Origin of the sequence: Virgibacillus kekensis (assembly GCF_042654125.1) — a bacterium.
Classification (GTDB): domain Bacteria; phylum Bacillota; class Bacilli; order Bacillales; family Amphibacillaceae; genus Lentibacillus; species Lentibacillus kekensis.
Genome location: NZ_JBHSFU010000003.1, coordinates 288,357 through 346,027, shown reverse-complemented (window position 1 = coordinate 346,027; position 57,671 = coordinate 288,357). Strand labels below are relative to the sequence as shown.

Below are 57,671 nucleotides of genomic sequence, written 5' to 3'. Positions count from 1 at the left end.
CGGCGCGCACATGTATATTTTTTACTTTTTCGAGCGAGTCTTCAAGTTCGGTTAGTTCATGGTAATGCGTGGAGAACAGTGTTTTTGCATGAATATTATCGTGTATATACTCAATGATTGATTGTGCCAGAGCCATCCCGTCATAAGTGCTTGTCCCGCGTCCGATTTCATCCAGCAGTATAAGACTTTTATCCGTTGCATTGGATATTGCATGGTTGGCTTCAAGCATTTCCACCATAAATGTACTCTGACCTGAGACCAGATCATCAGCTGCACCAATCCGGGTAAAAATCTGGTCAAATAAAGTAAGTTCTGCCTCATCGCAAGGGACGAAACATCCAATCTGTCCCATTATGACTGTAAGGGCAAGCTGGCGCATATACGTACTTTTCCCGGACATATTCGGTCCCGTAATTAGAAGGATATCTGTGTCCTGATCAAGAAGAATATCGTTAGGTACAAATGTTCCTTCTTTCATAACTTCCTCGATGACGGGATGCCGTCCATTTTTTATTGACAGGCGGTCATCAACGAATCGTGGCCTGGTATAATTATTTTTCTCACTCACCGCAGCAAATCCCTGAAGAACGTCGATTTCACTGACGACATCTGCAAGCCGTTGAATTTCCGGAATGTATTCCTTAACCTGCTCCCTTATCTCCAGGAATAGACTATATTCCAGATCAACACTTTTCTCTTCTGCTTCCAGAATCAGCCGTTCTTTTTCCTTAAGTTCAGGTGTTATATATCGCTCTGCATTAGTAAGTGTCTGTTTACGTTCGTATCGGCCTTCGGGCAGTAAGTGCAAATTCGCTTTTGTAACTTCGATATAATAACCGAACACCCGGTTATAACCTATTTTCAATGATTTTATATTTGTTTCCTGTTTCTCTTTGTGTTCCAGTTCAGTAATCCATTGCTTGCCGTTTCTGGAAGCCTCACGATAAGAATCCAGGGTGGTATTATAGCCATCTTTGATTATGGATCCCTCTCTGATCGAGACAGGAGGATCCTCTATTAAACTGTCGTCCAATATCGAAATGATAGATTCAGGGTATGTGAGTTTATCACTGAGGTCGTCGATATTCTCGCGTCCAAATTGCTTTAATGTGGCTTTAACAGATGGGATTTTTTTTAGCGACTCTTTTAACTGGGTAAGATCCCGTGCATTCACATTTCCGTATGCTACTCGGCCTGCCAGTCGCTCCAGATCATATACCGACTTAAGAATTTCCCGTAGCGAATCACGCTCCATAAATCCATGATAAAAACCTTCCACGATATCCTGTCGTCGCTCAATAAGATTGCGGTTTAATAATGGACGCTCCAGCCATTTTTTCAGCATTCTTGATCCCATTGCAGTTACCGTCTGGTCAAGCACCCAGAGCAGACTCCCCTGTTTTCCTTTTTTAAGCATTGTTTCCGTAAGCTCCAGGTTACGCTTCGAGTACATATCGAGTGATAGATGATAATCCAGTTTGATAATCCGGGCAGGTTGAAGGTGATCAAGTGATCGCTTTTGTGTATGCTGTATATAGTTAAGTAACCGACTGAATGCAGTAACCAGACGTTCATCGTTTAAGCTGTCACAGAGATCACGATATTCAGCGTTAAAAGTAATTTCATCCTGGTAGGATAAAGTTACCTGAAGTTTTTCGCGTAAATCTTCCTGCAGGTTGTCAGGCAAATCAGAGGCCACTACTATCTCTTTAACGGGCTGGTTATACAGTTCATGGATGACAGCTTCCCACCCTTGATCAATCAGAGCAATGCTGTTCTCTCCTATCGATAAATCATTATAGACCACTGCATATGAGCCATCCTCGAAGTGTGACAGGCTGGCAAGATAATTATGGTCGTGCTCGTTCAGCATATTACTTTCCATAACCGTTCCTGGTGTGATTAGCTGAACTACTTCTCGTTTTACTACTCCTTTAGCTGTTTTAGGGTCTTCAACCTGTTCACAGATTGCTATTTTATAACCTTTCTCTATCAGGTTTTTTATGTAGTTGGCTGCGGAATGGTAGGGAACTCCGCACATTGGAATGGGTTCCTTTTGCCCGGCATCCCGTTTTGTAAGTGTTATCTCCAATTCCCGTGCAGCGTTTATGGCGTCATCAAAAAACATTTCATAAAAGTCACCCAGTCTGAAAAATAAAAAGGCGTCTTTATGTTGAGCTTTTATTTTTAAATACTGTTCCATCATTGGTGTGTATTTTGTCATTGTCAATCCCCCAGAAAACATACGAATATATTGTATAATTATAGCACAAACGGTCGATTTGAAGCGAATTAGTCAGTGGCTGCAAAAGTATAAAATGCGAAGTAATTGCCGTACCTCCCGCTACGTCAGAATACTTCGCTTTCACCACTCGTGGGTGCAAGGTCAACATCTGTTCAAGCAAGGCTTTCACAGTGTTTCCTTTGCCGGGGGCACGGCCTCAGCCTCCTTGCCCCGGCAAGGGGTATGCCGACGTTGTCCGCCAAGGACGGTTTTAGTCGGCCTTCCCTTGTTTGCGCTGCGGTGTCTTCGGACTCGTGCTGTTCCCCAGGAGTCTACGCATTCTGCCTGCGCTAATAGGCTTTTGTAGTTTGATAAGATTAAGAGGGCCTAAATAAGTACTAATCAACCTCAATCCGGCAACGGAAATACATGGAGACTCCTGCGGGTCACCGGCTAAAACCGGCCACGTCCTGTGGCCAACGCCGGTACTAGAACGTCCTGTTCGTCGAAGCAACAGCTGAAAATCCCGCAGGAAGTGGTTTTCTTCCGAGGGAGTTGAAGCGTTGCCCGGCGGCAAAGGAGACACTGCGAAAGTATGAGCAGATGTCGTACTTGCACCCGGAGCGGTGAAAGCGGAATGTATTTCCGGAGCGAAGCTACGAGTTACTTCGCCTTTTTTATCTAATACGAAGGTTAAAAAGCTAAAATAGTCATTAGAAAACTTGGCTTATCGCCAAGCTTTAATAGAGAAAGCCTTAGTTGCACTTATGCAGTAAAAAAGTATTTATACTTTCTTACCTGCGAACAAAAAAACTTACGAGAGAATTACCCCTCGTAAGTCTTCTAGTCGGAACTTTGATCATTAAGGAAATCAGGCTTCACGTCGCTAAGCTCATCGTCGGTGATGTCAAAGCCCCAATCATCATCGTCATCAAATTTATAACCTTTTGGATCCACCTTTACATAGACTTTCGTATCGCCAATAATCTGAACAACGAATTCGCGTTCTATTTCAACAGCAATTTTGTTACCTTGGTTTGCGATTTCGCATTCCAGGCAGTTTGGCTGCTGGATTACTTTAGCAATTACATCACAGTCGTCGCTCAAGCAGTTATCATCCATAACGGACAGTGGAATATAATCACAGTATGTTACACGTTCAGTTACCACTTCTGTCTTTGTATTGTCATTATAGGAATACCAGATGTTAATGTCATAGCTTCCATTAACTTCCACTGTATCTTCTGACTTCTTTTTCGCATTATAAAGATGGTTTATGACCCAGCAACCGAGTATACTTGAAGGTCTATGTGATGGCGAGATGTTGTGAGTAGCCTGCGTGAACTTTCTTCCTTTACCACAAACGGCTTTCGTAATGATTTCTCTGTATTCCTGGTCAAGAAAACTCATAATTTCGTTTACCTCCTCTTTTTTCATAGTCATTTTATGCAAGACAAATACCTAAAGTGCATACCTTTGACCGAAAGAAAATTAAGGAGGTTATCTTTTAAGGGAGAGATAGCTCTATCCCAGCGGATACAGAAAAGCCGGGCAGTATTATTTTACTGCCCGGCTTTTGATATAAGGTTTAATGTCCACATGCAGATGGTGGGTTGTTCTTGATCTTGGAACCTGTTTCTCCAGATAAGATATCTCCACCTGTGGAAGTGATAACATTATTGGTTACTTCCCGGGCAATGGTACCGGAAACAAGCTGAAGAACATCGTTAACCTCAATTTGAATCTCTTTAAACTCCTGTACAACAGGAATCTCATCGATTTCTTCCTGAAGTCGGTCAATTTCTGTTTCAACTTTTTTAAGTGCCTCAGTTTTACCATACGCCTGGAAGTTAACTGCCTGCTTTTGCAGAGTCTTTATTTTGGTAATCAGCTTCTGAACTTTTTTATTATCATTTATCTTTGCTTCGACCTGTTTAAAACGATCGATTTCATCTGTGTTTGCGAGCATTTTTGCTAAATTGTGTGCTTCTTCCAGCACCTGCTGTCGTGTGTATTCAGCCATTTTTAATTCACCTCAACTGTATTTTCTGCCATTATACCATCCAAGGACCAAGTTTTAGCTTCTGTAATCTTAACATCAACTATTTTACCAATAGAAGATTTTGGTCCTTTGAAGTTAACCAGCTTATTTCTTTCTGTATAGCCTGCCAGGACATCAGGGTCCTTTTTACTTTCGCCTTCCACCAGAACTTTTACTGTTTTGTCCTTATACTTTTTCATGGATTCGGCGGATTGCTTGTTTACAAGTTCATTCAGACGGTAGAGACGCTGCTTCTTCACTTCTTCAGGTACGTCGTCTTTCTTACGGGCAGCCGGTGTACCTTCACGTGGCGAATAAATAAATGTATACGCTGCTTCAAATCCTACTTCTTCCACAAGGGTCATAGTTTCTTCAAACTGCTCATCTGTTTCATTTGGAAATCCAACTATGATATCGGTGGTCAAGGTAGCATTCGGCATAGCAGTACGGATTTTGCGTACTAATTCCAAATACTCTTCACGTGTATATTTCCGGTTCATTTTTTTTAATACTTCGCTGCTTCCGGATTGTACTGGCAAATGGATGTGATCCAGCAGGTTTCCGCCCTGTGCGAGTACTTCAATAAGACGATCATCAAAGTCTCTTGGATGAGAAGTGGTAAAGCGTACTCTCGGTATATCGATTTTATGAATCTCATTCATTAAATCTCCAAGTCCGAATGATTGGTCTGTGAAATCTTTTCCGTACGCGTTTACGTTCTGGCCGAGCAAGGTAATTTCTTTGTAGCCTTGAGCGGCCAGGTGACGGACTTCCTGAATGATATCTTCAGGACGGCGGCTTCGCTCTTTACCACGAGTCATCGGCACGATACAATATGTGCAGAATTTATCGCAACCATACATAATATTAACCCAGGCTTTGATTTTGCCTTTTCTTGCCTTAGGCAGATTTTCAATAATATCGCCCTCTTTGGACCATACTTCCACAATTTTTTCTTTACCGAACATCGCTTCTTTCACAAGATGCGGGAGGCGATGAATATTGTGCGTACCAAAAATCAGATCTACTTGAGGGTGTTTTTTTAGAATTCGATTAACAACCGATTCTTCCTGTGACATACAGCCACATACGCCTAAAATCAAATCAGGTTTTTCCAGTTTAAGTGGCTTCAAATGACCGATTTCCCCAAAAACCTTATTTTCTGCGTTTTCTCTGATTGCACAGGTGTTGAGCAGAATAATGTCAGCATCTTGGGTATCCGAGGTTGACTCATAGCCCATTTCACTCAGAATGCCTGCCATTACTTCTGTATCGTGTTCGTTCATTTGGCATCCATATGTACGAATCAGGAACTTTTTCCCTTTACCAATACTCTGCATATCTTCCGGAATTCCAAAATCATAGTGAACCTCGACCTCGTCACGGCCGCGCTTCCTTGCCTTATTCAGGTTTGGCGGTTCATATGTGGTCTCAAAATATTTTGCAAAGTCTGCGCTTGTCTTTTCGTGCAGGGGCTTATCCTGACCGGATTTTCTGTCCGCGGTATCTGCCTGCCGGATTTGCGATTGCTCTTTCCGTTGTTTCTCGTTCATTATGAGACTCCTTTCTTACATATAATAATGTATTTAAAAACTTTATCGCTAAAGTACAAATCATACTCGATCTTACCCCATAGTGACTCCATTATTATAGTATAATAGGTATAAGCAAAATTAACAATACATGAGATATCTTGCCCTTCAGAAAAAACCGCACTAAGACCATTATTATTAAAATTAGATGTTCAAACTACTGTTTTCTGTATAGTTTTATTAGCTTTGAAAATACAAAAATAGTGTTGCGCTATTCCGCAACACTACAAAATCAGTCTGTAGACTGTGTTATCTAGGTTCTATAATCAATTTAATTGCTGTTCGTTCTTCATCATCAATCATAATATCGGTAAAAGCTGGAATACAAATCAGGTCAACTCCACTGGGTGCTACAAACCCGCGTGCAATAGCTACTGCCTTGACCGACTGGTTCAATGCACCAGCACCGATCGCCTGTATCTCCGCTGAGCCACGTTCTCTGAGTACGTTTGCAAGTGCACCTGCTACTGAGTTTGGATTTGATTTTGCTGAAACTTTTAATACGTCCATTACTAGTACCTCCTTCATTTACTATTGTAGTTCTGTATCTACTATATTCTTGGAGATGTTAGCTTATTACCTTATTATGCATCAATAATTCTAAACATTCAAATAATCAACTAAAGAATGGATGGTCATCGTTAATTAAAATACGTTCAATATTTACAGCGCTTCCAGTTTTATTATCAATCGAGACTAATACACCATTTAATTGTTTTCTACCCGTTGTGTCAATTTCGAAACGTACTGGAAGGCTTGTCAGGAATTTTTTTAGTACTGCCTCTTTCTCAACTCCAAGAATGGAATCATAAGGTCCTGTCATCCCTGCATCTGTAATATATGCTGTGCCTTCAGGTAAAATGCGTTCATCTGCAGTCTGGGTATGTGTATGTGTGCCGACAACAGCACTCACCTTTCCATCCAGATACCACCCCATCGCTTGCTTCTCACTTGTCGCTTCACCATGAAAATCAACGAAAATTATGTTGGTTCGTTTTTTGGCCTCCGTTACCAGTTCATCCATTTTGCGGAAAGGATCATCTATGGCCGGCAGAAAAGTCCGTCCCTGCATATTGATTACAGCTACTTCTACTCCATTTATATTTACGAAAACAATCCCTTTTCCAGGCGTGCCTTCTGGAAAGTTAGCAGGTCGAATCATTTTTTTGGCTTGATCAATGAACTCAAAAATTTCTTTCTTATCCCACGTATGATTACCCATTGTGACAACGTCAGCGCCCCACTCAAGCAACTGCTTATAAATCTTTTCCGTAATTCCTTTACCGGAAGCAGCATTCTCGCCATTAACAATCGTCACATTTGGACGGTATTTTCCTTTAAGTTTTGGTAAATATTCTTTTATCATATCTCTTCCAGGAGACCCGGCAATATCGCCGATAAATAAAATTTTCATATAACATCATCCTATCTTTTTATGTAGTAATAGTGTTTCACAGTTAAATTTTGTTTGTCAAAAAACACATAAAAGCGGCCATTCAGGCCGCTTTTATCTTTATTACTTAGCATATTCTACTGCACGGGTTTCCCGGATAACAGTAACTTTTATGTGGCCTGGATAATCCAGTTCGCCTTCAATCCGTTTTCGTATATCCCGGGCAATTCGTACAGAATCCACGTCATCGATTTCATCAGGTTTGACCATAATTCTGATTTCTCTGCCAGCCTGAATAGCAAATGACTTTTCAACTCCGGTAAATGATTCAGAGATTTCTTCCAGTTTCTCCAGACGCTTAATGTAGTTCTCCAACGTCTCGCTACGAGCTCCAGGCCGGGCAGCAGATAAAGCATCAGCTGCAGCAACTAGAACGGAGATAACTGAAGTGGCTTCTTCATCACCGTGGTGAGAAGCTATCGCATTGATAACAACTTCGTGTTCCTTATACTTGATTCCGAGTTCTTTACCAATTTCCACGTGGCTACCTTCCACTTCATGATCAATCGCTTTACCGATATCATGCAGAAGACCAGCCCGTCTGGCAAGTGTCTCATCTTCACCTAATTCTGCTGCAAGCAATCCTGAGAGATATGCTACTTCTGTAGAATGTTTTAATACATTCTGACCATAGCTTGTACGATATTTTAGACGTCCAAGTATCTTGACTAAATCAGGATGCAGTCCATGTACTCCTACCTCAAAAGTTGTTTCTTCACCAACCTCACGGATATATTCGTCAACCTCACGTCTTGATTTATCCACCATTTCTTCAATCCGTGCCGGGTGGATCCTTCCATCCTGTACAAGTTTCTCCAGTGCCATCCGGGCGGTTTCCCGGCGGATTGGATCAAATCCTGACAGAATGACTGCCTCAGGGGTATCATCTATAATTAAGTCAATACCGGTGAGGGTTTCGAGAGTGCGGATATTCCGGCCTTCACGACCGATAATACGCCCTTTCATTTCATCATTTGGAAGGTTAACAACAGATACTGTAGTTTCAGCAACGTGGTCTGCAGCACAGCGCTGTAATGCCAGTGAAAGAATACTTTTTGCCTTTTTATCGGCTTCTTCCTTCGCCCGATTCTCAGCTTCTTTTATCATAAGTGCCGATTCATGACTAACCTCTTGTTCGATTCGTTCTAAAATAATCTGTCTAGCCTGGTCAGTAGTATATCCTGAAATGCGTTCCAGCTCAGTTTGCTGCTCTTGAATCATAGCTTCCACTTTGCTTTCCATTTCTTCAATTTGTTGTTGTTTTTCTGTTAGTGAATATTCCTTCTTCTCTAACAAGAGTTCTCGCTTATCCAGCGTTTCACTTTTTCTGTCCAGATTTTCTTCTTTGTGCATCAGGCGGTTTTCTTGTTTCTGAAGTTCACTGCGACGTTCACGTATGTCTTCTTCTGCCTCCTGACGAAGTTTATGATTCTCATCCTTCGCTTCAAGAAGGGCCTCTTTCTTAGCGGCCTCTGCATTTCGATGTGCTTCATCTACTATTTGTTTAGCCAAAGTCTCCGCACTGGAGATTTTAGCCTCTGCAATAGATTTACGAATCAGATAACCAACAACAATACCGACGATTAGGATAAAGGCAAGCAAAATGGAGATGATTAAGGGACTGTCCATGATTTCACCTCCTATTGCTATAAAGTTGTACAATTCATTATTGTCGGCATGTACAAAAGTCAATAAAGAATAATTAAGGGTGTATAATAAAAATATAAAATTATACAACTTAATTTTAATTGTCTATATTACCAATGTCAAGGAATCGTAACAATTTATCTGTCAAATTACAAAAAGCCCCCATTGCCATTATGACCGGCAAGGGGGCTATACATACAGTGTACAGTCATTCATTGTTTTTATAAGTTTTGAATACTTAGATTAAACGTCGAGACTGCCCTGGCCTTCTGTTTCTTCTTCCGCTGTATCTTCATCAGGGGTGGCGTCCAGGTTATAGTGTTTACGGATTACACCATGGATCTCGTTCATTACATCTTCATTTTCTTTCATGAATTGTTTAGCGTTTTCACGACCCTGTCCCAGTCGTTCACCATTATAAGAATACCAGGAACCACTCTTCTGGACGATATCAAGATCGGATCCGATATCAATAATTTCGCCTTCTTTAGAGATCCCTTCACCATACATGATATCAACCTCAGCTTGCTTAAATGGTGGTGCGACCTTGTTTTTTACAACCTTGAGGCGGGCTTTGTTACCTACCATATCATTACCCTGTTTAAGCGTCTCTGCACGACGCACTTCAAGTCTGATAGAAGAATAGAATTTAAGAGCACGACCGCCAGGAGTTGTTTCCGGGTTACCAAACATAACACCGATTTTCTCACGGACCTGGTTAATAAATATTGCTGTTGTCTTTGATTTATTAATTGATCCTGACAGCTTACGCAGCGCTTGGGACATCAAACGTGCCTGCAGCCCCACATGGGAATCTCCCATTTCGCCTTCGATTTCAGCTTTTGGTACCAGCGCAGCAACAGAGTCTACAACAATAATATCAACCGCACCACTGCGTACAAGTGCTTCAGCGATTTCCAATGCCTGTTCACCTGTATCAGGTTGTGAAAGAAGCAGCTCATCTGTATCAACACCCAATGCACGGGCATATGTCGGATCAAGTGCATGCTCTGCATCAATAAAAGCAGCCTGTCCACCTTTTCGCTGTGCCTCTGCGATTGCATGCAGGGCAACCGTAGTTTTACCAGAAGATTCCGGTCCATATATCTCCACCACGCGTCCGCGTGGATATCCACCTATTCCTAACGCTACATCCAATGCTAGTGAACCACTTGGAATGGTAGCAATTTTCTGTTCAGCCTGTTCACCAAGTTTCATAACGGAACCTTTACCAAATTGTTTTTCAATCTGTCTTAACGCCATATCTAAAGCTTGTTTTCTATCACTCAACGAGCTTACCTCCTTTATTCATCTATATCTATAATACATGGTTTTTAACGATTTGCCAAGTAAAAATCGAATAAATGTTCCCCTATTTTCGCACCTGTTTTTACAATAAAATCTCTTTTTTAAAAAAATAAAAAGTCTAATAAATTTATTAAGGACAATCCTGTCTACCAGAATTTACTTTTTCAGATACTTATATAAAAGTTCGAGACCTTTTATAACAGTCCGTTTCCGGATTAACTGCCGATTACCCTGAAAAAAGAACTTTTCACTGGTAATCCGATCGGAACCTGAGTATATAGCAATATAAACTGTACCAGCCGGGTGTCCCTCAACCTGGTCAGGACCAGCGACACCCGTAAAACTTATCCCTAAATCAGAACCCAGAACACCGGAGATATTCTCTGCCATTGAGGAGGCACATTCCTCACTCACTGTGCCATTCTCCTTTAGAATGTCTCCCGGGACTTTCAGCAGGTCTTCTTTTACCGAGATATCATAGCAAACCACACCACCACGACATACATCCGATGCGCCTGGTACTGAAATCAGTCTTTCGGTAAATAAGCCGCCAGTTAGGCTTTCAGCAGCGGCAATTGTCTTTCCTTTCTCCTTAAGCAATTTAACGACCAGCTGCTCCAGCGTTTCTTCATCACTGCCAAAGTAATGGTCACCGGCTTTATCGAGAATTTGCTTCTTGGTTCCAATTAACAATGACCGGGCCTCGTCCCTGGTCGCCGCTTTTGCTGTTAGCCGTATCGCCACGCCATCTTCCTGTGCAAGTGGGGCAATGGTTGGATTGCTTTGCGTTTGAATGAGTTCAGATAAAGTATCTTCCAGAGTGGATTCCCCAATTCCACTGAACTTAAGCATGGTTGATTCAATAACGTGCTGCTCCCCCGTCAAGTTCTGCAGGTGTGGAAGAACAGAATCATTCATCATCTGTTTCATTTCACGTGGTACACCAGGCATGAAAATCCATGTTTTTCCCTGATGGGAAACTATCATACCAGGTGCCATGCCCACATTATTTTCGATTACAACTGCACCTTCAAATACACGGGCTTGTTTTCGGTTGTTTTCCGTCATCACCGCATTTCTTTCTTTGTAGAACGCTTCGATTTTTTGCATGGAGGGCTGATGTTCAACCATCTTATAACCCGCAAGCTTCTGAAAGGCTTCCCGAGTCAAATCATCTTCGGTCGGACCGAGTCCACCTGTCACCAGTATTACATCAGATCTACTGGAAGATAATCTGAACTGCTCGTACACACGTTCAAGGTTGTCACCCACGACTGAGTGATAAAATACATCCATCCCTACATCTGCAAGTTTTGTTGACATCCATTGGGCATTTGTATTAGAAATCTGACCCAGCAATAATTCCGTACCAACTGCAACAATCTCAGCTCTTGTTTGTTTCATTACTTAGAATCCCTCATTACATGCCAATTTTTAACGAAATAGTCGTATCCGGATAGAACAGTGAAGAATAAAGCTATATAAAGCATGATTGTTCCAAACGGAAGTCCGATATATGAGAATGGAAAGTTATGAAGCAATAGAGCGGCAATGGCAATCATCTGACTTGCTGTTTTCAATTTCCCCATGCTGCCCGCGGCCAAAACCAGTCCTTCACCTGCTGCGACCAGGCGGAGTCCCGTAATTGCGAATTCACGGCTGATAATAACAATTACAACCCAGGCTGGTGCCATACCGAAATCAACCAGCAAAATTAACGCTGCTGCTACAAGCAATTTATCGGCGAGCGGGTCAAGAAACTTCCCTAGATTAGTTACAAGATTATACTTTCGCGCATAATAGCCATCCACCCAGTCAGTAGCAGAGGCGAATATAAATAGGAGTGCAGCGACAAAATGAGAAACAGGTAATACCGCATTTCCAATGTCCCATTCTCCCCAATCAAATGGAATACTAAGCAAGATGATAAAAACAGGTATGAGTAAAATTCGAGAGATCGTAATCTTATTTGGTATGTTCATTATAGTGTCCTCCTACGGTATAAAACCCTTCCTCAATAAATGGGAAGGGTTAAAATCAATTCTGGTTAGTCTTGTTCACTTTGGCTTTTAATATTAATCCATAAATACTGGTGGTCGCTATCTTCAGGGTTAATCGGATACTCTACCTTAACTCCATTGACTTTTAAATTCAGTCCCGGAGCATGGCCCACATTAAGCATTATACGATCCTGACCAGTTACATCCACTTCCATGGGTTGATCCTCAGAGCTAAGTGTACCGGTATAGAGTGTCTTCCCGCTGCCGTTTTCTACCGCAACCCAGGATTTACCAGTTGGTTCCAGAACAACCTTAACTTCTTCTCCTGCATTCTCGAGATTATAAGTGGAGCGAGGACTTGCGCCTGTCCCGGTTTCAACTAGCGAAAGCTTTGGTTCAGGTTCCTCTGGCTCAGCAGGTTCTTCTGTTTCCGTATCATTGTTTTGTTCATCAGTGGCATCTCCAGAATCTGTTCCTGTCTCCTGCTCTGTGTCATCCCCGGACGCTGTTCCATCTGATTCCTCCTCATTCGAACGGATTACCTCATTATCTTCCGGTCGGTCAACAGGTTCTACCCCACTATCAGTGGCAGTCTGCTGATAAAAATAATAAGCGGCAAAAAGAATACCAATTACCAGCAGGATAACGATCAGGGTTGGAATGAAGGAAAATACTGCTGTATTTTTAGTAGGATTGTTGTTCCTTCTTGACCGAGGTATCCTTGTGTATTGTGTAGTCTCCTCTTCTTCAGATTGAGGAATTTCTTCTTTATATTCTTCCAGCAGCTCATTCGGGTCAAGCCCCACTGCTGTAGCATATTCCTTAATAAACGCACGTGCATAAAATTTACCGGGCAGAACCTTGAAATTTCCTTGTTCGATTGCCTCAAGGTATCTTTTCTGTATTTTCGTCTTTTCCTGTAAAGTTTCCAATGATAAGTTCTTTGATTCTCTGGCCTCTTTAAGCCGTGTGCCTATTTCCATAATTACCACCATCCAATTTTTAGAAAACTTTCGATTCGCTATGCCTTCCGACGAATAGCTTAGTTGCACTTATGCAGAAAAGAACGTTTTTACCCTTTCTTGTCTGTTAAAAGTCAAACATCGAAAACCCATCATCCTGATTAAATGGATTATTTTCGACAGTCTCGTATGTAATTTCTTCATCTTCGTCACTTCGCAGTTCAATGATGTAGTCGAAATCGTTAAGTTTGTACTCAGTCGATTGCACAAACATATCCGGGTGTTCCACAACTTTAATAGCTGGAATCTGCATTATTTCCCGGATTAACTGCCAATGTCTCTCGTTGGCACGGCGTGTTGATACGATACCATCAATAATATAAAGGTTCTTCGTATTGTATTCATCGCGGATCAGTTGGTTTCGGATGGTTTGTTTTAACAACGTACTCGAGACAAACAGCCAGCGTTTATTGGCACATACACTGGCCGCCACAACTGATTCTGTTTTCCCCACTCGTGGCATACCGCGAATTCCAATTAATTTATGTCCTTCTTTTTTAAATAGTTCTGCCATGAAGTCAACCAGCAATCCAAGTTCATCACGGACAAAACGAAAGGTTTTTCGGTCATCTACATCACTGTGTATATAACGCCCATGCCGTACAGCAAGTTTATCTCGCAGCTTGGGCTTACGAACTTTTGTTAACTTAATCGTGTCCATTGTCTGTAAAATAGACTTTAAACGGGTAATCTGTTCATCCTCTCTTGCAAGCAGCAACATACCCCGTCTTGAGTTTTCAACACCGTTAATGGTTATAATGTTTATCGACAGCATTCCTAGCAGGGAAGAAATGTCACCCAGCAACCCAGGACGATTGTCTTGGATTTCATATTCAAGGTACCATTCTGTTTTTTCCATAATAAGCCCCTTTAATATATATTCATACTCTAGTTTATGGTAACGAAACAAACATATTATTGCAATCAATCTTTATAACTATAATAAAGGATTTTTCAGTTTGTGAAAAGAAGATTGTCATGATATTCGGAAATATTATCCTTTCATAAAAAATAGAGAAGCAGACCATGGTTCCCGTCAGCTTCTCTATTTTTAAATATTTTTACTGTGTTCCCTGATTCTGTACAAGTTTAACCATCGCATTCGCCAGAGCGTGTCTCTCATCGTTGGATGCGGCATTCCACAGTTCACGCAGCACAGCTTCTTCGTTATTTTTTGCGTCTGTACTCTTTGCTAAGTAATCGCCGACCTCATATGCCATGTTATTTATGGTCTGCTGGCTCATACCTTCTGACTGGGCCTGCTGCAGTCTATTGGCTAAAAAATCCTTCCAAGTATCAAAATTATCCAGAACGGACATGCAAATCTGCCTCCTTCAATTTTTTTACATGTTTAGTGTTTGATTTTTTAGCCGGAATATACATTTGTTTTTACGACCATCCACCAGTAACATTGATTACTTCTCCCTGAATATAGCTAGCTTTGTCACTGATCAGAAAGTTTACCATATTAGCAACTTCCTCCGCTTTACCGGCCCGGTTTGCCGGAATTTCATCAGTAATCCGTATTACCTCTTCAGGGTTAAGGTGATGGTTCATTTTGGTGTCAATAAACCCGGGACTAACGGCGTTCACCGAAACACCTGAGGGAGCGACCTCTTTAGCAAGTGCTTTGACAAAACTGTTCTGAGCGCCTTTTACGGATGAGTATACCACCTCATTACTTGCACCTGTCTCGCCCCAAATGGACGTTATAAAAATAATTTTACCCTGCTTTTTTTGTAACATAGAAGGAAGCAGCTCCTTCGTAATAAGCCAGGGAGCTTTGACATGAAGGTTAAGCATTTCATTCATTACTCCCTCTGAAGTATCTTGAAAAAGACTAAAATATGCCCGTCCTCCTGCAAAAATGATCGCATCAACCGGGAAGGCGATTTTAGACAACAGATGTCTTACTCCAGATTCACTGCTCAGGTCGGCCTGCATAACGGAGAGTACCGTCTCTTCAGGAAGCCCTGCTGCATATTCGGCAATAGCCGAGCGGTTCTGATTATAATGCAGTAAAAGCTGATATCCTTGCTCGGCCAGTGATCTTGCTATTGCTGCGCCGATATCACCACTTGCCCCGATAATCAAGATATTTTTCCCCATAAGATCCCCTTATTCTTTTACAATTTTACATACAGCAATCCGGTCTTCCTCGATCCAATTTCCCACAAAGCTGTTAACCTTATCTGTTGTCAGCGACTGGATTGACGGAATGATTTTAAACAAGTCTACACCAACCGTATTGTAATGGATAAACTTACTGGCGGTAAATTCGAGGGAATTCATGGCCCTTAGCAGCTGTCCAATTTTCTTTTTCTTCATCCGGTCCACCTCTTCGTCCGTAAACGTTCGATTTCCAGCAGAGCGTAAAAGTTCTTTTACCTTATCAGCAAACTGATCAGGACGATCTGTATTTCCACCGATAAACGAGTAACCGAAGTTTTTCTCTAGGTTGGTCTCAAAATAAAAGCTGTCATCGATTAACTGCTCTTCGTATAGTTCTTGATAGAAAGTTCCCCCTTTAGAGAAAAAGAAATCAATGACCATTCCCTGTAGTAAATCTTTTTCCAGAAAACGATCCCCAGAGAGAGGTGATGATGACTCTTTAATCCCGACAGTACATTTCGGGACAGATACCGGCATTTTGATTGAGTTTTCTTTTTGTGCTACACCCGCGGGTTCATCAGGGTACTCCCTGTTAATTTCATCAACCTTAGTAAAATCCTTGGAAGCCTGATTCTTCTCTATCAGATTCATCATGTTTTCCGGGTCAAAGTTACCGGCGATGAAAAGAGTCATATTTTCAGGATGATAAAATGTGTTATAGCAGGTATATAAATCATCTTTTGTAATGGCACTGATTGAGTCCACTGTGCCTGCGATGTCAATTTTCACGGGGTGATTATGGAACATACTCTTTAAAGTGCCCATGAATGATTGCCAGTCTGGCTGGTCATTATACATTTCGATTTCTTGTGCGATGATTCCCTTTTCTTTTTCCACTGATTTTTCCGAGAAATAAGGCTCCTGCACAAAATCAATAAGTGTTTCCACATTCTTTTCAATATGATTTGTTGCCGCAAATAAATACGCTGTTTTCGTAAATGAGGTATAAGCATTTGCGGATGCACCCTGCTTACCAAAATCCGCGAAAACATCCCGGTCTTCTTTTTCAAATAACTTGTGCTCTAAAAAGTGTGCAATCCCTTCAGGCACAGTAACCTTTTCAGATCCATCCACTGGTACAAACGTCTGATCGATTGATCCATAATTGGTTGAAAAGATTCCATAGGTCTTTGCCATTTCCGGTCTGGGCAGAAGGTATACATTCAATCCATTTGGTAGTTTGTTTTCATAAACAACTTCACCAAGATTCTCATACTGAAGCTTATTCATTTTGGCCGCCCCCTTCTTTAGTCAGCAGGTAGATTGTGTCGAGGGTGATTTTCCGTGCAACATTAACTACTTCCTGCTTTGAGACCCCTTTTATCCCATCTATCAGCTCTTGTGGAGAACGTTCCGTTTCTCCAGCAACCTGCTGGTAAAGCATTTCAACAATTCCCTGCGAATTATCCATCGTTTCAAGCAATTGGTTGGTAATTAATTCTTTTGTATTTGCGATATCACCTTCTGTAAAATCACCTTCACACATTGCATCCATCTGCTGCTCAATTATTTCCTTTGCTTTCTCATAATCTTCAGGTGCAATTCCGCTGAAAACAAACAACAGCCCTTTATGACTTTCAATTCTGGATGCTGCATAGTAGGCAAGACTGTTTTTTTCACGGACATTAATAAAAAGTTTGGAGCTCGGAAATCCGCCAAACAACCCATTGAACACTTGCAGTGCATAGTATTCATCATCACGATAAGTAACATTGGTACGATAACCAAAATGCAGTTTTGCCTGCTGAAGTTGCTGCTTCTCGGTTACAATGTTTGGCTGCTCCATCTGTTTCTTGGACTCCGTATTTTCCTGTTTGTCTTTTACTGCGGTCTGTCCCTGGAAGACACCTTTCACTTTTTCTGTAACTTCATCTGCGTCTATATCACCGAGTACGTAAAAATCGAGCTGGTCTTCTTTTAAAAGTGACTGGTAATAGCTGAATAGGTTGGATGCCGTTATGCCATCAAAGTCTTCCTTGTATCCCTGCACATGAAGTTTATACGCTTCATCGGCACACATTTCATCGATTAGTCGCATATTTGCATAACTCATTTTATCATCGATCACGGAATCGATTTTTTGTTTCAATGTGTCCTTTTCACGGTTTATAACTGACTCTTTAAATGCATTATTTTCAGATACCGGATGAAAAATAACTTCCTTCAACAGTGATATGGCTTCATCCATTATTCCGTCCGCATCCGGAATATACTTCTGATTGGCTACCTCCAGGCGGATTGTAAGAATGTGATGATTGCCTTTTTTGGAACCGTTTATGGACAGAACAGCTCCATAGAGACTATCAAGCTTCAACTGTACCGAACTTCTGCTTGGATATGATTCAGTTCCCTGCTGAAGAACATATGGCAGCAATGCCCTTTTTGTGATGGTGTTTCTCGACAAAGGAGCTTTGAATTTAGCGGTAAATGTAATCGTTTTAAATTTCCTGCTTGGTACTACATGCAGGTTAACACCATCATTCTCTATAATTCGTTCAAGTGGTGTATCCATTAATGAACCTCCCGGACTAGATGTTTTTACTAACTAATAGTGTACGCTTATTACTGTTATTTTATCGAAAAAAAAACCAGGTTGCTATTGATATAACAGCAACCCGGTTTATTTAAAGATTTAAAGTGTCTTTTTGCTTATTATCTACTTCCTTTTATATATGGTACACCATTTGCCTTCGGTGCTTCTGCACGGCCGATAAAACCAGCAAGTGCAAGTATTGTCAGTACATAAGGAGCGATCAGCAAGAAGACCTGTGGAACATCTTCAAGAAATGGAACACCTGCACTGATAACACTTAGACTTTGGGCAAAGCCAAAGAAGAGAGCTGCTCCCATTGCACCAAGTGGATGCCACTTCCCGAAAATAACCGCTGCAAGGGACATAAAGCCCTGACCTACAATGGTCGCGTGCGAGAAGTTCAAGGCGATTGTAAGCGCAAATACAGATCCGCCAAGACCCCCGAATGCACCAGACAGTATTACTGCTACATAACGCATTTTGTAAACATTAATTCCATTAGTATCAGCTGCCATCGGGTGCTCCCCGACTGCCCGCAACCGCATGCCAAACGGAGTTTTATAAAGCACATACCAAGCGATGAATGCCAGTGCAATCGCTACATACGAAGTAATATAAACATCTTGAAAGAATATTGGACCAAGAACCGGAATTTCACTTAACAGAAAGATATCGTTAGTATAGAATGGTTCATTCACCATATCTGTCTGCCCTTTTCCATACCACTGCTTGGTCAGAAATACACCCAGGCCAAGGGCAAGGAAGTTTATCGCAACACCACTCACCACCTGATCAGCACGGAAAGAAACAGATGCAACTGCATGAATAATCGAGAAAATAGCCGAAACAACCATAGCCACAATAATGGATATCCATGGTGTCCATGCACCCAGCATTTCGTCAAATGTCAGATTAAAGACAATACCGACAAATGCACCCATGATCATCAGACCTTCCAGGCCGATATTAACTACACCTGAACGTTCACTGAATACTCCACCAAGCGCTGTAAATATCAAAGGTGCTGAAAAGAAAAGTGCGGGCGGAATTATTGATTGTAACAGATCTACAAGCCCCATTTATTTCTCCTCCTTTTTAAAGCGAAGTATTGCCCATCTGATAATATAGCTAGATGCAACAAAGAAGATTATCAATGCAATAATTATATCTACGAGTTCAGTCGGAACACCTGCCACTGTCGGCATGTTAATTGCTCCAACTTTTAAGGCACCAAACAGGATTGCGGCAAGAACTACACCAATCGCAGTATTCGCACCAAGCAGGGCTACGGCGATTCCGTCAAAACCAAGGTTGGTAAACCCGGACATTGCAGATATGGACTGGTATGTTCCAAGACCTTCCATTGCACCAGCCAAACCTGCGAACGAACCGGCAATAACCATGGAAAGGACAATATTTTTGCTTACATTCATACCTGCGTATTTAGATGCATGCTCATTAAAACCTACTGACTTAAGTTCATATCCCGTAGAAGTACGCTGGATAATAAACCACATTATGATAGCTGCAAACAAAGCAATTAAAATTCCGTAGTGCATTCTGGAAAAACCAGTTAACCCCTGAAGCCATTCGGATGCCAATGAAGCTGAACCAGCAACCGTTTCTGTTGAATCCATGTGATCTGTTAATACGTTACGTATAAGAGCATTTGTTACGAAAAGCGCAATATAGTTCATCATGATTGTTACAATTACCTCATGCACGCCTAATTTAGCTTTTAAAATACCCGGAATGAATCCCCACACGGCGCCTGCAAGTGCTGCTGCGATTATTGCAAGCGGAAGATGTATATACATTGGTGCATCGAAAGCAAGTCCGACCCAAACAGAAGCAAGCCAGCCAACGATCACCTGTCCTTCAGCACCGATATTGAATAAACCTGAACGGAACGCGAAAGCAACTGCCAAACCGGTTAAAATATATGGAGTGACTTGACGAACTGTCTCCCCAAAAAAGTATAAGTCTCCAAAAGCCCCTGACCACAGAGCGGAATAGCCTAGTATCGGGTTATATCCTGAAGCCAGCATGATAATTGCTCCGGCAATCAAACCAAGCAAAACAGAAATAATAGGTATTAATATATTAAATAATCTATTGGACATCATTCACTGCCACCTGCCTCGCCTTTGTTACTGCCCGCCATCAAAAGACCAAGCTCCTGTTCATTTGTTTCAGCAGGCTTGATGTCAGCCACTATCTGACCATCGAACATTACGGCTATCCGGTCACTGACATCCATAATCTCGTCCAATTCAAAAGAAACCAGCAGGACAGCTTTTCCTTTATTGCGTTCCTCGATGAGTTTCTTATGAATAAATTCAATCGCTCCTACGTCAAGTCCCCTGGTTGGCTGAGCCGCAATCAAAAGGTCCGGTGAACGATCAACCTCACGGGCAATAATTGCCTTTTGCTGATTCCCACCGGAGAGCGCTCTTGCCTTTGTATACTCGCTCGGTGTACGAACATCATATTCATCAATAAGTGCTTTTGCCTTTTTATAGATTTCTCCATAATTCAGGATTTTGTTTCTGGAGTATGGTTTTTTATAATAGGTTTGCAAAACCATATTTTCTCCAATAGGAAAATCAAGTACAAGGCCATATTTATGTCTGTCTTGGGGGATATGCCCAACCCCTGACTCAGTTACTTTACGAGGTTTAAAGTTTGTTATATTCTTACCGGAAACTTGAATCGATCCAGACTGGGCTTTTCTTAATCCGGTTATTGCCTCAATCAGTTCGGTTTGGCCATTACCGTCCACTCCTGCAATACCGACTATCTCACCTGCACGGACATCAAGATTAAGGTTCTTTACGATATTGACTTTCCTTGAGTCTTCTACATTGAGGTTTTGAATAGATAACACGTTCTCTCCCGGTTTCGCCTCTTCTTTATCAATCTTGAAACTTACTTCTCTCCCTACCATTAAAGACGCCAGCTCAGTTACATTTGTATTCGCAACATCCACTGTATCTATCCCTTTTCCTTTACGGATAACAGTACAGCGATCGCAAACCTGCATGATTTCTTTCAATTTATGGGTAATCAGGATAATAGATTTACCTTCCCTGATAAGAGAATTCATAATTTCTATCAGTTCTTTAATCTCCTGCGGGGTCAAAACAGCAGTCGGTTCGTCCAGAATAAGTACATCTGCTCCACGATAGAGCGTTTTCAATATTTCCACCCGTTGCTGCATTCCTACTGATATATCACGAATTTTTGCAGTTGGATCTACATTCAGTCCATACTTATCGGATAGTTCTTTAATTTCCTTTTCGGCTTCTTTCAGATTTATTTTTCCGTATTTCGTTGGTTCACTGCCTAAAATTATGTTCTGAGTAACTGTATATGTATCTACTAGCATAAAGTGCTGATGGACCATTCCTATACCCAGGTCGTTCGCTTTGTTAGGATCGGTGATTTTCACTTTTTTTCCATCGACACGGATTTCTCCCTTTTCAGGCTGGTACAACCCGAAGAGAACATTCATCAATGTCGATTTTCCAGCACCGTTCTCCCCCAATAATGCATGGATTTCTTGTTTTCTAACCTGAATGGTTATGTCATCATTTGCTACAATGCCAGGGAACTCCTTACGAATGTTCAGCATTTCTACAGCATATTCCAAGTATTTTCACTCCTTCTACTGAATCAATTATAAAATTTAAATAATCGCCAAATGAAAAGGGCTGGAAGAAGATTCTCTTCATTTGATGATTATCAAAGGTCATTATTAAGGTGAAAAAGGCTGGATATCCAGCCTTTTTCATATCCCTTACAATCCGTTAACGTACTCTTCTGCTTCTTCGCGTGTCTGAGGGACTTTTACATCTTCATTGATGATTTTTTCTTTCCAGCTTTCAATTTCTTTAACGATCTCATCAGTAAGCGCTTCTTCGTTTGTTTTAGCAACACTGACACCGCCGTCTTCTAGACCATATGCCAATACTTCTCCACCAGGGAATTCACCTTCCATTGCCTGATTAGCTACGTCCTCTACTGCAACGTCAACACGTTTAACCATGGAAGTAAGCGTTACATTGTGGTCACCGATTTGTCCTTCTTCATGCTGGTCGCGGTCTACACCGATAACCCAGATAGAACGTTCAGGGTTATTCTTCTTGATATCTTTTGCCTGCGCAAACACACCATTACCAGTAGCACCTGAAGCATGGTAGATAACATCCGCATCGTTACTATACATATAAGAAGCAATTTGCTTACCTTTATCAGCAGCTGCGAAGGACTCAGCATACTGAATCATTACTTCAATATCAGGGTTTACAGACTTAACACCTGCTTCGAAACCTGCTTCGAACTTGTTGATCAATGGAGAGTCAGTACCTCCCACAAATCCAACTTTGTTTGTTTCCGTTTTCATCGCTGCTGCAACACCTACAAGGAATGATCCCTGGTGCTCTTTAAAAGTGATGCTTGCAACATTTGGCTTTTCAACAACGTCATCGACGATCGCAAATTTTGTATCCGGATACTGGTCCGCTACTTTATCAATAGCATCATGCAATTTGTAACCGATACCAAAAATCAGATTATAATTCTGTTTAACCAGACGGTTTAAGTTTGGAAGATAGTCCGATTTTGCATTGGACTGAGCGTAGTTAAATCCTTCCCCTTTGGACATATTGTGCGATTCGCCCCATGCTTTAAGACCTTCCCATGCTGATTGGTTGAATGATTTATCATCCACCCCACCTACGTCTGTTACCATTGCTGCTGAGAAATCTGATGATTCACTTGCGTTGCCGCCTTCTTCATTCCCGGAATTTCCATTACCGCCTTCTTCATTTCCAGATCCGCCGCCACATGCAGCAAGGATCATACCAATACTGAACAACAATGCAATAAGTATAAACTTACGATTCTTCAAGTCCGAAAACCCCCTATTATGATTTGATGATGGTTGGTCCAAAAAAGTCACACACTTCAAAATGCCTGCGACCACCTCCTTAAATGAAATCCCTTACAAACGTTTCCGTAAAACGTGGAAGCTGAATATATCAGAACGGAAGAAGTTTGCAGAATAAAGTACCGGTTCATCATCATTTGTATAATGCATTTGCTTCAAAAGCAATAATGACTGTTCCGGGTTACATTTCAGAATTTCATAGATTCGACTGTGATAACTGACTGGTTCAATATATGTAACTGCATATGAAATCCTTTTCCCCGAATACTCTTCCAGCAGCTTAAACAGTGAGTCTTCCTGATGGATGCGGTCTAGCGGGAGCATATTATCAGGAACTTTGTCGATACAGAATACAACCGGGACATCATCAGCCGTTCTAACCCGTTCCACTTTTGCGAGAGAACTAATGCTAAAAGGTGCAAACTTGTCCTTTTCATCCTCAGTAGGTTCCAAAATTTCGGTGGATAAGAACTGAGAACCCGGTTGTTTACCGGATTGTTCAATCATGTATGTAACACTGTTCAGCTGTTCTATACCGGAAGAAAAAATCGGCTTTGGATTGACAAAAGTTCCAACCCCATGCCTACGTGTCACAATATTTTCTTCCTCCAGGATCCGTAACGCTTCCCTTAATGTGGCCCGTGAAACACCCAGCTTCTTTGCAAGTTGAAATTCAGAAGGAAGTTTCTGCTTTGCTTTGAACGTTCCATTTTGAATTTCGCGCTTAATTTCATCGATAACCTGAAGATATAAATGCCGTGAATCAATTTTTATCGACAAGATGGCCCCCCTTTACGCGTACCTTGTAACAAGAAGAGATCTGACCTCTGACGTATGACTCTTTTGTCCGACATAAATATAACACTTTTACAAAAATAAATAAATAGTTATAGGACAATTAACTTAAAAAATACACGTTTATTCTTCTCCATCCGTCATTATAACATTAGAAAACCCGGGTTTCGACAAGCATCTGTGGCGAATGTCACCGTTTTATTTTAAACGGGTAAAATAACATCCTTACCTGTCAAAAAAGCGGACCGTATTCCAATAACAAGAATACGGTCCGCTTTTTTATTTAGGAACTTTTTATAAATTTTGGTTGCTCTTTAACCCCCGCAGTTAATGTAAATGCTAATCAGAATTAATTTGGCTTTATGACCACGCAACTGGAATATACTCGCTTTCATCACTCCGGGGGCAAGTGCGACATCTATTCAAGGTTACGCTGTTCGCTTTTGTAGTGTCTCCTTTGCAGATGGGCTCACCACGAGCCTCCTCGCTCGCCAAGACCGTTCACTGTGGGGTCTCTAAGGATCGCTGTCTCATAGGAGGCTCGCTGGTCGCCCGCGGAAAGCGTAATATATTTCCGGGGGGAAGCTTCGCTGTTACATCGCAGTCATTCATGTATCGCAAAAACAGCGATACACCACAGTTTATAGTTAATATGATAAAACCTCTTAATTTTAAGAAGTACGTTCCTCGTCGGTTTGTGAAACTAACACTGTCCTTGGTTTACTTCCCTCATATGGCCCCACGATCCCCCGGTCTTCCATGGCATCTATCAAGCGGGCGGCTCTGGTATATCCGATCCGGAACCTCCGTTGCAGCATCGATACACTTGCACTTTGCATTTCTGTAATCATCTGCACTGCATCATCAAATAATTCATCATCTACTTCCTGGGTAACCTCACTGGTTTCTTCTGGAATCATTTCTTCTTGATAAGAAGCTTTCTGTTGCTCAATACAGTGATCAACAATACGTTCCACTTCTTCGTCGGAGAGAAACGCACCCTGTACACGGGTTGGCTTGGAAGATCCAACTGGCATAAACAGCATATCACCGCGCCCAAGCAACTTCTCTGCACCGCCAGAGTCAAGAATTGTTCTTGAATCTGTCTGGGAGGATACACTAAAGGCAATTCGTGATGGGATGTTTGCCTTAATAACTCCTGTGATTACGTCAACAGATGGGCGCTGTGTGGCGATGATAAGATGAATACCGGCAGCACGTGCCATTTGCGCCAGACGTGTAATGGCATCCTCAACATCGTTAGAAGCAACCATCATAAGATCAGCCAACTCATCAACGAGCACGACAATATACGGAAGGTTCGGCTGTTTATCTTCCGACGTTTGATTATAACGACGGATATATTCATTGTAACCTTCGATGTTTCTGGTTCCCGTATCGGAAAATAACTCGTATCTTCGTTCCATTTCTGAAACTACCTTTTTCAGCGCCCTGGATGCTTTTTTTGGATCCGTCACAACGGGAGCTAGCAAATGAGGTATCCCATTATAAACATTTAACTCTACTTTTTTAGGATCTATCATCATCATTTTAACTTCATGTGGCTTAGTCCGCATTAGAATAGTAGTAATAATTCCGTTTACACAGACACTTTTACCACTACCGGTCGCACCTGCAATGAGCAGATGCGGCATTTTATTAAGCTCGGAAACTACAGCTTCTCCCGAAATGTCCCGGCCGAGGGCGAAGAGAAGTTTGGAAGTTTGTCTGCTCAATGTGTTATCAAGTACTTCGCGGAGAGAAACCATCGCAACTTCTTTATTAGGAACTTCTATCCCGACTGCTGACTTTCCGGGTATCGGTGCCTCAATACGAATGTCTTTCGCAGCAAGCGCAAGAGCCAAATCGTCATGAAGATTAACGATTTTACTGACTTTTACACCTGCTTCGGGATAAACTTCGTATTTAGTTACCGCAGGTCCCACGTGTACTTTTGTAACTTTAGCTTTTACCCCAAAACTGTTGAAAGTCCGTTCAAGCTTTCTTACGGTTGCTTGAATTTGTGATTTTTCTTGTTGCTGCGAGTTCTGGGAGGGTTCTGCCAGCAGGCTAACCGGTGGAAGTTCATATTCATAGTTTTCCGGTTCGGTCATAGGCAGAGGAGCTTCATTTTCCGGCTCAAGAATTTCATCCGGTATGGATGTCTCCTCCTTAGTTTCAGGCTTGTCGGTTGCTTTTGCCTTTTCTTGTTGGTCAAACGAATAGGTCACATCGGCAAAATCTTCAATGACAGGTTCTGCAACTTCTGTTTCTGCCTCATTTCCCGAATCTGTCTCATATACCTCAACATCTTTGCTCGCCTTTTTAGTAGTGCGTCTGTGGAGAAAACGCTCTTTAAGTTTTTTGCCCGATCCGGATACACGCTTTGTCCATTTTGCAAAAAAGTCACCTAGGGAAAATTCGGATATGAAAATAAACCCTACTAAAATAGTAAAAACAGATACAATTTTCGCCCCTACTGATGAAAACAGAAAATAACAAAATGCGAAGAGGAATGCTCCAACCATACCTCCGCCGATATCTCCGGCACCTGCTGTTCCATCCACAAATGCAAAAAAGTTCATCCACGTTGCCTTAATAATCGATGCATTTTCAGACTCCAGCAACATTCCTTCAAATGTCTGTATGTGCGTTAATAGCAGGATTCCCGTGAAGATAATATAAAACCCTATCAGTCTTTTATGGGCAAAATGCGGATATCGCCGTTTAACCATAAGCGTAACACCTGTGACCAAAAGAAAGATGGAGGCTACAAAATACCAGATACCCAGCAGAAATCTGAATATGTATTCAAGACCACCAGGTATAGCTCCATCACTAATAGCGCTTGCACCACTGCCAAATATTGCGAGGAATATAAAAAGCAATCCCAATAATTCATACTTAACTTGTTTTTTTAACTGATTTTTCTTCTTTCGTCTCTTTTTTGCCATGTCACAACACCTCTATTAATTCAGGCAATCTTGTAGAAAAATATACTTCAAATAAGACCAGTAAACCCTTGCCGTACGTAGGGCAAGGGTTTCAACTGCAAACATCGGTTCTATTATAGCATAGTTTTCCGGACATGGTGTATTAATCCTTTAAAATAGTTCCCGGGTTGTAGTCACTGTTCATAAAGTCTTGGGGGTCAGTGGAAAGCAGCTGGAGTAACCGATATCCCCCGTCCTCAGTCTGTTCCACATACAATTGTTTTCCATTATAATTTACACATTGGCGATTGTTAAAATCTTTTTCCTCGCTTGGAAAAATATCGTTTGGCGACAAAGGTGTATATAAAATCATTGGACCACCTGATCTTCCGGACCTTTATTCATCTTTATCAGCTCGTTAACTTTTTTCATAGCATCTTGGACACCGCCAACTTCATCTATCAGACCGTATTCAACTGCATCCTGTCCAATGACATTTGTCCCTATATCCCTGGTCAAGTTTCCTTTTGCAAACATGAGTTCTTTGAATTTTTCCTCTGTAATATTGGAGTGATTTATCACAAAATTAATTACTCGTTCTTGCATTTTATCAAGATATTCAAATGTTTGAGGAACCCCAATAACCAATCCGGTTAATCGAATCGGATGAATTGTCATGGTAGCAGTCGGTACAATGAATGAATAATTGGTTCCTACAGCAATCGGAACACCAATCGAATGTCCGCCGCCAAGCACAATGGAGACGGTTGGTTTAGAAATCGAGGCAATCATTTCAGATAATGCAAGACCTGCCTCAACATCCCCGCCGACAGTGTTCAACAGAACAACCAGGCCCTCTATTTTAGGGTTTTGCTCAATTGCAATCAACTGTGGCAGCAAATGTTCATATTTCGTGGTTTTGTTTTGAGGCGGTAGCTGAACATGCCCTTCAACCTGACCAATTATGGACAAGACATGAATATTCGAGTCCGGCGCTTGTGGGACGTTTGACTGGCCCAGTTGCTGGATTTTTTGTACTAATGAGGATGGGTTTGATTGATTTTGATCATCTTGTTTTGATGGGTTTTTTTCCATATAGAGCACTCCCTTTCGAACGTACGTATAAAATTAGTATGAACGAAATGGGGGCCAGTCATGCAAAAAAATAACCGGCAATAATGCCGGTTATTTTATCAAATGTTGAGTAGTCCTTTTAATGTATGTTTCTCATCGTTAGTAAGTGGGATTAATGGAAGTCGTACCCCGCCAACTTCAATATCTTTCATATTTAAAGCAGCCTTAACAGGAGAAGGTGATGGAGCCGCAAACAAGCCGTTCATTACGGGAAGCAACTTCCGGTGGAGCCTCGCTGCTTCTTTAACGTTTCCATCCTCAAATGCTTTCACCATTCTCTGCATTTCATTTCCGATTACATGGGACGCAACTGATACAACACCGTCTGCTCCTACAGATAGAAGCGGCAATGTCAGTCCGTCGTCTCCGCAATAAACACTGAAATCATCACTAGTTTTTTCAATGATTTCTGATGCCTGGTCAAAATCTCCTGTCGCTTCCTTAACCGATACTATGTTTTCAATATTGCTTAATGCAATGATTGTGTCAGCAGTCATCTTAACTACAGACCGGCCCGGTATATTATAAAGCATTACTGGAAGTTTGGTTTCAGCGGCTATTGCAGCAAAATGTTCATACAGTCCCTTCTGGTTGGGCTTGTTGTAGTATGGAGCAACAAGCATCACGGCATCCACCCCACAGGCTTCCGCCTCTTTGGTGAGATGAATTGATGCTGCTGTATTATTACTACCCGTTCCAGCAATTACAGGAACTCGGTTGTTCACAGTCTTTACGACGTGCTTCATAAGATCAACTTTCTCGTCTGTTGAAAGTGTCGGCGATTCACCTGTGGTTCCTGCTACAACCAACCCTTCGGTACCGTTTTTCAGTAAGTGTTCAATTAGTTCTGTGGTTTTTTCGAAGTCAATTTTCCCGTTATCACCGAATGGGGTGACCATCGCGGTCAGGATTCTGCCAAAATTCATATTACGACACCTTTCTATTTATAGTCTCTCTCCGATAAGCCTTAAAAAAGAGCGATGCACAACTTAGCGTATAATACCCGTACTAACTATACCAGCTTTTCGCTTGCACCGCTTAATTCGAACACATCGTGCAAAGCGTTGACAGCAGTATTTAAATCCTTCTCATGAATCAATACCCAAATGGTCGTATGGCTGTCAGCAGACTGCAAGATTTGCACACCAGCATTGGTAAGCGACTGGACAATCCTGGATGCAACGCCTGGAACTCCTGTCATACCTGCACCAACTGCGGATACCTTTGCACAGTTCCTGGTGATTTCCGGTTTGAATCCTAGGGTTTCCAGGATGTGAATAGCTTTTTCTGTAAAAGAATCTGGAACGGTATATATTACTCCAGTCGGAGAAATATTAATAAAATCAACAGAGATTCCGGATTCCGCCATTGCTTTAAAAACCTCGGATTGCAAGCGATGGGTCTCGTCCTTCGTCTGTACTCTTATTTGTGTGATTGAAGAAATATGCGCTATTCCGGTAATTAGCCGATCGGTTATATCCATCCCAGCTTCCAGACCCCTTGTGGCTGTTACAAGTGTCCCTTCATCTTCCAAATACGTTGACCTTACCCGCATTGGTATTTTAGCCTGCATAGCGATTTCCACTGCACGTGGATGAACTACTTTGGCGCCCTGGTATGCCAGGTTGCATATCTCGGTGTATGTCACAACATCAAGTGGTCTTGCGGAAGATACAACTCTTGGATCGGCAGTCATAATTCCACTAACATCCGTGAATATTTCTACCCTTTCAGCCTGTAATGCCGCACCCAGAGCTGCTGCAGTAGTATCACTGCCGCCACGTCCAATGGTAGTTATTTCACCTGTTGCTGTTTGTCCCTGAAAGCCGGCAACAACGACAACGTCATGCTGCTCAAACTCATGGAGAATACGTTCAGGATTAACTTCTTTTATTTTTGCCCGGTTATATTCTTCATTCGTAATGAAGCCAGCTTGAGCTCCTGTAAGAGCGGTGGCGCTTATATGATTCTTTTGGAGCTCATTTGACAACACTACAGAAGCAATCGTTTCACCGCATGACATTAAAAGATCGAGTTCACGGTTGGAATTATAATTTTGAGGGAACCCGATCATCTCCAACAGCGAATCTGTTGCATATGGATCCGGCTTCCGTCCTAATGCAGATACCACTACAACTAATTTATGGTCTTCCACTAATGCTCTTTTCACATGCCGGATCACATGATCCCTGCTCTCTTCATTTTGGACGGACGTTCCCCCAAACTTTTGAACCAATATCTGCATTGTTTCACCTCAATACTTAAAACCAGTTATTTTTAATTAGTCGTTCTGCAATTTGAATAGTATTCCATGCTGCTCCTTTAACAAGGTTATCGGATACAACCCACAAATGAAAACCTTTATCAAGGTCAGGGTCTTTTCTTACCCGGCCAACGAAAACTTCCTCTTTATCAGAAGCGCTCAACGGTGTTGGATAAGTCTGTGTAGCCGGATCATCTTCAAGAATGACTCCATCCGCTTCCTCTAACACTTTCCATATATCCTTCACAGTTAAACCATCTTTTTCAACGTCAACATATACGCTTTCCGCATGAGATGTAAAGAATGGAAGTCTTACACAAGTAGCTGCCACAGGTAGTTCCGGCAGATGCATAATCTTCTTTGTTTCATTGATCATTTTCATTTCTTCAAATGTATACCCGTTATCCTGGAATACATCTATCTGTGGAAGTGCATTAAACGCTATAGGTGTGTGTTTCTTGTCACCTTTGACAGGCAATATTTCAGCGGTCATTTCTTCACCATTCAGGTATTGTTCAGTCTGTTTTTCAAGTTCTTCAGAAGCCTGGTTGCCAGCTCCAGAAACTGCCTGGTAAGTGGAGACGATTACACGACTTAAACCATAAGCATCCTGAATTGGCTTTAACGCAGCTACCATCTGAATGGTTGAACAGTTTGGGTTCGCGATTATTCCGTTATGTGATTTAATATCTGATTCATTAACCTCAGGTACAACCAATGGGACATTTTCGTCCATTCGGAATGCACTTGTGTTATCAACCACCACTGCGCCATGTTTAACTGCCTCTGGGGCAAGCTTTTTCGAAACAGAACCACCCGCTGAGAATAATGCGATATCAATCCCCGAAAAACTTTCAGGGACAGCTTCTTCAACGATTATTTCTTTATTTTTGAATGTCAGCTTACTTCCAGCTGAACGTTTGGATGATAAAAGTTTTAATTCATTTATCGGCAGGTCCTTTTTCTCTAGTATTTCCATGATTTTTTGGCCTACTGCACCAGTTGCTCCTACTACTGCTACATTATATGCTGTTTTGCTAGTCATTCTCATGACACCTCACTATGTTAGATTCAATTTATTTTATCATATCCATGTGGAATAATAACAGGCTGAAGTTGTTTGTTTTCCATAGCGGCGATTACCGTATCCTGTAATTGACTCATATCAGCAACCAGTGAGTTGGGTTTTTTATACGGATCATCCTGTCCGTAAGGGATAAAATAAATATACTTACTCGCCATTAATCGCATTAGATTAACTCCATTAAGTCCAAGTGCATCATTGGTTGAAATTCCCAGTACGACCGGTTTCTGGTTTCGCATTGTGGCTTTTGCAGCCATTAAGACCGGAGAATCAGTGAGCGCATTTGCCATCTTACTCATTGAATTTCCTGTAAGCGGAGCGATCACCATACAATCCAGCGGCGTTATAGGACCCAAGGGTTCAGCTTCCGGCATAGTTGTAATTACTTTTTTTCCGGTAATAGACTCAATTTTGGCAACGTGGTCTGCTGCTTTTCCGAACTTTGTGTCTGTCGTACGGACGGTATACGTAACAATCGGTATCACATCTGCTCCTGCTTCCACCAATCGCTCCAGCTCCGGAAAAACCTGGTCATAAGTACAATGTGAAGCAGTAAAACCAAAACCAATTCGCTTTCCATTAACTGACATTATTTTGTCTCCTCCCCTTCAGGTAAAATCTGTTTAATCACATCAGCCAATATCTTGCCGGCTGTTTTCGGAGCAACGATTCCCGGAAGGCTCCGTGCCAGGATTGCTTTAATTCCCCTCTGTTCAGCGTATTCAAAATCTGTCCCTCCAGGTTTGGATGCAAGATCAATAATTAATGCATGGGAGGGTAAATGCTGGATGGATTCCTTGGTAACAACCTGTGCTGGTATCGTATTTATCACTAAATCGCACGAACTGGTATGCTTATGCAATTCATCGAGTGGTATTGCAGTCAGCCCCATTTCGGTAATCCTGGCAAGGTCCATAATACTTCTGGCACACACCGAAACCTTGGCGCCCAAGGCTGAAAATTTATTGGCCACTGTATTCCCTACTCTTCCGAAACCAACAACGATTACCCTTGATGAATGAATAGTGTAATCCGTATGTTCAATAGCCATCATAATAGTTCCCTCAGCTGTCGGAATTGAGTTATATATTGCTACATCATCACGATTAAATAAGGGAACTAGTGTTATATTCTGTTCGCTTGTTACATTAGTAAGATAGTCATTCGTAATACCAGTAAATACAATTGCATGCTTATTTAAGGATTCAAACCATTGTTCTGTCAATTGGATTTCCTGATCAGAAAAAACGGTATCGACAAAACCAACGTTGTCTGTACCCGTTATGGGGAGAATTACCGCATCCAATTTATCCTGCTCAAGCTCGTTAAAATCAACTTGCTTCAAACCGGTAAAGCCTTGTTCCAATTTGTCAAAACCAACAAGAAAGATAGTAGTATCAGGCAGTGTCTGCAACTGACGTATCAATTCCAGGTACCGTGCATCTCCGCCAATTACTGCGATCAGTTGACTCATTATTGAAAAACCCCTCCAGACATACTCTTACTCTGTTTTATTCTTTATTAGCTTATGTGCATATCACCTGTTAGTGATTACTCCGTGTATAAAAACATACAAAAAAGGCTGGTATCTATTGATACACCAGCCTTCATAAGGTAATATTCTAATCCAGTTCGACCATGATCATGTCTTCGCCTATCTTCCTTATGGAGTTCCATCTGATTTTGGTTTCAGCACCTTCTTTTTTGAGGCCGAACCATTTGTAATTAGGAATGATAAAAGCTTCTATCTGACCAGTTCTTTCGTTAATTTCCAAATCCGTCTGTCCCAGTATTCCAAGCCGCGAGCCGTGATTGACATTAACTATTTCTTTACCACTGATGTCTTTATAGCGCATTTCATCCCCTCCGTAAACCTGCTGTACATATTATATATATATGAGCAAGCGGGGCAAGTATGCTCAACTAGTAGTTTTTGGTGCAATCAATGCACTTGATGAAGAGTTGTCGAATACTGATTCAATAACCTGCTGTATTTTACTATGATTGACCGCATCAATTTCTTCAATCATTTCATCTAGCGTTCGATGTCTGTTCAACAACAGTTCATTTTTCCCATTTCGACTCATACGGCTGTTGGTACTTTCGAGACTGAGCATTAGACCGCCCTTTAACTGTTCCTTACTATTTTTTAGTTCTTTATCAGTTAAACCATCTTTTATCAATTTCTCAACGGTTTGATCAATCGTATGCTGAAGTTTAGGAAGTTGTTCATTGCCTGTTCCCGCATAAATGGTCAGTAGCCCATTATCCTGGAATGACGAATGATAGGAGAACACTGCATACGCCAGACCCTGTTTTTCTCGTACTTCCTGAAACAGCCGGGAACTCATACTGCCTCCCAGAACATTGTTCATGATTACGAGGCTGAAGATATTATCGTCTCCTACAGGAAGCCCGTTATATCCAAGGCAGAGATGGGCCTGCTCTGTATCTTTATTCCGCTCAATTGTGTCAGCTATAAACTGTGGTTTAACCAGTTCTGCACGTTTTACATCGGAGCTGAAGTTTCCAAAGTAGGTATCGACATCATTAATAAACGTTTCCTCCACATTTCCCGCCACTGACACAACCACATTTTCAGGGGTATACCGCTCTTTCATATAATCCCGTAATGTTTCTGGTTTAAACGACAGCAACTGTTCTTCGGTACCAAGAATTGGATAACCAAGCGGATGGTCTCCGTATGATGCTCTCGCCAGGATATCATGGACAATATCGTCCGGAGTATCTTCATACATTTTAATCTCTTCTAGAACTACTTTTTTCTCCCGCTCCATCTCCTCCTCATCAAAGGAAGAATTAAAGAACATGTCTGCCAGAATCTCTAGTGCATATTCTTTATGGGTATCAATAACTTTGGCATAAAAACAAGTGTATTCCTTTGAGGTGAAGGCATTAACCTGTCCGCCTATTGAATCAAAGGCTTCAGCGATATCCTGAGCGGAACGTGTTTTAGTACCTTTAAAAAACATATGTTCCAGGAAGTGGGAAATCCCGTTTTCCTGTTTTATTTCATTTCGTGAACCTGTGAGAACCCAAATTCCGATCGTAACGGATCGAACAGAAGGGATATTTTCAAGGACGATTCGAAGTCCATTCCTGCTAGTATACTTTTCAACCATACTATTCCTCCTACTGACTACTGCTTCTTAAATATAATCTGTTAGCGCTCTTCGCTCAATAGGGTACTGATAGTGCCAATACGATAATTATTTTCTTTAATTTCTTTGATTAGCGGACCCAAACCTTGAGCAATAGAAGCTGTAGGGTGCATTAAAATAGTCGCCCCTGGGTGGATATTGTTCATTACTCGGTTCATCATAACAGAAACTGTCGGATTCTTCCAATCAATCGTATCTACAGTCCACAGAACAGTCTGCATATTCATTTGGTGGGCGGCTTTCACTGTTCCACCGTTAAAACTACCGCTTGGCGGAGCGAACCATTCCGGTTTTTTATCGATAATCGCAGCAATAACATCATTGGTCTGCTGAATCTGTTCTGCAGCCTGCTGTTGGGAGAGCCGCGCCATATCCGGATGGTTATACGCGTGATTACCTATAATGTGGCCCTGCTCGTGGATCATCTCCACATAGTCAGGGTTTTCTTTCGCCCATTTCCCCTCGATAAAGAACGCAGCCTTAATCTTATGGTCTTTCAGAGTCTTGAGTATTGGTGGTATGTATTCGGATCCCCATGAAACATTAATTAATAATGTAACCATACGTTTGTCAGGGTGACCGCGGTAAATCGGTGCCGCTGGTAAATCGTTAAGCGAAACTTCAGGGGTTATCTGATCAAATACAAGTAGGGATTCATTGAACTTCCCTTGCTTTTTCATCTGCTTATAGGATTTATCAACATTAACTTTGACCCCATTAAGCCCTGGCATTTTCTTCCATACTTCATCTATTACTGCATTTTGTGGAGGTTCATAGTATTCCCTACTCTTTTCCTTTATTTCCTCATAAAGTGGATCTGCCGTTTTAACTGCGTCATTCACCGTCTGCGAAAACATTCGGACATCATTTATTTTAAAAGGATTGTAATTATCCCCAAATGCGGCCATCACAATAAGCATGAATAAAAAAATATTAACCAATGAACGATAACGATACATCAGTATCCCCCCTCAATAATTGTTATGAAAAGGAGGGACAAGATATGCCGCTTATAGGCATATAGAAATTTTGCCATTAAAAAAGAAACTGGGATTCCAGCTTCTTGTTTTAAACACTTATGATTTTGCTTTTTCGTTTTTCTCTCTCTGCTCCTTTAGAACAGCTTTCCTTGAAAGATTGACACGCCCCTGGTTATCAATTTCTTTAACTTTGACCAGTATTTCATCACCAATTGAGACAGCGTCCTCAACTTTGTTGGTCCGCTCTTCGGCAAGCTCAGAAATATGAACCAGACCATCTTTACCTTTGAAGATCTCTACAAATGCGCCAAATTTTTCGATGCGTTTTACAGTACCCATATACACCTGGCCAACTTCGACTTCACGTACCAAGTCTTCAATAATCTGTTTGGCCTTCTCATTCATAACAGCATCGGTTGATGAGATAAATACACTGCCATCCTGCTCAATATCAATTTTAACACCTGTCTCATCAATAATTTGGTTAATCTGTTTACCACTTGGACCAATTACTGATCTGATTTTATCAGGATTAATATTCATAGTCAGGATTTTTGGTGCATACTCTGATAACTCGGATTTTGGCTCTTCAATTGTAGCAAGCATAGAATCCAGGATCTGCATACGGCCTTTCTTCGCCTGGGTCAGTGCTTCTTCCAGGATCTCTTTGGAAAGTCCGGCAATTTTAATATCCATTTGAAGCGCTGTAACGCCTTGTTCTGTACCTGCAACTTTAAAGTCCATATCACCGAGCGCATCCTCCATACCTTGGATGTCGGTTAAAATTGTATAATCTTCTCCTGATTTAACAAGTCCCATGGCAATCCCTGCTACTGGTGACTTGATTGGAACACCCGCGTCCATCATTGCAAGTGTGCTGGCACAGATACTTGCCTGTGAGGTAGAGCCATTTGACTCAAGCACTTCGGACACAAGACGAATTGTATAAGGGAAATCTTTATCGGATGGTACCACTTTTTCAAGCGCACGTTCACCCAAAGCCCCGTGACCAATTTCACGACGACCAGGTCCTCTAATTGGTCCAGTCTCCCCTACGCTATATTGCGGGAAATTATAGTGATGCATAAACCGCTTAGACTCTTCCAGCCCTAGCCCGTCCAGTATTTGCACATCTCCAAGTGCGCCAAGCGTACAGACACTGAGAGCTTGGGTTTGTCCACGTGTGAACAGCCCGGAACCGTGTGTACGAGGCAGAATTCCTACTTTTGAAGAAAGTGGGCGAATCTCATCCGCTTTTCTGCCATCAGGACGGATTTTTTCCTTCGTGATTAATTGACGGACTCCGTCTTTTACCATTTTATCAAGCGTGGCTTTGACGTGTTTAATTACCTCATCATCTTCATCTTCATAAGCAGCTAGTACTTCATCCTTAGCCTTGCTGATTGCGTCTTCTCTGGCATGCTTCTCCTCTACCCGGATCGCCGAGTCGATTTTCTCATATGCCTCACGCTGAACCTTGACAGAGATTTCTTCGTCAACCTCAAGAAGGGTTACATCGGCTTTTTCAACACCTACAGCCTTTATAATCTCCTCCTGAAATTCGATTAGGCGAATTATTTCTTTATGTCCGAACATGATCGCTTCGAGCATAATTTCTTCAGGAACTTCGTCAGCGCCTGCTTCCACCATGTTTACAGCGTCCTTTGTGCCGGCAACTGTCAGTTGGATATCACTTTTCTCCTGCTGTTCAATTGTGGGATTGATGACAAATTCGCCATCAACTCTACCTACATCCACTCCGGCAATCGGCTCGGAAAAAGGAATATCGGAAATACTGAGAGCGATGGAAGATCCAATCATCGCTGCAATCTCTGAAGAACAGTTCTGATCAACACTCATAACCGTACTGATTACCTGAACTTCATTTCGGAAGCCATCAGGGAACAGCGGTCGTATCGGACGGTCGATAAGACGTGAAGTAAGTGTTGCCTTTTCACTTGGACGGCCTTCCCGTTTAATGAATCCACCCGGAATTTTACCCACCGCATATAGTCGTTCTTCATAGTTAACAGTTAATGGGAAAAACGGTAAATCTTTTGGTTCCTTAGATGCTGTTGCTACGGATAGAACTGCTGTATCGCCGTAACGTATCATACATGCTCCATTTGCTTGTTTTGCCAGTTCTCCGGTTTCAACGGTAAATTTATTACCGGCTATTTCTGTGGAGAACTCTCTTTTTTCTTCTGTCATTAGCTTTACTACTCCTTTCAACCACATTCTAACACCCATTTTATAGTTAATAAACGTAAATGTAAATTTTATGTATAAATGAGAGTAAGAAATTCAGCAAACACAACTTTTTTATTGTGAGTGTCATGGTTGCTTGATTCTATTCTTATATATTATCTTCCTTAGAATCTTATAAATTTTTGATAGTATAAAAAAAGCAGGATTTCTCCTGCTTTAAAACTACTTAACGGCGTAAGCCAAGTTTTTTAATTAATTCACGGTAACGTGTAACATCTTTGTTACGCAGGTAGTTAAGCAAGTTACGACGCTTACCAACCATTTTAAGCAACCCACGGCGTGAATGATGATCTTTCTTGTGAACACGCAAATGTTCGTTCAATGTAGTGATTTCTTCCGTTAGTACAGCAATTTGTACTTCTGGAGAACCAGTGTCATTTTCATGAACTTTGTATTCACTGATAATCTCATTCTTACGTTCTTTTGTGATAGCCATCCGGCTCACCTCCATTAACCTATTCATAGCCCCAGTCCCCTAGCAAACGTCGGAGTTACGATTTGCCAAGCGATGGTTTTACGTTCTTAAGCGTACATCTTTTTGGCTCAAAATGCAAGTGTAAATCGGTATTAATCAGCCATAGAAATAATTTCTGCTTTTTTTCTCGTCGCTTTCTATTGCTCTGATCAGCTCTTCTACACTGTTGAATTTTTCCTCATCGCGGATATATTTGTGCCACTCAACCTTCAGTTCCTCACCGTAAAGATCATTATTATAATCGAAAATATTAATTTCGAGCGAGGGATCTTTCCGGTCCGGCGTAAATGTCGGATTATACCCCAAGTTAGCCATTCCTTCATACAACTCATTTTTATAGTGAACCTTTACTGCGTAAACCCCTACTTTCGGCAAAAAGGCATCCGGATTTACCTTCAGATTGGCAGTCGGATAACCTATTTCCCTGCCGCGCTTGGCACCTTCAATAACGACACCGTTAGTGGTCAGCGGTCTTCCGAGCAGCTTATGCACCACCTCTACATTACCATCTCTCAGAAGTTCCCTTATTCGGGTAGAACTGATTTTTTCATCATCCATTTCTACTTTGTCTATAGTCGTATAATCAAAGTAGCCCCGAGTATATTCCTGTATCACATTCATATTTCCTTTTCCCATGTGACCAAATGAAAAGTCAAACCCTGCCACAAGATGCTTTACTTTCAATCCGATAATAAAGTGATCAATAAACTCTTGTGGCTGCAGGGAGGCTAGCTCTTCGTTAAACGTAATTACATATAACCGATCAACGTCAAGCTGCTGCAGCACTTCCTGTTTCTCACGCAAAGGCGTGATATATTGTACGTTTGTCGTGTCTTTTTTCAACACTACAGAAGGATGAGGATGGAAGGTAATAACCATACTCTCCATGTTTCTGTTTTTAGCCTCGGAGACAGCTGTTCCGATAACCTTCTGATGCCCTTTATGGATTCCGTCAAAAAAACCAATCGCAGCCACACTCTCCGGCAGTTCATCCACGATCAAAGAATGCGGGTATGTCAGTTCAATCGTTCGCAATTTACTCACCTACACTTTTCACTCATTAAAAACCCGAAGCGGCTTTATTAATTCCGGGTTATCCGGATGAATCTGGTAGACTGCAAGCACTCTATTATCAGAGGCAATTACAGCCGGCCCAGTTTCCGGGAACTCATCGGGTCTTGGAAGCTTTTGTCCATATAGAACACGTTGTTTTACTGTCTTTTCCACTTCAATAAACTTCAGATGGGATAGCCCTCTTGACAAAGGAAGCAAGAATTCAAGTTCTTTATCCGCATTTATCGCTTTTTCTATCTCTTCAAATGTAACCGTGTCCTTTTTACTGATTGAGCCAGTGGAAGTTCGTACAAGATTTGCCATATGTGAAGGATAACCAAGGTTTTTGCCGATATCCACACACAGCGTCCGTATATATGTACCCTTTGAGCAGGTTACCTTGATTATAAAACTATCTTTATAATCCGTGCTCAACAGGTCGAGATCATAGATTAAGACCCTTCTGGATGGCCGGTCGACCTCTTCATTATTGCGGGCATACTCGTACAACTTCTTTCCTTGGACCTTTACCGCTGAATACATAGGAGGGATTTGCGTGATTTCGCCTCTGAATAATTGTAACACGTTTTCAATAGCCTGTTTAGAAGGAAAATCGGATATCTCGGCTTCCTCTATGATTTCCCCGTGGCTGTCTTCTGTTTCGGTAGCTGTGCCAAGCTTTACTTCCGCTATGTAAGTTTTGTGGGTGTCCGTCAGATAGGGCACAATTTTGGTTGCCTGTCCGATACACAACGGCAAAACACCTTCTACTTCAGGGTCAAGGGTTCCTGTGTGACCAACTTTTTTGGTGTGCAGCATCCGTCTGGCCTTAACCACGCAATCATGTGATGTCATTCCTCTAGGTTTCCATAAGGGTAAAATACCATTCAATATGACCACTCCTGTGCAGAATCAGCAATCACTGAAAAAATCTGACTCGAATTTGGTCCTTACGAGTCAGACTTTCTCGGGATGCTTTTATTTATTCAGATCACGTAAAATCGTTTCAATACGATTACCGTACTCGTACGCCTCGTCAAACTCAAACGTAAGTTCAGGAGTTTTACGCAGTCTGATCCGTCTGCCAATTTCAGAGCGGATAAATCCTTTCGCCTTAGCCAGGCCGACAAGGGTATCATGTTTCTTTTGTTCATCTCCAAGAACGGAAATGAAGATTTTAGCCTGTTGCAGATCACCTGTCACCTCTACATCAGTAACAGTCACGAACCCGACACGAGGGTCCTTAATTTTTTTACTGAGGATTTCCCCCAGTTCCTTTTTCATCTGCTCGGCTACACGATTCGAACGAATCTCACTCACTTTAATCACCTCTGTAACGTAACTAGCACGTAATTCCACTTGTCTGAATTAAATATGCTCTAAATCTGTTAAAGTCCGTTCAAGTTCACCAAAAGTATCAATCAGGCGTAATGCTTCCTGGATCACCTGTTCGGCGTGCTTTCTTTCATTGGAGATTGTTACGATTCCAAACTTAGTTCGCTGCCATAAATCATGGTAATCAAGTTCAGTCACTGCGACATTCAACTCATTCTGTAATTTGGCGATAACCCGCTTCAAAACCGATCTCTTCTGCTTCAGGGAATGACCGTCATAGAGCATGCATTCCACTTCAGCGTATACAATCATTTGCGCTCAATCTCTTCCATTACAAATGCTTCAATGATGTCGCCTTCTTTAATGTCGTTAAAGTTCTTAATAGTGATTCCACACTCATAGTTTTGCGCAACTTCCTTAACATCATCCTTAAAACGTTTAAGGGCATCAATCTCGCCTTCAAACTGTACAACTCCGTCCCGGATAATGCGCACCCCAGCATTTCGTGTGATTTTGCCGTCTGTAACATAGCTTCCGGCGATTGTACCTACTTTAGAAACTTTGAAGATTTCACGTACTTCCGCCTGGCCGGTCACTTTCTCCTCAAATTCAGGATCCAGCATACCTTTCATAGCTGATTCGATTTCTTCAATAACTTTATAAATTACACGATGCAGACGAACATCAACTTCTTCGGTCTCTGCTGTTTTCTTTGCATTGGCATCAGGACGAACATTAAAGCCGATTACGATAGCATTTGAAGCTGCAGCCAGAATTATGTCTGACTCTGTAATAGCCCCTACCCCGGTATGAATAATCTTAATCTGTACACCCTCAACTTCAATTTTGCGAAGTGAAGAAGCCAGTGCTTCAGCAGACCCCTGAACGTCCGCTTTGATGATAATATTAATATCTTTCATCTCACCCTGCTTAATCTGCTCAAACAAGTCATCCAGACTGACTTTTGACTGACCAGTACGGGATTCCTGAATATGTTTCTGCTGGCGGGCTTCACCAATTTGACGAGCCTTCTTCTCATCAGAAAATACAAGGAACTGATCTCCTGCCTGAGGTACGTCATTAAGACCGGTAATCTCTACAGGAGTCGATGGTCCGGCTTCCTGTACGCGTTTGCCAAGATCATTCACCATTGCTCGGACACGGCCGAAAGTATTGCCGACTACTATCGAGTCACCAACACGTAAAGTGCCATTTTGTACAAGCAGGGTGGCAACGGAGCCCCTTCCTTTATCAAGCTGTGCCTCAATAACAGTACCAAATGCGTTCTGTGTTTGGTCTGCTTTTAGTTCTTCCACTTCAGATACAAGAAGAATCATTTCCAGCAAATCATTTATACCTTCCTGCTTTATCGCTGACAGGTTAACGAAAATAGTGTCGCCGCCCCAGTCTTCAGGAACCAGTTCATATTCAGTCAATTCCTGCATGACACGGTCAGGGTTTGCGCCTTCTTTATCCATTTTGTTCACTGCGATGATAATTGGTACTTCAGCAGCTTTCGCATGGTTGATTGCTTCCACCGTCTGTGGCATAACACCGTCATCCGCAGCTACTACCAGAATCGCTATATCAGTTACCTGCGCTCCACGTGAACGCATGCTTGTAAACGCCGCATGACCTGGTGTATCAAGGAATGTAACTTTTTTGCCTTCATTTTCCACCTGATATGCCCCGATATGCTGAGTAATCCCGCCTGCTTCACCTTCTGTTACTTTTGTATGGCGGATAGCGTCAAGCAATGTTGTTTTTCCGTGGTCAACGTGCCCCATAATGGTAACAACTGCCGGGCGTTCAACCAGGTTTTCTTGCTTGCTTTCCTCGAGGTATTTATCGAAATCAGTATCTTCGAAAACAATTTCTTTTTCGACTTCCACATCATACTCACTGCAGATCAATTCAACAGCATCATCATCTAAATCCTGATTTTTAGTTGCCATTACACCGAGGAACATAAGCTTCTTGATTAGTTCAGAAGCATCTTTATTCAATTTACCCGCTAATTCATCAACGGTTAATGTACCACTGTAGGTAATCTTTTTAGGCGTTTCTTTCACAACTGGCTTTTGTGGCTGTTGTTGCCGTTGCTGATTGTTGTTTCTGCCGCCTTTTCCGCGGTTCTTATTCTTGTTCCTATTCTGATTCTGGTTCTGACCTTGATTGTGCTGGCCATTTTTCTGTTGGCCCCCGGTCTTAGGATTGTTATTTGTTTTCCCTTTATTTCCTTGCTGATTTCCATTTTTGCCGGTGTTACCAGAAGTCTTCTTATTATTATTGTTGTTATTATTATGGTTGTTAGCCGATTTTTTAGGCTTCTCCTGTGTGCTGGTGTTTTTCTTTTCAGGCTCTTTAGATCCGAACTTTTCATCCAGCTTCAGAATAGTCTCTATTGAAATCGTTGACATATGGTTGGAAACATTTATATCCAAACTCTTTAAATAGTTAATTACTTCTTTACTTGTCGTATTATTTTCTTTCGCATACTCATATACGCGCTTTTTGCTCATACGTCCACCCCCGAAATTGATTAACCGAGTAAAGTTCTGATTTTAGCGGCAAAACCTGCATCTAAAATTGCAACTGCTACTCGCTGTGTTTTACCGATAGCATGTGAAAGCACATCTCTATCGTCGTCCACTATTTTATAAGGGACATTATACGTCCTGCATTTATCCGTGATTTTCTTTCTGGTCTGGGGACCAATATCATTTGCCAAAAGAACTAATTTAGCCCGCTGACTCTGGATATCTTTAACAATAGTTTCTTCCCCAACTGAACATTTCCTGGCACGGAAAGCCAGCCCAACCATATTTAAATAATTATTTTTCATTTTTGGTTCCTTCTGCCACATTCTTCAAGTCATCATAAATGGACAAATCAACTTTTGTATTTAACTGACGGCCAATAATGCCGGTCTTTTTAGCCTTTTCAATTACCTCGACATCATTCGAAACATATGCACCTCTGCCGTTTTTCTTGCCGGTAGGGTCAACAAATACTTCCCCTTCTTTGTTCCGTACAATCCGAATCAGTTCTTTTTTCGGCTTCATTTCATTGGTAACAATACATTTCCGGAGAGGTACTTTTCTCTTTTGTGACATATGCTACCCTCCCTTAATCGAAGAGTTCGTCTTCCTCATCAGAATAGGAATCTTCTTGTGTTCCCTCATTAAGAAGGCCCTCTTCCTGAGCCTCAGTCTCACTTTTAATATCTATTTTCCAACCAGTAAGTTTTGCAGCTAAACGAGCATTCTGGCCCCTTTTTCCGATTGCAAGTGATAATTGATAATCAGGGACAATGACAGTCGTCGCTTTATTTTCTTCATCCACGAGAACATCTACTACTTTAGATGGGCTCAAAGCATTGGAAACATATACTACTGGGTCTTCTGACCATTCTACCACGTCTATTTTCTCACCTTTTAGTTCATTAACGATAACCTGCACACGCTGACCTTTTTGCCCTACACATGCACCTACTGCATCCACTTCAGAATCGTCTGCATATACGGACAGCTTGGAACGGTCACCCGCTTCACGGGCCACAGATTTTATCTCAACAGTCCCATCATAAATTTCCGGTACTTCCATCTCAAATAACCGTTTCAGCAGGCCTGGATGAGATCTCGAAATATAAATCTGCGGTCCCTTCCCAGTGTTTTCCACTTTGGTAACAAACACCTTCAGCCGGTCATGAACGTAATATTCCTCTGTAGGCATTTGCTCGGCTTCTGCAAGTTTAGCCTCTATTTTTCCGAGATTTACATATACGAAACGGGAATCCTTCCGCTGAATTATTCCAGTCATGACATCCTCTTCCCGGTCAGAATACTCGCTGAAAATAACCCCACGCTCAGCTTCCCTAACACGCTGTGTAACAACCTGTTTGGCAGCCTGTGCTGCAATACGTCCAAAGTCTTTAGGGGTTACTTCAACCTCTATTACATCATCCACTTCATAATTGGGATCGATTTTCTTCGCCTCATCTAGTGAAATCTCTTCTTGGACGTCTTCCACTTCCTCTACTACTGTTTTCCGGGAAAAGACACGCATTGTTCCTGATTTTTCATCAAGATCAACACGAACGTTTGTAGCAGATTTAAAGTTTTTCTTATACGCGGAAATCAGCGCTGCCTCCAGGGCTTCCAGTAGGATATCTTTATCAATCCCTTTTTCTTTTTCTAAATAATCAATCGCCTCAAACAACTGACTGCTCACTTTTTCATCCCCCTCTATAACGTTACCGCAAGTCGAGCTTTAGCTACTTTTTCATAAGGTACTTCAACAAGTTTTTTGCGGGTTTTGACTTTGTATTCGATGGTAGCCTTTCCATCTGAAAAATCGGTTAAAATTCCCTGATATTCCTTTTCCCCGTCAATTGGCTCATATAACTTGACGTAGATATTACTGTTTATATTCTTCTCAAAATCTTCACGGGACTTAAGTGGGCGTTCCACACCTGGGGAAGATACTTCCAAAAAATATGCTTCGTTTATTGGATCTTCTTTATCAAGCTGTTCACTTAATTGTTCTGATACTTCGCCGCATTCGGTTATGTCCACTCCACCCTCTTTGTCAATATAAACACGCAGGAACCAGTCCTTACCTTCTTTTACATATTCAACATCTACCAGTTCAAGGTCTTTTTCCTTCAAGATGGGTTGAAGCAGTTCTTCTGTTGTGCTAATTACTTTGTTGCTCAAAAGTTATCCTCCTTTATTCAGTTGTATGTATTTCTTATTATGAACCATCATACCCCGTTTCATTTGCTGCGGCTGCATAATTAATACAAAACCCCTGCCGAACGAAGTGGCAAGGGGTGTGTAGCAAATCAAGGGGTATGAAGAAGGAGTGGGGATCACCCACTCCTTTAACCGTTCGTATCATTTCTTACCATAAAAAACTATATCATACTGTAACTGATGTTGCAAGAACATGGGCTATTTGTCAGTTGGGATTGTTTTCTCATCCTGAATATCATGGAGTGTATTATAATTAATTTGATTTCCGTTAAGTTTGAGATAACCATCGAGTGCCTGCTGAAGGGAACCTTTAGTTTCAGCCTTCTGACCGAATTCCATATTTAGATTCACCATGTTCCGTACGATGTCAGGACGAAGACCGGTTATCACTGCTTTGCATCCCATCATGGAAATACCATCAAGTAATTTCATAAATAATTGCATCGCTTCCGTTTCCATCTCTGCAATCCCCGATAAATCCATAATCAATGTCTGGACTCGTCTGTTGCCGATTTCCAAAAGAACTTTCTCCTCTATGATATTGGCACGGTATCTATCCATTGAACCGATCAATGGCAGTATACTGATCGTCGAGGTTATTGGAATTATTGGTACAGATAGGTTTTCAACCAGTTTACGCTGGTCTTCGATTAACTCATCTTTATAAGAGGAATAGCTGATAAAAAATCCATTAAGAAATTTATCAACCAAATCGTTTACTTTACTTTCCATCTGAAAGAAGTCTTCCCGGTTGCTAATACTTTCACTAAACTTATCGTACTCATATAGAAAATCCCATAATGTTCGGCGTATAGCCTGAACCCACTCGATCTTAAGGGCCAGTGTAAGCGAATATTTTGCCCAGGCAATTCCTTCCTGCCGAGCAAACTCCACAACCTCTTGCTCTTTTTCATCAACCACAAATAAAACAAGTTTATGTGCGTTATACAGAAGATTAATGTTGCCGATTAGTTGAATTTCTTCAATTTTGTCGCGGACATTTTTTGCCTCATTAAGCAACTGGTCTTCAAAATCCTGCTTATTATCAATCAGAAACTGTCGGATTGTTTGCTCATTATCGTATGTTAAATCCAAAAATACCCACTTCCTTTTATCCGATTATTTGCTATGTGAAAGAAGTCTTCCCTGTATCCCCATCGAACACGAATAGATTAAACCATCTTTAGTAACAAGTTCCTATTACTATTAAAAAGATAATGGACCTGGATAGCAAGGGAAAAGCATTAACTTATGTTAATGCTTTTCGTGCAAATGTATTCTCGTTTGTATAAAAATAACTTGAGCATTACCTAAAGAATTTACAGTATAATGACTGCTACTATTAAAATAACGAAAGTTGGTTTTTCTCTGCCATACCTTCCAAACATCCATGCTCATCTAAATATTCAAGAACTGTTTTGGATATCTTGCTCCGTTGTCTTAAATCTTCTTTTGACAGGAACTCTCCGTCTTCCCTTACTTTCACAATATTAATTGCTGCATTCGTTCCAAGTCCATCCACAGCATTGAACGGTGGGATTAACGAATTTCCATCAACCAAAAAGTCAGTAGCTGATGACTTATATAAATCTACTTTTTGGAAAGAAAACCCACGTTCACACATCTCCAAAGCTACTTCAAGAACGGTAGCCAAGTTCTTTTCTTTAGGAGAGGCATCATTTCCTTTAGCCATAATACCCTCTATTCGTTTTCTGATTGCATCTGAACCTTTCACCATTGTATCCAGTTCAAAATCACCAGCACGTACAGAGAAGTAAGCTGCATAAAAATAGATTGGGTAATGTACTTTAAAGTAAGCAATCCGTACAGCCATCAACACATACGCAGCAGCGTGGGCTTTAGGGAACATATACTTGATTTTTTTACATGATTCAATATACCAGTCAGGCACATTGTGTTTCTTCATTTCTTCAATCCACTCATCCTGCAATCCTTTGCCTTTACGGACAAATTCCATGATTTTAAAGGCAAGGGATGCTTCCAAACCTTTATGCATCAGGTACACCATAATATCATCACGGCACCCAATAACATCAGGAAGTTCACAGATTCCATCATTAATCAGTTCCTGAGCATTACCAAGCCAAACGTCGGTACCATGCGAAAGCCCGGAAATAATGACAAGTTCTGCGAAAGTACTTGGTTTTGTATCTTCAAGCATTTGACGAACAAATTTGGTGCCAAACTCCGGAACGCCGAGAGTTCCCGTTTTACAGTTAATTTGCTCTGGCGTGACGCCGAGTGATTCTGTACCCGAAAATATTTTCATTACTTCAGGATCATCTGTTGGGATAGTTTTCGGATCAATTCCACTTAAATCCTGAAGCATTCTGATTACGGTAGGATCATCGTGCCCCAGTATATCCAGCTTAAGCAGGTTATCATGGATGGAATGGAAATCGAAGTGAGTTGTTTTCCATTCACTTTTCCTGTCGTCAGCTGGAAACTGAATCGGTGTAAAATCATATATTTCTTTATCGTCCGGAACAACAATGATACCGCCCGGATGCTGTCCGGTTGTCCGTTTCACACCGGTACAGCCTTGAACAAGCCGGTCAACTTCCGCGTTCTTATAAACTAGCTGTTTATCGGAAGCATAACCCTTCACGTATCCGTAGGCCGTTTTTTCGGCAATCGTACCAATGGTCCCTGCACGATAAACCTTTTCCTCACCAAATAACTCTTTTGTATAGTTATGCGCACGTGGCTGGTATGCCCCAGAAAAGTTCAAGTCAATATCGGGGACTTTATCACCCTTAAAACCAAGAAACGTTTCAAACGGAATATCCTGTCCATCTTTAGTCAGTGGTATGTTGCAGTTAGGGCAGTCCCTGTCTTCCAGGTCAAACCCACTTCCCACAGAGCCATCAGTAATAAACTCATGGAAGTGACATTCAGAACATACATAATGTGGCGGCAAAGGGTTAACCTCAGTTATTTCCGTCATAGTAGCAACCAATGACGAACCAACCGATCCCCTGGACCCTACCAAATAACCGTCATCAAGAGACTTTTTAACAAGTTTATGCGATATCAGATAAATAACGGAGAATCCATTATCGATGATACTGGTCAGTTCTTTTTCCAGTCGGTCTACAACAATCTGCGGCACTGGTTCCCCGTAAATTTTTTTAGCCCGTGAATAACACAAATCACGCATTTCCTGATCCGCACCCTCAATAGTTGGGGTAAACAGACCATCTTTCACCGGTGATATTTCACCAACTCCTTCAACAAGGCTGTTGGTATTCTCGACTACAATCTCATATGCCTTGTCTTCACCCAGAAAACTGAAACACTCAAGCATTTCATTGGTAGTTCTGAACGGCGTGTCCGGTAAAGTCTGCCTATTCAACGGATTTCCTGCCTGGGATGCTATTAGAATTTGCCTGTATAATTTGTCATGCTCGTCGATATAATGGACATTGCCGGTAGCAACAACTGTTTTATCCAATCGCTCTGCCATCTTAACCAGTTTTGAAATAATATCCAAGATTTGCGCTTCATTTTGGACCAGGTCTTTTTCAATGAGATGTGCATAATTAGATGGTGGTTGCACTTCTATATAGTCATAGAATTCAGCTACCTTTTCAGCTTCATCCGCCGACTTTTGCATCATTGTCTCAAAAACTTCACCTTTATCGCACCCGGATCCAACAAGTATCCCTTCGCGAAGTTTTTGCAGAAGTGACCTAGGCACTCGGGGAACTCGGTAAAAATAATCGATGTGTGCATGTGAAACAATTTTGTACAAATTTTTAAGGCCCTCCTGTGTGCTGGCAAGCAACGTACAGTGGAACGGACGAGAACGCTGATACGCATTTCCTTCTCCCATATGGTCATTTAACCGTTGATGATTAGTAATCTCTTTTTCAAGCAGACTCTTTACCAATTTCCATAGCAAATAACCAGTTGCTTCTGCGTCATAGATTGCCCTGTGATGCTGGGTGAGCTCAATATCGAGCTGCTTACACATCGTGTTTAGACGATGGTTTTTAAGCTGCGGGAATAAAAAGCGGGATAGTTCCAGTGTATCAATAACAGGGTTTGTAACTTTCTCATAATCAATTCGGTTGAATCCCTGGTTCAGGAATCCAATATCAAAACTGGCATTATGCGCAACCAGGATACATTCACCCATCCATTCATGGAAATCTTTCAAAACATCTCCTATTTCAGGTGCGCCTTTAACCATTTCATCCGTGATACCTGTCAAATTTGTGGTGGTTTCCGACAGCGGGTGATGCGGATCAGCGAATGATTCAAATCGATCGATTATCTCTCCCTTATGGATTTTAACCCCCGCAAGTTCAATAATAGTATCATAGACTGCTGACAATCCCGTTGTTTCCACGTCAAATACAACATAAGTAGCGTCTTCAAGATCAGTATCTTTCTCGTTATAAGCTATTGGAACCCCATCATCTACTAGATTGGCCTCAACTCCATACAGGACTTTTACACCATGCTTCTGCCCTGCGGCATGTGCATCAGGATAACCTTGAACACCAGCATGGTCTGTAATTGCGATGGCTTTATGTCCCCAGCTGGCTGCCTGCTGAATGAGCCTGCCGGGTGATACAACTGCATCCATTTGAGACATCGTTGTATGGGCATGCAATTCAACCCTTTTTGCATCGTCGGGAGCAGTATCTTTTCTTGTTTCCACCTTAACTTCGTGAATATCATTTGCCATCATGGCAAGTTCGTTCGTATACATATCTGTTTGAATGCTGCCGCGAGCTTTGACCCACATACCTTCCTTCAGCAGTTCAAATTTCTCAGCATCCTCATCGCCTTTTGAGAACATTTTTATCTGGAGTGAATCGGTGTAGTCTGTCGCTTTCGCAATGAGCAAACTTCTTCCAGACCGTAATTTCCTGATTTCTGATGCAAAAACGTACCCCTGTACAGTTACCCTTCGTTCTTCATCCTGTATCTCTTCCATCAGGATTGGTTCATCCTGTATCTTATATCCGAGCATAAGAGGTTTATTTTGCTCACCATTTAACTTATCCTGGTCACGCTTTTCTTTTTCATGAACTGTTTTCATTACCATTTCCTGATCTTCAAGCGCCTTTTGCTCTCTGAATTTTTCTATATCAGCCATTTCTGTTTTAATCTCAACTTCTACAGAATAAGCTGCGGCACCTATTTTTTTGCAGTAATCTCTGAACTCAACATCCAGCCGTCGTTTTAATGCATTTCCTTCCGCATCATTACGTGCGGTTAACATAATCTTATTATTCTCCACTCGCGGTTTTTGGGCATAAACCATCTCTCTGTATGCAGGTGATAAATCAGGAATAGAATGAAGAAAACTCTGCCAGTAATCACAGATCGTCTGGCTGTCACACTTCTTTTCTTCGGTATACAGCGTTAATTCTACTTTTGCGAACTGCTGGAATGTCTCAGTAAGTTTAGCAGAAAGAAGTTTATATACTTCCTGGGGCAGTATTCGTTTCACATGGATATGAAAGTGCCATGTCCTGATATTCTTATGTACTTCCAGTTTTAATAGTTGGCTGTCCTCAAAATGGGCTGTCTGATAATCCTCCGGCATTTTCAACTGCTTAAGCAGAAATTGCATTTTCTCAGTTTTTGATATGTCCATAACTTACTCCCCCATGATAATCTTAAAATCCATGTATAATGCCTGAAAACCCCTGCCATTATAGACAAGGGTTATCAAATGTTTCTTTACGGTTGCATTTTATAAAAACAATCGCTGGATATCATTCCAGGTAACTACGATCATTAACAACATTAGTAAAGCAAATCCCACAAAGTGAACAACGCCCTCTTTTTGTGGATCGATTGGTTTTCCGCGGACGGCTTCTATTCCCACAAATAATAAGCGGCCACCATCAAGTGCAGGCAACGGTACCAAGTTGACAATACCAAGGTTCACACTCAATATTGCTGTCCACATAAGGAATGTCATAATCCCTGCCTGGACAAACTGGTCGGTTGCATCGTATATACCAACCGGTCCTGATAAAGTTTCAATCGGCAACTGACCTGTAACCAGCATTCCGAGATTAGTCAAAATGAGTTTAGTCGTATCATAGGTTTGAGTTACTCCATACTTCAGCGTTCCGGGGACAGATTTTTCAAAAGCTCGCTGAACACCTACCTGTCCATACTCCACTCCCTGACTCTCAATTACTTTCGGGGTCACGGAAAGTGATTCGGTCTCACCATTCCGCTGTACCGTCATATTTAACTCGTTATCAGGGTTTTCCCGTACTATTTCCGTGAATTCATCCCATGTGGAAATTGAATTGCCTTCTATCTGGACTATTTCGTCACCCTTCTGCAACCCTGCCTCATCTGCAGGACTGCCATCCTGTACACCCGATACGACAGCTCGTTCGACAGGCACACCCTGTATAAGTCCTACGATAATAAAGATTAGAATGGCGAGCAGGAAGTTCATCATCGGCCCCGCAAACAATTGCATTGCACGCTGTGGTACACTTTTCGATGCAAACTGTCTATCATAAGGCGCAATCTGTGTTTCCTTTTCGTCCATAACATAAAATGCTTTAGGATCCACCTCAAAGTTTAGACGGTTATCCTCTTCATCTATTTCGTACCCTTGAATCACCAGCTGATGGTCAAGGTCTGCATGTTCGATTTCAATAACTCTTGCGTAAGGATGTTTGGACTTGTTATTGACGATTATTTTGTTGACTTTTCCTGCTTCATTGAATTCAAGTCCGACGTGCTGGCCTGCTTTAAGTTCCACAATTTCAGGATCCTCGCCGGCAACTCTTACATATCCTCCAACTGGTAGCAGTCTTATCGTATATACTGTTTCGTTCTTAGTGAAGGCAAATATTTTAGGACCGAATCCAATAGCGAATTCGCGTGCAAGCATTCCAGCGCGCTTCGCAAATATTAAATGGCCAAATTCATGTACGAATACAAGCAGGCCGAACATAAAAATAAACGCAATAACTGTGTTCAAAAGAAGCACCTTCCTTTATTGTCTGTCGGAAAAAAATTGTCTTCTTATACTATTTTACTCTCTATTTTCAATACCTTGTACTAATCAAAGTACTGGACGAAATGCAGAATTGGCAATACAAACAACAAACTGTCCAGCCGGTCCAATATACCGCCGTGACCTGGGAGGATATCGCCAGAATCCTTTACACCAAAATGCCGTTTAAATGCGGATTCAACCAGGTCGCCAATTTGTCCAAAAATGGATACGAGAATGGTAACTGCTATTGTAACCATCATACCATATTGTAAAGGGTAGAGAATATAAAAAATAACCCCAACGGCAACGGCCAGAATTATTCCGCCGACAGCCCCTTCTATAGTTTTCTTGGGACTGATCATAGGCCACAATTTCTTTTTACCGAATGCACGTCCAAAGAAATATGCCCCCGTATCTGTAGCCCAAATTACCAGCAGCACATAGAAAATACTTACCAGTCCCTCTGATTCCAGCATACGCGTTTCGATTAAATAAAAGAACCCCATTCCTACGTATACAGTAGACAGAAGGATAAAGCCAGCATCGTCAAAGGTAAACTTATTCTTTACCAGAACAGTATATGACAATAACGAAAGAACAAATATCATAATAAAATCGAATTTTGTAAAGGCTGGAAACAAATCATAGGACCCCGGTACGAGGATAACCCATAAAAGGCCAATTGCAAGCACTGCCGGAACTGAATATTTGCCGATTTTCCTCATTCGCATTAGTTCAATCAATCCCATAGTCGCCAGCAGATAAACAAAAATTATAAATGGTCTATCTCCAATAATAACAAACGGAATAAATATGAGAAATGCAATAATTGCTGTCAGTATTCGCTGTTTCATATTCTTTTCATCACCTTAAATCCCTCCATACCTGCGTTTGCGTTTCTGGTAATCATCGAGGGCTTCTTTAAAAATCTCTTTATTGAAATCAGGCCATAAAACGTCCGTAAACCAGAATTCAGAATAAGCCACCTGCCATAACAGGAAATTACTTAACCGCTGTTCACCACTTGTCCGGATAAGCAGGTCAGGATCTGTTAAATCTTTTGTATATAAATACTCGGAAAATATCTTTTCATCCAGATTATCAATAGAAAGATCTGATCCTTCCATGTCTGTCATAATTTGTCTGATTGCACGGATGATTTCAAATCTACTTCCATAGTTTAAAGCAAAATTCAACAATAATCCATCATTATCTTGTGTCTTCTCTTTCGCATAATCAATAGCTTCCTTCGTATGTGCAGGGAGCTCATCATAGTTACCTATTGTGTTGATTTTTACATTATTCTCCATGAGTTCAGGCAAGTAAATATGTAAAAACTCTTTCGGCAATTTCATTAGAAATTCGACTTCGCTTTTAGGCCGTTTCCAATTCTCTGTCGAAAAAGCATACAAAGTCAAGATCTTCACATTATAGTTCCTGGCAGCCTTGACAATTTCTTTAACCACGTCCATGCCCTCTTTATGACCGGCTATCCGTGGGAGCCCTCTTTTTTTTGCCCATCGTCCATTACCATCCATAATGATTGCAACATGATTGGGAACATTTTCAAGCGCCTCAGGCTCGTTGGTTTCTTTAGATTTATTTTTAAAAAAAGGAAGCTTCATTGACATAATCTGTCCTCCGGTATGGTCGATTATCCTCTTCAATTCTTTATTACCTACATTATAAATAGTATTAAGCGAATTGATTTCTATCTTATCCTATTAGGATGAATCACCATTATATCACTATAATGCATAATTTTTTATCAGGATTTCTTTAAAATATTAGAAAAACCTCCCTTACTCCCGGCTGAGTAAGAATGGTTTTTATGATATTTCAAAGAATTCCTTTTATACTCATTTATGTATGTGCCAGTCCGGCAAGCAGCAGGAAAGCTGTTCATTGGAAATAAAAGCCCTCTTAAACAAGAGGGCAACAGCATCTTATTTTAATGCAGAATTTAAACTTCCAATATTTCCTTCTCTTTGCCTTTAGCCAATTGATCAATTTCTGAAATATGACTATCTGTTTCTTTTTGTACGTTATCTTGGGAGCTTTTCAATTCATCTTCAGTCAAATCACCATTTTTTTGAGCTTTCTTCAGCTGATCATTTGAATCACGGCGAATATTCCGCACTTGTACGCGTGCTTCTTCTGCGTATTTCCCAACAACTTTAACCAAATCCTTACGGCGCTCTTCCGTGAGTTGTGGAATATTGATGCGAATCACATTACCATCGCTTGATGGTGACAATCCTAAGTCAGCTTTCTGAATAGCCTTTTCAATATCTCCTACAGCCGATTTATCAAATGGCGTGATAACCAGAAGCCTTGCCTCGGGCGCGGATATGGTAGCAAGCTGATTCAATGGCGTTGAAGCTCCGTAGTAATCCACATAAACACTATTCAGAAGGGACGGGTTAGCACGTCCAGCTCTCACTGTTGCCAAGTTTCTTGAAAATGCCTGTACAGCCTCGCTCATTTTTGTACGTGTTTCTTTCAAAATTTGGTCACTCATTTTTATTTCCCCCTTATCGTTGTTCCTATGGTTTCACCTTGGACAACACGTTTTATGTTGCCTTCTTCCGTAATCGAAAATACAATCAGCGGGATGTCATTGTCCATGCACAGTGAAGATGCAGTGGAGTCCATGACACCAAGTCCTTCGTTCAGCATTTCCAAATAGGAAATCTCTGTATATTTTTCAGCAGTTTTATTCAGTTTAGGATCGTCTGAATAAACACCATCAACATTATTCTTAGCCATTAGAATGACCTCAGCTTCAATTTCAGCCGCACGTAATGCAGCAGTAGTATCTGTTGAAAAATAAGGATTTCCCGTACCGGCTGCAAATATGACAACACGTTTCTTCTCCAGATGGCGTATCGCTTTTCTTCTTATATAAGGTTCAGCAACCTGCCGCATCTCGATAGATGTCTGTACGCGTGTCTCTATACCGATATTCTCAAGGCTGTCCTGAAGCGCGAGTGAGTTCATAATGGTAGCGAGCATTCCCATGTAATCGGCTGTTGCCCGGTCCATGCCCATTTCACTGCCTACTTTACCACGCCAGATATTTCCGCCTCCAACAACAATACCAACTTCTACTCCGAGTTCAGCTACTTCTTTAATCTGGGCGGCGACAGATTGAATAATCTTAGGTTCAATTCCATAGCCTTGTTCCCCGCTTAATGCTTCTCCACTTAATTTTAACACAATTCTACGGTATCGAGCTGTTGTCATAATTACCTCCATAGAAATTTTATATTGTTTCTATTATACTGCGTTAAGCGTTGGAATAAACCGGCTTACGCAAATGGATGTTAACGTGGTGATCTTATTGAAGGCTAGCGAAAAGGGAACAGCGTCTTGTGTTCCCTATCCTTCGCAACCATTATTTTTTCATCTGGCTCATTACTTCTTCAGCAAAGTTTTCTTCACGTTTCTCCATACCTTCGCCTACTTCATAACGAATGAATGTTTTAACTGTAGCACCTTTATCTGCCACATACTTCTTAACTTTTTGGTCCGGATCTTTAACGAAGTCCTGTTCCAATAGGCAAATCTCCTCAAAGAATTTACCAAGACGGCCTTCAACCATTTTCTCTACAATATGTTGTGGCTTACCTTCATTAAGCGCCTGAGTTTTTAGAACTTCACGCTCACGGTTTACTTCCTCTTCTGAAACTTCGTCACGGGATACGTAACGAGGGTTAACAGCAGCAATATGCATTGCTACATCTTTTGCTACTTCATCTTCAGTTGTTCCTTCCAACAATGTAAGAACACCAATGCGTCCTCCCATGTGAAGGTAAGCACCAAAGGCATCATTGTCAGTTTTATTCACTAATGTGAAACGACGAAGAGAAATTTTCTCACCAATTTTCGCTACAACGGAGTTAATGTATTCTTCCACTTTGTCACCGTCGCCATGAAGTTTCTGCTGAAGTGCTTCTTCAACGTCTGAAGGCTTCTGGTTTATAATATGTTTTGAAAGCTCGGAAAGTAACTGCTTGAACTGGTCATTCTTGGTAACGAAGTCTGTTTCACAGTTGACTTCAAGCAGAACAGCTGAGTTATCATTAACCTCAATATGAGTAGAACCTTCTGCAGCGATACGGTCTGCCTTCTTAGCAGCTTTAGCCATACCTTTTTCACGCAGGAAATCAATTGCTTTATCAATATCTCCGTCAGTTTCTTGAAGTGCTTTCTTACAATCCATCATACCAGCACCAGTTTTTTCACGAAGCTCTTTAACCATTTTTGCTGTTACAGCCATTGTAAATCCTCCTTGTATATCAAAAATATTTTTCTTGCTCTTTCCTTAAGTATGGAAGCTGGCACACCATAGTATTAGTCTGCACAGCTTTTTAGTGTTAAAAACTTAGCAAATGCCTAAGTTACACTTATGCAGGCGAAGTTTAATACCTTCCTTCTGCAAAAAAAGGTGATAAAAGGCTAATCCCCTTATCACCTGACCTTTTTAAGATTACTCTTTATCAGTTGTATTAGCAGCGACAGCTTCTTCTGCCTGCACTTCTTCAGTTTCCTCGCCTTGCTTTACTTCCAGAATAGCATCAGCCATTTTGGATGTAAGAAGCTTGACAGCGCGGATTGCGTCGTCGTTGGCAGGAATAACGTAGTCAATCTCATCAGGGTCACAGTTTGTATCAACGATTCCGATAATAGGAATGTTCAACTTATGTGCCTCTGCAATTGCAATACGTTCTTTCCGTGGGTCGATAACGAACATAGCATCTGGAAGCTTGTTCATTTCTTTGATTCCACCAAGGAATTTCACTAGACGATCTTTTTCCTTAAGCAGATCCACAACTTCTTTTTTTGGAAGTACTTCAAAAGTTCCGTCCTCTTCCATACGTTCAATGTCTTTAAGACGGTTGATACGCTTGCGGATTGTCTGGAAGTTTGTAAGTGTTCCACCCAACCAACGCTGGTTTACATAAAACATGCCGGAACGAGTCGCTTCATCGCGAACTGAATCCTGTGCCTGTTTCTTAGTACCTACGAAAAGAACAGTACCGCCGTTAGCTGCGATGTCCTTAACGTATTTGTATGCTTCATCAACCTTCTTAACAGTTTTCTGCAGGTCAATGATGTAGATACCGTTACGCTCCGTGAAGATGTATTTTTTCATCTTCGGATTCCAACGGCGTGTCTGGTGACCAAAATGCACACCAGCTTCAAGCAGTTGCTTCATCGAAATTACTGACATAAAAAATTCCTCCTAATGGTTTTTTTCCTCCGCCCGGATCATCTTCAGATAAAGACCTTTACGGCACCCTTTATCCAAATTACTGGACGTGTGTGTTATACTTGCTCACTTTCGATTGGTGAACATGTCTTTACACCAAAAATTAATATATCATATTACGGTATCTCATTCAAGTTTTATTGGGTATGGATAGTGAAATTTTTTACTCTATTAATTATAAA

52 protein-coding genes (1 of these 52 only partly in view) are annotated in these 57,671 nt (G+C 41.5%); all 52 read right to left on the bottom strand.

Features of this window, described 5'->3' with window-relative positions; all coding sequences use genetic code 11:
- Positions 1–2,224: the 5' portion of a DNA mismatch repair protein MutS gene (gene mutS / locus ACFO3D_RS03105; RefSeq protein ID WP_390293140.1), read on the bottom strand. It extends 350 nt beyond the left edge of the window; the window shows 2,224 of its 2,574 coding nt (coding positions 1–2,224); its start codon is at positions 2,222–2,224; its stop codon lies beyond the left edge, outside the window.
- 843 nt (positions 2,225–3,067) lie between these two features.
- Complete coding sequence (cotE, locus tag ACFO3D_RS03100) at positions 3,068–3,634, bottom strand: outer spore coat protein CotE (RefSeq protein ID WP_390293139.1); 567 nt, start codon at positions 3,632–3,634, stop codon at positions 3,068–3,070.
- Positions 3,635–3,812: 178 nt separating this feature from the next.
- The gene (locus tag ACFO3D_RS03095) at positions 3,813–4,247 is read right to left on the bottom strand and encodes a YlbF/YmcA family competence regulator (RefSeq protein ID WP_390293138.1); all 435 of its coding nucleotides are present in this window, start codon (positions 4,245–4,247) and stop codon (positions 3,813–3,815) included.
- Positions 4,248–4,249: 2 nt separating this feature from the next.
- A complete protein-coding gene (gene miaB / locus ACFO3D_RS03090; RefSeq protein WP_390293137.1) occupies positions 4,250–5,818 on the bottom strand; it encodes a tRNA (N6-isopentenyl adenosine(37)-C2)-methylthiotransferase MiaB in 1,569 nt (522 codons plus the stop codon).
- A 288-nt stretch (positions 5,819–6,106) separates the two neighbouring features.
- The gene (locus tag ACFO3D_RS03085) at positions 6,107–6,367 is read right to left on the bottom strand and encodes a stage V sporulation protein S (protein ID WP_390293136.1); all 261 of its coding nucleotides are present in this window, start codon (positions 6,365–6,367) and stop codon (positions 6,107–6,109) included.
- Between the two features lie 106 nt (positions 6,368–6,473).
- Positions 6,474–7,271: a TIGR00282 family metallophosphoesterase gene (locus tag ACFO3D_RS03080; protein WP_390293135.1), complete on the bottom strand. Its 798-nt coding sequence runs from the start codon at positions 7,269–7,271 to the stop codon at positions 6,474–6,476.
- Positions 7,272–7,373: 102 nt separating this feature from the next.
- Positions 7,374–8,939 (bottom strand): ribonuclease Y, encoded by a 1,566-nt coding sequence (gene rny / locus ACFO3D_RS03075; RefSeq protein ID WP_390293134.1) that lies wholly within the window; start codon positions 8,937–8,939, stop codon positions 7,374–7,376.
- Between the two features lie 261 nt (positions 8,940–9,200).
- Positions 9,201–10,247 (bottom strand): recombinase RecA, encoded by a 1,047-nt coding sequence (gene recA / locus ACFO3D_RS03070; RefSeq protein ID WP_390293133.1) that lies wholly within the window; start codon positions 10,245–10,247, stop codon positions 9,201–9,203.
- A 174-nt stretch (positions 10,248–10,421) separates the two neighbouring features.
- Entirely contained in the window at positions 10,422–11,669 is a 1,248-nt protein-coding gene (locus tag ACFO3D_RS03065) for a competence/damage-inducible protein A (protein WP_390293132.1), read from the bottom strand.
- Entirely contained in the window at positions 11,669–12,247 is a 579-nt protein-coding gene (pgsA, locus tag ACFO3D_RS03060) for a CDP-diacylglycerol--glycerol-3-phosphate 3-phosphatidyltransferase (RefSeq protein ID WP_390293131.1), read from the bottom strand. Before pgsA ends, ACFO3D_RS03065 begins: the two co-directional genes overlap by 1 nt.
- Positions 12,248–12,312: 65 nt before the next feature.
- Positions 12,313–13,248, bottom strand: coding sequence for a helix-turn-helix domain-containing protein (locus tag ACFO3D_RS03055; protein ID WP_390293130.1), 936 nt, complete (start codon positions 13,246–13,248; stop codon positions 12,313–12,315).
- Between the two features lie 106 nt (positions 13,249–13,354).
- Positions 13,355–14,146: a DUF3388 domain-containing protein gene (locus tag ACFO3D_RS03050; protein WP_390293129.1), complete on the bottom strand. Its 792-nt coding sequence runs from the start codon at positions 14,144–14,146 to the stop codon at positions 13,355–13,357.
- A 202-nt stretch (positions 14,147–14,348) separates the two neighbouring features.
- Positions 14,349–14,606, bottom strand: coding sequence for a DUF3243 domain-containing protein (locus ACFO3D_RS03045; protein WP_390293128.1), 258 nt, complete (start codon positions 14,604–14,606; stop codon positions 14,349–14,351).
- Positions 14,607–14,676: 70 nt separating this feature from the next.
- On the bottom strand, positions 14,677–15,396 hold the full coding sequence (gene ymfI / locus ACFO3D_RS03040) for an elongation factor P 5-aminopentanone reductase (RefSeq protein ID WP_390293127.1): 720 nt from the start codon (positions 15,394–15,396) through the stop codon (positions 14,677–14,679).
- Between the two features lie 9 nt (positions 15,397–15,405).
- Positions 15,406–16,689 carry an EF-P 5-aminopentanol modification-associated protein YfmH gene (yfmH, locus tag ACFO3D_RS03035; RefSeq protein ID WP_390293126.1) on the bottom strand — a complete coding sequence of 428 codons (1,284 nt, stop codon included), beginning with the start codon at positions 16,687–16,689 and terminating at the stop codon, positions 15,406–15,408.
- Positions 16,682–17,971 carry an EF-P 5-aminopentanol modification-associated protein YfmF gene (gene yfmF, locus ACFO3D_RS03030; RefSeq protein WP_390293125.1) on the bottom strand — a complete coding sequence of 430 codons (1,290 nt, stop codon included), beginning with the start codon at positions 17,969–17,971 and terminating at the stop codon, positions 16,682–16,684. Before yfmF ends, yfmH begins: the two co-directional genes overlap by 8 nt.
- Before the next feature lie 140 nt (positions 17,972–18,111).
- Positions 18,112–19,071, bottom strand: coding sequence for an ABC transporter permease (locus ACFO3D_RS03025; RefSeq protein ID WP_390293124.1), 960 nt, complete (start codon positions 19,069–19,071; stop codon positions 18,112–18,114).
- On the bottom strand, positions 19,072–20,118 hold the full coding sequence (locus ACFO3D_RS03020; protein ID WP_390293123.1) for an ABC transporter permease: 1,047 nt from the start codon (positions 20,116–20,118) through the stop codon (positions 19,072–19,074). It lies immediately after the preceding gene.
- Positions 20,115–21,644, bottom strand: coding sequence for an ABC transporter ATP-binding protein (locus tag ACFO3D_RS03015; protein ID WP_390293122.1), 1,530 nt, complete (start codon positions 21,642–21,644; stop codon positions 20,115–20,117). Before ACFO3D_RS03015 ends, ACFO3D_RS03020 begins: the two co-directional genes overlap by 4 nt.
- Positions 21,645–21,791: 147 nt before the next feature.
- Positions 21,792–22,904: a BMP family lipoprotein gene (locus ACFO3D_RS03010; protein ID WP_390293121.1), complete on the bottom strand. Its 1,113-nt coding sequence runs from the start codon at positions 22,902–22,904 to the stop codon at positions 21,792–21,794.
- 93 nt (positions 22,905–22,997) lie between these two features.
- On the bottom strand, positions 22,998–23,723 hold the full coding sequence (locus ACFO3D_RS03005) for a GntR family transcriptional regulator (protein WP_390293120.1): 726 nt from the start codon (positions 23,721–23,723) through the stop codon (positions 22,998–23,000).
- 686 nt (positions 23,724–24,409) lie between these two features.
- Positions 24,410–26,692 (bottom strand): FtsK/SpoIIIE family DNA translocase, encoded by a 2,283-nt coding sequence (locus ACFO3D_RS03000; protein ID WP_390293118.1) that lies wholly within the window; start codon positions 26,690–26,692, stop codon positions 24,410–24,412.
- 142 nt (positions 26,693–26,834) lie between these two features.
- Positions 26,835–27,044 carry a YlzJ-like family protein gene (locus ACFO3D_RS02995; protein WP_390293117.1) on the bottom strand — a complete coding sequence of 70 codons (210 nt, stop codon included), beginning with the start codon at positions 27,042–27,044 and terminating at the stop codon, positions 26,835–26,837.
- Positions 27,041–27,766: a ClpP family protease gene (locus tag ACFO3D_RS02990; RefSeq protein WP_390293116.1), complete on the bottom strand. Its 726-nt coding sequence runs from the start codon at positions 27,764–27,766 to the stop codon at positions 27,041–27,043. The genes ACFO3D_RS02995 and ACFO3D_RS02990 overlap by 4 nt, the downstream gene beginning before the upstream one ends.
- 98 nt (positions 27,767–27,864) lie before the next feature.
- Entirely contained in the window at positions 27,865–28,731 is an 867-nt protein-coding gene (dapA, locus tag ACFO3D_RS02985) for a 4-hydroxy-tetrahydrodipicolinate synthase (protein ID WP_390293115.1), read from the bottom strand.
- 86 nt (positions 28,732–28,817) lie between these two features.
- Positions 28,818–30,050, bottom strand: coding sequence for an aspartate kinase (dapG, locus tag ACFO3D_RS02980; RefSeq protein WP_390293114.1), 1,233 nt, complete (start codon positions 30,048–30,050; stop codon positions 28,818–28,820).
- Between the two features lie 16 nt (positions 30,051–30,066).
- Positions 30,067–31,113 (bottom strand): aspartate-semialdehyde dehydrogenase, encoded by a 1,047-nt coding sequence (asd, locus tag ACFO3D_RS02975; protein WP_390293113.1) that lies wholly within the window; start codon positions 31,111–31,113, stop codon positions 30,067–30,069.
- Positions 31,114–31,139: 26 nt separating this feature from the next.
- Complete coding sequence (gene dpaB / locus ACFO3D_RS02970) at positions 31,140–31,742, bottom strand: dipicolinate synthase subunit B (RefSeq protein WP_390293111.1); 603 nt, start codon at positions 31,740–31,742, stop codon at positions 31,140–31,142.
- Positions 31,742–32,626, bottom strand: a complete 885-nt coding sequence (dpaA, locus tag ACFO3D_RS02965) for a dipicolinic acid synthetase subunit A (protein WP_390293110.1) — start codon at positions 32,624–32,626, stop codon at positions 31,742–31,744. Before dpaA ends, dpaB begins: the two co-directional genes overlap by 1 nt.
- Positions 32,627–32,774: 148 nt before the next feature.
- Entirely contained in the window at positions 32,775–33,008 is a 234-nt protein-coding gene (locus ACFO3D_RS02960; RefSeq protein ID WP_390293109.1) for a YlmC/YmxH family sporulation protein, read from the bottom strand.
- Between the two features lie 63 nt (positions 33,009–33,071).
- A complete protein-coding gene (locus tag ACFO3D_RS02955) occupies positions 33,072–34,295 on the bottom strand; it encodes a M16 family metallopeptidase (RefSeq protein WP_390293108.1) in 1,224 nt (407 codons plus the stop codon).
- 41 nt (positions 34,296–34,336) lie between these two features.
- Entirely contained in the window at positions 34,337–35,293 is a 957-nt protein-coding gene (locus ACFO3D_RS02950) for a polysaccharide deacetylase family protein (protein ID WP_390293107.1), read from the bottom strand.
- 117 nt (positions 35,294–35,410) lie between these two features.
- On the bottom strand, positions 35,411–37,525 hold the full coding sequence (pnp, locus tag ACFO3D_RS02945) for a polyribonucleotide nucleotidyltransferase (RefSeq protein WP_390293106.1): 2,115 nt from the start codon (positions 37,523–37,525) through the stop codon (positions 35,411–35,413).
- Between the two features lie 223 nt (positions 37,526–37,748).
- Complete coding sequence (gene rpsO, locus ACFO3D_RS02940; protein ID WP_088050241.1) at positions 37,749–38,018, bottom strand: 30S ribosomal protein S15; 270 nt, start codon at positions 38,016–38,018, stop codon at positions 37,749–37,751.
- Positions 38,019–38,153: 135 nt separating this feature from the next.
- Entirely contained in the window at positions 38,154–39,101 is a 948-nt protein-coding gene (ribF, locus tag ACFO3D_RS02935) for a riboflavin biosynthesis protein RibF (protein ID WP_390293105.1), read from the bottom strand.
- 9 nt (positions 39,102–39,110) lie between these two features.
- Positions 39,111–40,010 carry a tRNA pseudouridine(55) synthase TruB gene (truB, locus tag ACFO3D_RS02930; RefSeq protein WP_417891782.1) on the bottom strand — a complete coding sequence of 300 codons (900 nt, stop codon included), beginning with the start codon at positions 40,008–40,010 and terminating at the stop codon, positions 39,111–39,113.
- A 78-nt stretch (positions 40,011–40,088) separates the two neighbouring features.
- Positions 40,089–40,430, bottom strand: a complete 342-nt coding sequence (rbfA, locus tag ACFO3D_RS02925; protein ID WP_390293103.1) for a 30S ribosome-binding factor RbfA — start codon at positions 40,428–40,430, stop codon at positions 40,089–40,091.
- Positions 40,431–40,478: 48 nt separating this feature from the next.
- Positions 40,479–40,757, bottom strand: coding sequence for a DUF503 domain-containing protein (locus tag ACFO3D_RS02920; protein WP_390293102.1), 279 nt, complete (start codon positions 40,755–40,757; stop codon positions 40,479–40,481).
- A complete protein-coding gene (infB, locus tag ACFO3D_RS02915; RefSeq protein WP_390293101.1) occupies positions 40,754–42,967 on the bottom strand; it encodes a translation initiation factor IF-2 in 2,214 nt (737 codons plus the stop codon). Before infB ends, ACFO3D_RS02920 begins: the two co-directional genes overlap by 4 nt.
- A 20-nt stretch (positions 42,968–42,987) precedes the next feature.
- Positions 42,988–43,290, bottom strand: coding sequence for a YlxQ family RNA-binding protein (locus ACFO3D_RS02910; protein ID WP_390293100.1), 303 nt, complete (start codon positions 43,288–43,290; stop codon positions 42,988–42,990).
- Complete coding sequence (rnpM, locus tag ACFO3D_RS02905; RefSeq protein WP_390293099.1) at positions 43,280–43,561, bottom strand: RNase P modulator RnpM; 282 nt, start codon at positions 43,559–43,561, stop codon at positions 43,280–43,282. Before rnpM ends, ACFO3D_RS02910 begins: the two co-directional genes overlap by 11 nt.
- A 13-nt stretch (positions 43,562–43,574) precedes the next feature.
- Positions 43,575–44,678, bottom strand: a complete 1,104-nt coding sequence (gene nusA, locus ACFO3D_RS02900) for a transcription termination factor NusA (protein ID WP_390293098.1) — start codon at positions 44,676–44,678, stop codon at positions 43,575–43,577.
- Between the two features lie 14 nt (positions 44,679–44,692).
- The gene (gene rimP / locus ACFO3D_RS02895; protein ID WP_390293097.1) at positions 44,693–45,163 is read right to left on the bottom strand and encodes a ribosome maturation factor RimP; all 471 of its coding nucleotides are present in this window, start codon (positions 45,161–45,163) and stop codon (positions 44,693–44,695) included.
- Positions 45,164–45,400: 237 nt separating this feature from the next.
- Positions 45,401–46,297: an STAS domain-containing protein gene (locus tag ACFO3D_RS02890; RefSeq protein WP_390293096.1), complete on the bottom strand. Its 897-nt coding sequence runs from the start codon at positions 46,295–46,297 to the stop codon at positions 45,401–45,403.
- 247 nt (positions 46,298–46,544) lie between these two features.
- Positions 46,545–50,837 carry a PolC-type DNA polymerase III gene (locus ACFO3D_RS02885; protein ID WP_390293095.1) on the bottom strand — a complete coding sequence of 1,431 codons (4,293 nt, stop codon included), beginning with the start codon at positions 50,835–50,837 and terminating at the stop codon, positions 46,545–46,547.
- A 99-nt stretch (positions 50,838–50,936) separates the two neighbouring features.
- Complete coding sequence (gene rseP / locus ACFO3D_RS02880; protein WP_390293094.1) at positions 50,937–52,196, bottom strand: RIP metalloprotease RseP; 1,260 nt, start codon at positions 52,194–52,196, stop codon at positions 50,937–50,939.
- An 80-nt stretch (positions 52,197–52,276) separates the two neighbouring features.
- Positions 52,277–53,068 (bottom strand): phosphatidate cytidylyltransferase, encoded by a 792-nt coding sequence (locus tag ACFO3D_RS02875; RefSeq protein ID WP_390293093.1) that lies wholly within the window; start codon positions 53,066–53,068, stop codon positions 52,277–52,279.
- A 15-nt stretch (positions 53,069–53,083) separates the two neighbouring features.
- Positions 53,084–53,845, bottom strand: coding sequence for an isoprenyl transferase (locus ACFO3D_RS02870; protein ID WP_390293092.1), 762 nt, complete (start codon positions 53,843–53,845; stop codon positions 53,084–53,086).
- A 332-nt stretch (positions 53,846–54,177) separates the two neighbouring features.
- A complete protein-coding gene (frr, locus tag ACFO3D_RS02865; RefSeq protein WP_390293091.1) occupies positions 54,178–54,735 on the bottom strand; it encodes a ribosome recycling factor in 558 nt (185 codons plus the stop codon).
- Between the two features lie 2 nt (positions 54,736–54,737).
- Complete coding sequence (gene pyrH, locus ACFO3D_RS02860) at positions 54,738–55,460, bottom strand: UMP kinase (protein WP_390293090.1); 723 nt, start codon at positions 55,458–55,460, stop codon at positions 54,738–54,740.
- A 151-nt stretch (positions 55,461–55,611) separates the two neighbouring features.
- Positions 55,612–56,496, bottom strand: a complete 885-nt coding sequence (gene tsf / locus ACFO3D_RS02855; RefSeq protein WP_390293089.1) for a translation elongation factor Ts — start codon at positions 56,494–56,496, stop codon at positions 55,612–55,614.
- 210 nt (positions 56,497–56,706) lie between these two features.
- On the bottom strand, positions 56,707–57,450 hold the full coding sequence (rpsB, locus tag ACFO3D_RS02850; RefSeq protein WP_390293088.1) for a 30S ribosomal protein S2: 744 nt from the start codon (positions 57,448–57,450) through the stop codon (positions 56,707–56,709).
- Positions 57,451–57,671: the final 221 nt, after the last annotated feature.

Excerpts from the sequence above, each read along its gene's own strand:
- ACFO3D_RS03045 (WP_390293128.1), bottom strand. The coding sequence starts at position 14,606 with ATGTCCGTTCTGGATAATTTTGATACTTGGAAGGATTTTTTAGCCAAT.
- ACFO3D_RS03050 (WP_390293129.1), bottom strand. The coding sequence starts at position 14,146 with ATGGAAAAAACAGAATGGTACCTTGAATATGAAATCCAAGACAATCGT.
- ACFO3D_RS02875 (WP_390293093.1), bottom strand. The coding sequence starts at position 53,068 with ATGAAACAGCGAATACTGACAGCAATTATTGCATTTCTCATATTTATT.
- pnp (WP_390293106.1), bottom strand. The coding sequence starts at position 37,525 with ATGACAGAAGAAAAAAGAGAGTTCTCCACAGAAATAGCCGGTAATAAA.
- dpaA (WP_390293110.1), bottom strand. The coding sequence starts at position 32,626 with ATGAGTCAACTGATCGCAGTAATTGGCGGAGATGCACGGTACCTGGAA.
- ACFO3D_RS02990 (WP_390293116.1), bottom strand. The coding sequence starts at position 27,766 with ATGGAAAAAAACCCATCAAAACAAGATGATCAAAATCAATCAAACCCA.
- dapA (WP_390293115.1), bottom strand. The coding sequence starts at position 28,731 with ATGAATTTTGGCAGAATCCTGACCGCGATGGTCACCCCATTCGGTGAT.
- tsf (WP_390293089.1), bottom strand. The coding sequence starts at position 56,496 with ATGGCTGTAACAGCAAAAATGGTTAAAGAGCTTCGTGAAAAAACTGGT.
- pyrH (WP_390293090.1), bottom strand. The coding sequence starts at position 55,460 with ATGACAACAGCTCGATACCGTAGAATTGTGTTAAAATTAAGTGGAGAA.
- ACFO3D_RS03000 (WP_390293118.1), bottom strand. The coding sequence starts at position 26,692 with ATGGCAAAAAAGAGACGAAAGAAGAAAAATCAGTTAAAAAAACAAGTT.
- ACFO3D_RS02950 (WP_390293107.1), bottom strand. The coding sequence starts at position 35,293 with ATGTATCGTTATCGTTCATTGGTTAATATTTTTTTATTCATGCTTATT.
- rny (WP_390293134.1), bottom strand. The coding sequence starts at position 8,939 with ATGGACAGTCCCTTAATCATCTCCATTTTGCTTGCCTTTATCCTAATC.
- ACFO3D_RS03025 (WP_390293124.1), bottom strand. The coding sequence starts at position 19,071 with ATGGGGCTTGTAGATCTGTTACAATCAATAATTCCGCCCGCACTTTTC.
- ACFO3D_RS03085 (WP_390293136.1), bottom strand. The coding sequence starts at position 6,367 with ATGGACGTATTAAAAGTTTCAGCAAAATCAAATCCAAACTCAGTAGCA.
- frr (WP_390293091.1), bottom strand. The coding sequence starts at position 54,735 with ATGAGTGACCAAATTTTGAAAGAAACACGTACAAAAATGAGCGAGGCT.
- ACFO3D_RS02885 (WP_390293095.1), bottom strand. The coding sequence starts at position 50,837 with ATGGACATATCAAAAACTGAGAAAATGCAATTTCTGCTTAAGCAGTTG.
- ACFO3D_RS02870 (WP_390293092.1), bottom strand. The coding sequence starts at position 53,845 with ATGTCAATGAAGCTTCCTTTTTTTAAAAATAAATCTAAAGAAACCAAC.
- yfmH (WP_390293126.1), bottom strand. The coding sequence starts at position 16,689 with ATGAATAAGCTTCAGTATGAGAATCTTGGTGAAGTTGTTTATGAAAAC.
- yfmF (WP_390293125.1), bottom strand. The coding sequence starts at position 17,971 with ATGGATACACCACTTGAACGAATTATAGAGAATGATGGTGTTAACCTG.
- ACFO3D_RS02955 (WP_390293108.1), bottom strand. The coding sequence starts at position 34,295 with ATGGTTGAAAAGTATACTAGCAGGAATGGACTTCGAATCGTCCTTGAA.
- infB (WP_390293101.1), bottom strand. The coding sequence starts at position 42,967 with ATGAGCAAAAAGCGCGTATATGAGTATGCGAAAGAAAATAATACGACA.
- ACFO3D_RS02960 (WP_390293109.1), bottom strand. The coding sequence starts at position 33,008 with ATGCGCTATAAAGACATCAGTGGTAAAGAAATAGTTAATGTCAATCAC.
- cotE (WP_390293139.1), bottom strand. The coding sequence starts at position 3,634 with ATGAGTTTTCTTGACCAGGAATACAGAGAAATCATTACGAAAGCCGTT.
- ACFO3D_RS03095 (WP_390293138.1), bottom strand. The coding sequence starts at position 4,247 with ATGGCTGAATACACACGACAGCAGGTGCTGGAAGAAGCACACAATTTA.
- pgsA (WP_390293131.1), bottom strand. The coding sequence starts at position 12,247 with ATGAACATACCAAATAAGATTACGATCTCTCGAATTTTACTCATACCT.
- rpsB (WP_390293088.1), bottom strand. The coding sequence starts at position 57,450 with ATGTCAGTAATTTCGATGAAGCAACTGCTTGAAGCTGGTGTGCATTTT.
- miaB (WP_390293137.1), bottom strand. The coding sequence starts at position 5,818 with ATGAACGAGAAACAACGGAAAGAGCAATCGCAAATCCGGCAGGCAGAT.
- ymfI (WP_390293127.1), bottom strand. The coding sequence starts at position 15,396 with ATGGGGAAAAATATCTTGATTATCGGGGCAAGTGGTGATATCGGCGCA.
- ACFO3D_RS02920 (WP_390293102.1), bottom strand. The coding sequence starts at position 40,757 with ATGATTGTATACGCTGAAGTGGAATGCATGCTCTATGACGGTCATTCC.
- ACFO3D_RS03065 (WP_390293132.1), bottom strand. The coding sequence starts at position 11,669 with ATGAAACAAACAAGAGCTGAGATTGTTGCAGTTGGTACGGAATTATTG.
- rnpM (WP_390293099.1), bottom strand. The coding sequence starts at position 43,561 with ATGTCACAAAAGAGAAAAGTACCTCTCCGGAAATGTATTGTTACCAAT.
- asd (WP_390293113.1), bottom strand. The coding sequence starts at position 31,113 with ATGACTAGCAAAACAGCATATAATGTAGCAGTAGTAGGAGCAACTGGT.
- ACFO3D_RS03055 (WP_390293130.1), bottom strand. The coding sequence starts at position 13,248 with ATGGAAATAGGCACACGGCTTAAAGAGGCCAGAGAATCAAAGAACTTA.
- ACFO3D_RS02910 (WP_390293100.1), bottom strand. The coding sequence starts at position 43,290 with ATGAAAAATAATTATTTAAATATGGTTGGGCTGGCTTTCCGTGCCAGG.
- dapG (WP_390293114.1), bottom strand. The coding sequence starts at position 30,050 with ATGCAGATATTGGTTCAAAAGTTTGGGGGAACGTCCGTCCAAAATGAA.
- dpaB (WP_390293111.1), bottom strand. The coding sequence starts at position 31,742 with ATGTCAGTTAATGGAAAGCGAATTGGTTTTGGTTTTACTGCTTCACAT.
- ACFO3D_RS02995 (WP_390293117.1), bottom strand. The coding sequence starts at position 27,044 with ATGATTTTATATACACCTTTGTCGCCAAACGATATTTTTCCAAGCGAG.
- rpsO (WP_088050241.1), bottom strand. The coding sequence starts at position 38,018 with ATGGCTATCACAAAAGAACGTAAGAATGAGATTATCAGTGAATACAAA.
- ACFO3D_RS03080 (WP_390293135.1), bottom strand. The coding sequence starts at position 7,271 with ATGAAAATTTTATTTATCGGCGATATTGCCGGGTCTCCTGGAAGAGAT.
- ACFO3D_RS03020 (WP_390293123.1), bottom strand. The coding sequence starts at position 20,118 with ATGATGTCCAATAGATTATTTAATATATTAATACCTATTATTTCTGTT.